This is a genomic window from Brumimicrobium salinarum (assembly GCF_002844555.1).
GTDB classification, from domain to species: Bacteria; Bacteroidota; Bacteroidia; order Flavobacteriales_D; family Crocinitomicaceae; genus Brumimicrobium; species Brumimicrobium salinarum.
Genome location: NZ_PJNI01000007.1, coordinates 1 through 57,671, shown reverse-complemented (window position 1 = coordinate 57,671; position 57,671 = coordinate 1). Strand labels below are relative to the sequence as shown.

46 protein-coding genes, 1 tRNA gene and 1 CRISPR repeat array (1 of these 48 running past the window's edge) are annotated in these 57,671 nt (G+C 34.1%); of the genes, 22 read left to right on the top strand and 25 right to left on the bottom strand.

Annotated features, from left to right (window positions below; all coding sequences use genetic code 11):
* The 3 genes from CW751_RS06900 to CW751_RS06890 all read right to left on the bottom strand — a co-directional run.
* On the bottom strand, nucleotides 1–777 hold the 5' portion of the coding sequence (locus CW751_RS06900; RefSeq protein WP_101334276.1) for a T9SS type A sorting domain-containing protein. Its footprint begins 672 nt before the window's first position; only the first 777 of its 1,449 coding nucleotides appear in the window; it begins with the start codon at nucleotides 775–777; the stop codon falls past the left edge of the window.
* On the bottom strand, nucleotides 765–1,916 hold the full coding sequence (locus tag CW751_RS06895) for a hypothetical protein (protein WP_133122150.1): 1,152 nt from the start codon (nucleotides 1,914–1,916) through the stop codon (nucleotides 765–767). The genes CW751_RS06900 and CW751_RS06895 overlap by 13 nt, the downstream gene beginning before the upstream one ends.
* Nucleotides 1,917–1,985: 69 nt before the next feature.
* On the bottom strand, nucleotides 1,986–3,569 hold the full coding sequence (locus tag CW751_RS06890) for a hypothetical protein (protein WP_101334274.1): 1,584 nt from the start codon (nucleotides 3,567–3,569) through the stop codon (nucleotides 1,986–1,988).
* Nucleotides 3,570–3,753: 184 nt separating this feature from the next.
* Here CW751_RS06890 and CW751_RS06885 point away from each other — a divergent pair, with 184 nt between their 5' ends.
* Nucleotides 3,754–4,275, top strand: coding sequence for a DUF7935 family protein (locus tag CW751_RS06885; RefSeq protein ID WP_101334273.1), 522 nt, complete (start codon nucleotides 3,754–3,756; stop codon nucleotides 4,273–4,275).
* Between the two features lie 57 nt (nucleotides 4,276–4,332).
* On the top strand, nucleotides 4,333–4,962 hold the full coding sequence (locus CW751_RS06880) for a carboxypeptidase-like regulatory domain-containing protein (RefSeq protein ID WP_101334272.1): 630 nt from the start codon (nucleotides 4,333–4,335) through the stop codon (nucleotides 4,960–4,962).
* 5 nt (nucleotides 4,963–4,967) lie between these two features.
* Here the strand turns inward: CW751_RS06880 and CW751_RS06875 are convergent, their stop codons facing one another.
* A complete protein-coding gene (locus tag CW751_RS06875) occupies nucleotides 4,968–5,510 on the bottom strand; it encodes a hypothetical protein (protein ID WP_101334271.1) in 543 nt (180 codons plus the stop codon).
* 285 nt (nucleotides 5,511–5,795) lie between these two features.
* Here CW751_RS06875 and CW751_RS06870 point away from each other — a divergent pair, with 285 nt between their 5' ends.
* On the top strand, nucleotides 5,796–6,893 hold the full coding sequence (locus CW751_RS06870) for an efflux RND transporter periplasmic adaptor subunit (protein ID WP_101334270.1): 1,098 nt from the start codon (nucleotides 5,796–5,798) through the stop codon (nucleotides 6,891–6,893).
* On the opposite strand, the gene CW751_RS06865 is transcribed toward CW751_RS06870, so the two are convergent.
* Nucleotides 6,874–7,476: an RNA polymerase sigma factor gene (locus tag CW751_RS06865; protein WP_101334269.1), complete on the bottom strand. Its 603-nt coding sequence runs from the start codon at nucleotides 7,474–7,476 to the stop codon at nucleotides 6,874–6,876. The genes CW751_RS06870 and CW751_RS06865 overlap by 20 nt on opposite strands.
* 332 nt (nucleotides 7,477–7,808) lie before the next feature.
* Here CW751_RS06865 and CW751_RS06860 point away from each other — a divergent pair, with 332 nt between their 5' ends.
* The 4 genes from CW751_RS06860 to CW751_RS06845 all read left to right on the top strand — a co-directional run bounded on the left by CW751_RS06860 (nucleotide 7,809) and on the right by CW751_RS06845 (nucleotide 11,570).
* Nucleotides 7,809–8,729 carry a hypothetical protein gene (locus CW751_RS06860; RefSeq protein WP_101334268.1) on the top strand — a complete coding sequence of 307 codons (921 nt, stop codon included), beginning with the start codon at nucleotides 7,809–7,811 and terminating at the stop codon, nucleotides 8,727–8,729.
* A 31-nt stretch (nucleotides 8,730–8,760) separates the two neighbouring features.
* Nucleotides 8,761–9,636: a hypothetical protein gene (locus CW751_RS06855; protein WP_101334267.1), complete on the top strand. Its 876-nt coding sequence runs from the start codon at nucleotides 8,761–8,763 to the stop codon at nucleotides 9,634–9,636.
* A gap of 185 nt (nucleotides 9,637–9,821) precedes the next feature.
* Entirely contained in the window at nucleotides 9,822–11,021 is a 1,200-nt protein-coding gene (locus CW751_RS06850; protein WP_101334266.1) for a pyridoxal phosphate-dependent aminotransferase, read from the top strand.
* A 6-nt stretch (nucleotides 11,022–11,027) separates the two neighbouring features.
* Nucleotides 11,028–11,570, top strand: coding sequence for an NUDIX domain-containing protein (locus tag CW751_RS06845; protein ID WP_165779236.1), 543 nt, complete (start codon nucleotides 11,028–11,030; stop codon nucleotides 11,568–11,570).
* A gap of 171 nt (nucleotides 11,571–11,741) precedes the next feature.
* Here the strand turns inward: CW751_RS06845 and CW751_RS06840 are convergent, their stop codons facing one another.
* The 5 genes from CW751_RS06840 to CW751_RS06820 form a co-directional block, all read right to left on the bottom strand.
* Entirely contained in the window at nucleotides 11,742–13,904 is a 2,163-nt protein-coding gene (locus CW751_RS06840) for an OmpA family protein (RefSeq protein WP_101334264.1), read from the bottom strand.
* Between the two features lie 2 nt (nucleotides 13,905–13,906).
* Entirely contained in the window at nucleotides 13,907–14,842 is a 936-nt protein-coding gene (locus CW751_RS06835; RefSeq protein ID WP_101334263.1) for a PorP/SprF family type IX secretion system membrane protein, read from the bottom strand.
* Between the two features lie 12 nt (nucleotides 14,843–14,854).
* Nucleotides 14,855–18,619 (bottom strand): gliding motility-associated C-terminal domain-containing protein, encoded by a 3,765-nt coding sequence (locus tag CW751_RS06830; protein WP_101334262.1) that lies wholly within the window; start codon nucleotides 18,617–18,619, stop codon nucleotides 14,855–14,857.
* Nucleotides 18,620–18,636: 17 nt separating this feature from the next.
* Nucleotides 18,637–18,948, bottom strand: coding sequence for a hypothetical protein (locus CW751_RS06825; protein WP_133122149.1), 312 nt, complete (start codon nucleotides 18,946–18,948; stop codon nucleotides 18,637–18,639).
* A 201-nt stretch (nucleotides 18,949–19,149) separates the two neighbouring features.
* A complete protein-coding gene (locus CW751_RS06820) occupies nucleotides 19,150–21,270 on the bottom strand; it encodes a S9 family peptidase (RefSeq protein WP_101334260.1) in 2,121 nt (706 codons plus the stop codon).
* A 205-nt stretch (nucleotides 21,271–21,475) separates the two neighbouring features.
* Between CW751_RS06820 and rplM the strand changes: the two genes are divergently transcribed.
* The 6 genes from rplM (at nucleotide 21,476) to frr (ending at nucleotide 25,556) form a co-directional block, all read left to right on the top strand.
* Nucleotides 21,476–21,931, top strand: coding sequence for a 50S ribosomal protein L13 (rplM, locus tag CW751_RS06815; protein ID WP_101334430.1), 456 nt, complete (start codon nucleotides 21,476–21,478; stop codon nucleotides 21,929–21,931).
* Between the two features lie 5 nt (nucleotides 21,932–21,936).
* Nucleotides 21,937–22,323, top strand: a complete 387-nt coding sequence (gene rpsI / locus CW751_RS06810) for a 30S ribosomal protein S9 (RefSeq protein WP_101334429.1) — start codon at nucleotides 21,937–21,939, stop codon at nucleotides 22,321–22,323.
* 108 nt (nucleotides 22,324–22,431) lie between these two features.
* A complete protein-coding gene (gene rpsB / locus CW751_RS06805; RefSeq protein WP_101334259.1) occupies nucleotides 22,432–23,319 on the top strand; it encodes a 30S ribosomal protein S2 in 888 nt (295 codons plus the stop codon).
* 21 nt (nucleotides 23,320–23,340) lie between these two features.
* Nucleotides 23,341–24,168, top strand: coding sequence for a translation elongation factor Ts (tsf, locus tag CW751_RS06800; RefSeq protein WP_205677801.1), 828 nt, complete (start codon nucleotides 23,341–23,343; stop codon nucleotides 24,166–24,168).
* 90 nt (nucleotides 24,169–24,258) lie between these two features.
* Nucleotides 24,259–24,963 carry a UMP kinase gene (gene pyrH, locus CW751_RS06795; RefSeq protein ID WP_101334257.1) on the top strand — a complete coding sequence of 235 codons (705 nt, stop codon included), beginning with the start codon at nucleotides 24,259–24,261 and terminating at the stop codon, nucleotides 24,961–24,963.
* A gap of 29 nt (nucleotides 24,964–24,992) precedes the next feature.
* Nucleotides 24,993–25,556 carry a ribosome recycling factor gene (gene frr, locus CW751_RS06790; protein WP_101334256.1) on the top strand — a complete coding sequence of 188 codons (564 nt, stop codon included), beginning with the start codon at nucleotides 24,993–24,995 and terminating at the stop codon, nucleotides 25,554–25,556.
* A 120-nt stretch (nucleotides 25,557–25,676) separates the two neighbouring features.
* Here frr and CW751_RS06785 read toward each other — a convergent pair whose 3' ends face one another.
* The 3 genes from CW751_RS06785 to lipA form a co-directional block, all read right to left on the bottom strand.
* Entirely contained in the window at nucleotides 25,677–26,234 is a 558-nt protein-coding gene (locus tag CW751_RS06785; RefSeq protein WP_101334255.1) for a transposase, read from the bottom strand.
* Between the two features lie 368 nt (nucleotides 26,235–26,602).
* A complete protein-coding gene (locus tag CW751_RS06780; RefSeq protein WP_133122148.1) occupies nucleotides 26,603–29,725 on the bottom strand; it encodes a T9SS type A sorting domain-containing protein in 3,123 nt (1,040 codons plus the stop codon).
* A 169-nt stretch (nucleotides 29,726–29,894) separates the two neighbouring features.
* The gene (gene lipA / locus CW751_RS06775) at nucleotides 29,895–30,776 is read right to left on the bottom strand and encodes a lipoyl synthase (RefSeq protein WP_101334253.1); all 882 of its coding nucleotides are present in this window, start codon (nucleotides 30,774–30,776) and stop codon (nucleotides 29,895–29,897) included.
* A 121-nt stretch (nucleotides 30,777–30,897) separates the two neighbouring features.
* Between lipA and CW751_RS06770 the strand changes: the two genes are divergently transcribed.
* A complete protein-coding gene (locus CW751_RS06770) occupies nucleotides 30,898–31,305 on the top strand; it encodes an OsmC family protein (RefSeq protein WP_101334252.1) in 408 nt (135 codons plus the stop codon).
* Nucleotides 31,306–31,324: 19 nt separating this feature from the next.
* Nucleotides 31,325–32,440, top strand: a complete 1,116-nt coding sequence (locus CW751_RS06765; protein WP_101334251.1) for a glycoside hydrolase family 3 N-terminal domain-containing protein — start codon at nucleotides 31,325–31,327, stop codon at nucleotides 32,438–32,440.
* Between the two features lie 36 nt (nucleotides 32,441–32,476).
* Here CW751_RS06765 and CW751_RS06760 read toward each other — a convergent pair whose 3' ends face one another.
* Both CW751_RS06760 and CW751_RS06755 read right to left on the bottom strand, forming a co-directional pair.
* On the bottom strand, nucleotides 32,477–33,238 hold the full coding sequence (locus CW751_RS06760) for a ZIP family metal transporter (RefSeq protein ID WP_101334250.1): 762 nt from the start codon (nucleotides 33,236–33,238) through the stop codon (nucleotides 32,477–32,479).
* Nucleotides 33,235–33,975: a class I SAM-dependent methyltransferase gene (locus CW751_RS06755; protein WP_101334249.1), complete on the bottom strand. Its 741-nt coding sequence runs from the start codon at nucleotides 33,973–33,975 to the stop codon at nucleotides 33,235–33,237. Before CW751_RS06755 ends, CW751_RS06760 begins: the two co-directional genes overlap by 4 nt.
* Nucleotides 33,976–34,140: 165 nt before the next feature.
* On the opposite strand from CW751_RS06755, the gene CW751_RS06750 reads away from it, so the two are divergent.
* Genes CW751_RS06750 through coaE form a run of 3 tightly spaced genes read left to right on the top strand, consistent with a single transcriptional unit; the run spans nucleotide 34,141 to nucleotide 35,694 of the window.
* Complete coding sequence (locus tag CW751_RS06750; RefSeq protein WP_101334248.1) at nucleotides 34,141–34,701, top strand: SiaB family protein kinase; 561 nt, start codon at nucleotides 34,141–34,143, stop codon at nucleotides 34,699–34,701.
* A 3-nt stretch (nucleotides 34,702–34,704) separates the two neighbouring features.
* Nucleotides 34,705–35,088, top strand: a complete 384-nt coding sequence (locus tag CW751_RS06745) for a DUF1987 domain-containing protein (RefSeq protein WP_101334247.1) — start codon at nucleotides 34,705–34,707, stop codon at nucleotides 35,086–35,088.
* Nucleotides 35,089–35,091: 3 nt separating this feature from the next.
* Complete coding sequence (gene coaE / locus CW751_RS06740) at nucleotides 35,092–35,694, top strand: dephospho-CoA kinase (protein ID WP_101334246.1); 603 nt, start codon at nucleotides 35,092–35,094, stop codon at nucleotides 35,692–35,694.
* A gap of 189 nt (nucleotides 35,695–35,883) precedes the next feature.
* Here the strand turns inward: coaE and CW751_RS06735 are convergent, their stop codons facing one another.
* Nucleotides 35,884–36,561, bottom strand: a complete 678-nt coding sequence (locus CW751_RS06735; RefSeq protein ID WP_101334245.1) for a hypothetical protein — start codon at nucleotides 36,559–36,561, stop codon at nucleotides 35,884–35,886.
* Between the two features lie 94 nt (nucleotides 36,562–36,655).
* Between CW751_RS06735 and CW751_RS06730 the strand changes: the two genes are divergently transcribed.
* The 3 genes from CW751_RS06730 to CW751_RS06720 are packed head-to-tail and all read left to right on the top strand — an operon-like array spanning nucleotide 36,656 to nucleotide 41,297.
* Nucleotides 36,656–38,785: a S46 family peptidase gene (locus CW751_RS06730; RefSeq protein WP_101334244.1), complete on the top strand. Its 2,130-nt coding sequence runs from the start codon at nucleotides 36,656–36,658 to the stop codon at nucleotides 38,783–38,785.
* Nucleotides 38,786–38,836: 51 nt separating this feature from the next.
* The gene (locus CW751_RS06725; protein WP_101334243.1) at nucleotides 38,837–39,826 is read left to right on the top strand and encodes a hypothetical protein; all 990 of its coding nucleotides are present in this window, start codon (nucleotides 38,837–38,839) and stop codon (nucleotides 39,824–39,826) included.
* Between the two features lies 1 nt (nucleotide 39,827).
* A complete protein-coding gene (locus CW751_RS06720; protein ID WP_101334242.1) occupies nucleotides 39,828–41,297 on the top strand; it encodes an O-antigen ligase family protein in 1,470 nt (489 codons plus the stop codon).
* A 204-nt stretch (nucleotides 41,298–41,501) separates the two neighbouring features.
* On the opposite strand, the gene rfaD is transcribed toward CW751_RS06720, so the two are convergent.
* The 7 genes from rfaD to CW751_RS06685 all read right to left on the bottom strand — a co-directional run bounded on the left by rfaD (nucleotide 41,502) and on the right by CW751_RS06685 (nucleotide 48,671).
* Nucleotides 41,502–42,467: an ADP-glyceromanno-heptose 6-epimerase gene (gene rfaD, locus CW751_RS06715; RefSeq protein WP_101334241.1), complete on the bottom strand. Its 966-nt coding sequence runs from the start codon at nucleotides 42,465–42,467 to the stop codon at nucleotides 41,502–41,504.
* Between the two features lie 159 nt (nucleotides 42,468–42,626).
* On the bottom strand, nucleotides 42,627–43,064 hold the full coding sequence (locus tag CW751_RS06710; RefSeq protein ID WP_101334240.1) for a hypothetical protein: 438 nt from the start codon (nucleotides 43,062–43,064) through the stop codon (nucleotides 42,627–42,629).
* Between the two features lie 210 nt (nucleotides 43,065–43,274).
* Nucleotides 43,275–44,636 (bottom strand): trigger factor, encoded by a 1,362-nt coding sequence (gene tig, locus CW751_RS06705; protein WP_101334239.1) that lies wholly within the window; start codon nucleotides 44,634–44,636, stop codon nucleotides 43,275–43,277.
* 84 nt (nucleotides 44,637–44,720) lie between these two features.
* Nucleotides 44,721–44,805 (bottom strand) — tRNA-Leu (locus tag CW751_RS06700).
* Between the two features lie 162 nt (nucleotides 44,806–44,967).
* The gene (locus tag CW751_RS06695; protein WP_101334238.1) at nucleotides 44,968–45,969 is read right to left on the bottom strand and encodes an ABC transporter ATP-binding protein; all 1,002 of its coding nucleotides are present in this window, start codon (nucleotides 45,967–45,969) and stop codon (nucleotides 44,968–44,970) included.
* A 1-nt stretch (nucleotide 45,970) separates the two neighbouring features.
* Nucleotides 45,971–47,635: an ABC transporter permease gene (locus CW751_RS06690; protein WP_101334237.1), complete on the bottom strand. Its 1,665-nt coding sequence runs from the start codon at nucleotides 47,633–47,635 to the stop codon at nucleotides 45,971–45,973.
* The gene (locus CW751_RS06685; protein WP_101334236.1) at nucleotides 47,616–48,671 is read right to left on the bottom strand and encodes a Fe(3+) ABC transporter substrate-binding protein; all 1,056 of its coding nucleotides are present in this window, start codon (nucleotides 48,669–48,671) and stop codon (nucleotides 47,616–47,618) included. Before CW751_RS06685 ends, CW751_RS06690 begins: the two co-directional genes overlap by 20 nt.
* A 316-nt stretch (nucleotides 48,672–48,987) precedes the next feature.
* On the opposite strand from CW751_RS06685, the gene cas9 reads away from it, so the two are divergent.
* Nucleotides 48,988–53,421, top strand: coding sequence for a type II CRISPR RNA-guided endonuclease Cas9 (gene cas9 / locus CW751_RS06680; protein ID WP_101334235.1), 4,434 nt, complete (start codon nucleotides 48,988–48,990; stop codon nucleotides 53,419–53,421).
* Nucleotides 53,422–53,437: 16 nt separating this feature from the next.
* Here the strand turns inward: cas9 and cas2 are convergent, their stop codons facing one another.
* The gene (gene cas2, locus CW751_RS06675; protein WP_205677798.1) at nucleotides 53,438–53,743 is read right to left on the bottom strand and encodes a CRISPR-associated endonuclease Cas2; all 306 of its coding nucleotides are present in this window, start codon (nucleotides 53,741–53,743) and stop codon (nucleotides 53,438–53,440) included.
* Between the two features lie 41 nt (nucleotides 53,744–53,784).
* On the bottom strand, nucleotides 53,785–54,678 hold the full coding sequence (gene cas1, locus CW751_RS06670; RefSeq protein WP_101334233.1) for a type II CRISPR-associated endonuclease Cas1: 894 nt from the start codon (nucleotides 54,676–54,678) through the stop codon (nucleotides 53,785–53,787).
* A gap of 179 nt (nucleotides 54,679–54,857) precedes the next feature.
* A CRISPR array of direct repeats spans nucleotides 54,858–57,600; the repeat unit is 47 nt; unit sequence CTTGTGAATCCTCACGTAAAAGTATCAAAATGAAATCAATTCACAAC.
* Nucleotides 57,601–57,671: the final 71 nt, after the last annotated feature.

The window sequence follows — 57,671 nt, the reverse complement described above, 5'->3', positions numbered from 1 at the left end:
TATAAATCCTGATGCGTAAATATCTGTTTCAAAAACTTCTAAATCTAGAATCTCCACATCTCCACTTGGATTAAAAGACAACCAAACCTCTGATCCATCTACATTATTGTAGGCTGCTAACATTCCTCTTTGAACTCCAGCATCTCCCATTACTCCACCAATTACAAATTGAGAATTGGAAAGTGTATCAACAGCATAAGCAATATCATCTGTAGAGGTTTGAATGGTTTTAGTCCAAAGGGTATCACCAACAGCATTAGTTCGCACCATATACAGATCTTTTTCTTGAGTAGTATTCCCTTCAGAATGTCCTACCAAAATAAGTCCTCCATCTGAAAGGATTTGGGCATCATGAAGTATTTCCCAATTTTCACCACCATAATTTTTCTGCCATAGCAACTCACCTGATTCATCCGTTTTAAGAACCATAAAATCCAAATTACCGTCAACAGTTGAACCGGTATAACCAGCAATAAAAAATCCATCATTGGGAACATGAATCACACGAACTCCAATATCATCTCCATACCCTCCATAATCTTTCGTCCATAAATGATCACCCAAACTGTCAATCAACATGAGATATGCTTGACCTGAGTTACCATCAAAACCACCAGATGTACCTGTAATTGCATAACTAGAATCTGGTAATTGTGTAATGCCATTTCCTTGATCAAAAGGTCCACTTGTAAATTTATTATAAAATGAGATTTGTCCACCCGATAAAAATGGTGCAAAACAAATCAACATAAAAATTATTTTCTTTAAATTTTCCATCCTAAACGAATTAATCCCGAGTGCCCTTTTTGACTTTTCAAAAATAAACCTAAAATATCTTCAGATCCAATACTCAATATCAAGTTTTCATTTGTATAACTTGCATAAAAACCTAACCTAAAATTCCCATAGCCTCCAAAAGCGCCTTGTGCACCAAGTGCTACTTTTTCAACAGGTTGATAGTGTGCTCCAGCATAAACTAAAGGTTTGAAAATAGTATTCGTATACATTCTAATCCCAAAAAAAGACTGTATTTTTTTATCCGAATTTACAGAGACTATTTTCCCCGCTTGTAAAAATCCCGACAAAAGTCGAAAAGAAGAAATTTCAGATTCTGTCCCATTTATAGAATCTTTCAAGGCAGAAAACCGATCTTCTTCAACCAACTCATCAACTGAAAACCCGTTAAAACTCTGATCAACATCAACTTTAAAGACCTGTGCTTTATTTAATTGATAACCTCCAATATTTCTTCCTTTCACACTAAAAACACCACTAAACCCATCAGGTTCACCGAAAGGAACATTATAATCAAAATTAATGGCTGCTCCTAAACCTTTAAAGTAGGGACTATTGTTTCCTTGAAGAACTTCACCCTTCATCATCAAATCAATTTGTTCTGCCTCATCACTGAATCCAATGCTCCCCTTATCAATTTCCAACTGAATAAATTGTTGGGGAAGCACGACATTTAAACTTACAAATGATTTTGTCTTTTTATTATACAAACCTCCTCCAACAGCTAAAAACTGTTCAAAACGTCCATTTAAACTAGAAAAACTTACACTTTCACCTAAAAAAGATGCATTTCCTAAAAACACTAAACCAAATTGATCGTCTGCGTACTCACCAGAAAAGTGTACGTTACTTGCAGCGGACAGCATCCACCCTAAATGAGGATGTTTTTTGGAAATAGTTTGACCAGAACGATATGATAGTTGTACACCTAAATCCCCTCCTATTCTATTATATCGAGTTTGATTCGCATATTCTCTCGATGCTAGACTTTCATCAATATATCCGCCAAATATAAATTTTCGAGAAAATTCATTTGTCAAGCTATTCCCATGATTAAAAGCCATCCCTTTTATATCAACAGCATGTTTATATAATGTTGTATCATGGAGGTCTGGCAACATTTTTTTGTGCACCTATATGCATGCTTATACACATGGTTAAAAATAGAAATATACGATTCCAACTGGCGATCATAAATTTGCTTTTAGTTTAAATTGACTTGATAAAGTAAAGTTTAATGCCGCATTGTCATACACAACATTATTAACATTAGTAGCACTATTAAAAACGGCTTTAATCAAGACATACTCCGTATTTACTAAATCTTGAACCACCTTTTTATTCGCTTTAAAGATCAATGTGTTATCGATTTGAGTGTGACCATTTGCGTTCGTATTTGGCAAGGCCGCAGTTATTGATTCTGAACTCGATATTTCATTCAAAATTGTATAATCTCGATCAAGTGTATACATTTTTAAAGTTGCACCATAAGGAAAAGTGTTTTTTGTTTTGACCACAAATTCACCCGATTCAACATTAATTAATTTATTATCATTTTTGAAATCGATTGCAAAAGTGTCAAGCAGCGTTAATTCGTCAGCCCCTACCAAAAGTTTAAAATCAGAATGTAAAGATAATTCAATTCTACTATTTGGCACAATCATATCGTTTCCAGCTGATGAGCTTCCAAGTGGGTTTATTTCAACCTGATAACCAACTTTATATCGACTCCCTAAGTTCTCTAGGAAATCCACCATATTACCCGTGTTTTGATCAAAATTAAAGATTAATTCTGAGGGTGTTAACCCTTGCCAAAGATCCCCTTGAGCAGGATTTAAGTTTAGGGTTTGCCCAAAGAAGGGATGGGTTAAATTCACTTTCGAGTTGGCGTAGTTTACACTTTCAAACAATGTTATCTTGGCATTTGCTCTGGCGCGCACTCCGTTACTCACAATTAAATCTAGATTCAAATCATCAATATTAATCACACCACCATCAATAGCGCTCATTGCTTCAACCTCAACGGTTGTGGTATCAGAAAAGGAAACATTCCCAAAATAACCTAATGCATAATCTATTTCTAAATCAGAAAACTTCACATCCGTCACAAAATCATGCTGATTAGTAATCGTTGCTGTTGTTCCTTCAGGATCTGTCTTAACTGTCAACTTAGACATTATAACGTTATAGGAAAGCCCGTCTACACCAGTCATATCAATTGTATAACCAGAGAAGTCTAAGTCTAAATAACCGATTCCTGGGTTTTGCATCGTTCCTGCATCTACTTCTTGGGTATGACTAAAAGTTTCTCCATTTCTTGTTACGCCAGGAAGAGAAATAGTAAAAATACCTTTAGTTTCAATAGGGTTTTCAATTTTGAGACTTGCTTTTCCTTGCTTGAGCCTTACCTCTCTTAATGTAGCGTTATCAACATTAAAATTATACTCTTTAGTCTCATCCAAAAAGGTAAAACCAGGATTTACAGTTAAGGAAGATAAGTTGATAGAAAAAGATTGTTCAAAGGAATTATCGGGAATTTCAATTAAATCATTCAAGTTTAAGCTTTTCAAAAGACGCTTCGCCTCAACTTGGATAGAATTATCTGAATTAACACTTAATGTAGAATCATTTACAAAATCAACTATTTTCAAAGAGTCTTTAACCAAAGGGACTTGCCAAGTGGAGGACCAACTGGTTTTTTCTTTGCGACAGCTCAAAAAGAAGATAGCTGGTATAAGCAATAAAAATAAAAATACGTTATTTGTCTTGAACATATAAATAGTAACGTTTTAAATTTGGAGTAAGTTGGTTTGCACCAATGGAATTCGTTTAAAAAGTTAAAACAAAATTAATTAATTCTATTAGATTTCTGCTATTCCTGAATAAATACTAAAAATTAATTGCGATTTACATCATAAAATATGTAAAGCCTATTATTTTTGAAGAAAAGAATTAGAAATGGACTATATAACGTATATTATTGTTGCATTAATTCCTGCATTGTCAATTGCATTTGTGGTTTACACTTTCATTAAAAAGAATAATGAAAAGGAACTATCTCAAGTTGGCGCTCAATTAAAACAAGAACGTCAAAAATTCTTTCTAGCTCCACGAGCAGATGCCTATCAAAGAATTGTCCTATTACTTGAGCGAATCAATCCACAAAGTTTAATTATGCGACTGCACGATCCTAAGAAGAAAGCTTTGGCACTTCAAACAGAATTGTTAGCACAGATTCGACAAGAATTTGATCATAATGTTGCCCAACAAATTTTCGTTTCTCATTCAGCATGGAATATTGTTGCTAAAAGTAAAGAAGAAACGATAAAAATAATCAATACAGCCGCACAACAATTAAACGCTGAGGCTACTTCAACGGAATTGAGCTCTAAAATCTTTGAGATCATCAGCGAACTTGATGAGCTTCCCACTGAAATAGCGATTAAAGTAGTGAAAGATGAATTTCAAAAGTTATTTTAACACTTTAATTACCTTGTAGTGCGTATTAATTTGTATTTTAAAATCAAATAAAGAATTATGAAAAATTTAGTTTATATATTAGCCTCGGTTTTTATTTTATTTTCAGGATATTCATTTGCTCAGCAAAAACAAAACCTTATTCAATTCTCTGGTGTTTTAGTATCTGCAGATAGTTTAAATCAGGTTTCTTATGCATCTGTAGTTGACAAAACAACAGGAAAAGGAACGATGTCAGACTATTATGGTTATTTTAGTTTTGTTACACGTCCTGGAGACACAATTCTTTTTAATGCCTTTGGATTCAAAACAAGTTCATACATTGTTCCCGATACCTTATCACAAAAACGATATTCTATCATTCATGTTATGACTCCAGATACGCTTATTTTACCAGAAGTAGACATATATCCATGGCCTTCAAAAGAAGAATTTGCACGCGCATTCGTTGAAATGGATCCTTATGATGACGCGCTCAGGAGAGCACAACGTCAATTATCTGGTGAAAGTTTAGCATTTGTTGCTGCAAGAGTTCCAACTGATGGTAGTTTATCATATAATTGGGAACGAGAACAGAAACAAACACAACTCTATATTCAAGGACAAACACCTATGAACAATCTGCTCAACCCTGCAGCTTGGAGCAAGTTCATTAATGCTTGGAGAGATGGTAAATTACAGCGGAAATAAACTTATTATTTGTGTATTTTATAGCGTTTAAAAAACGCCTCCCAATTCCAAATAAAATTAGCTAAAACCTCATCTAGCCTTTTTAAAAACAAGGGATTAGGAGTATTTAAGGATTTAAAGTAATCATCTTGATATGCATTAAGCTTGTATTTAAAAAACATAGCTTTGGACATACTATATAAAGTAACTTTAGAAGGATGATTTGCTCGTTTCATAAAAGCAGCATAATCATTAAAATACTTCTTAAACTCTGGCAAAGTCATCCCAAAAGATTCAGCAAGTCCTTTAAATATGAGTGGCTCAATAGCAATTTGTTGCTTGGAAGAAAAGTGATTCTTTAAATCCATAACATTACCAACGATTACAATCATCGTAAAATGTCCGTCAGGAGCTTTCGATAAATCTGGAGATTTCACAAAAACAGGATCATCTTCAATAATGGACTTAACTTCTACAAATCCATTTTCAATAACATTTAACAAACCGTTTATAAAAATAGTTGCTAATTGTTGGTCAGACAGCTTTTTTCTAAAAATTGCATTTAACATTTCCCTGCTTAAAAGTTTTAAATCACTATTAAATGCAAAGTTAAAGACAATTCGAACGTATTGAAGAAGTTAAAAACCACCTTTTCAACAAGATTATTAACACTTTTGATATAAAACGTAGTATTTCGATCAATTAAAGTTAAAAAGATATAATCGATCATCTAAGATAAGCATTTAGGAAGTTCTGAAATTTTATTATCTCATCTCTGCTTCATTAAATAAAAGAGTTAATTACACATAAGGTTCTATTCTTTTCTGTTAAATTTGTTAGAGAACTCGAAACTCATGAACAAGATAAGTTATCAAGGTATTATTCTTTTTTTGTCTTCTATAATTATCGCTTTGACTGTATGGATTTTATTATTTCAAAATCAAAAACCAGCAGATCCTTCAAACGAAGCCGGTAAGAAAACCGAAACAATTGAAACTACATTTGTGAATAAAGAAAACACATTTTCTCCTCCTATACTTTATGGTGTTCTATCGCCACAAACACAAACAAAAGTAGTCATGGATATCAGTGGTAAAATAGATGACGACAACATAGATTTGTACCCTGGTAAAAGATTTAAGAAACATGACATTTTAATAAAAGTTAATCGCTTACCTATATTATATAACATATTAACGCTTAAAATTAAATTCAAAAAAAGCATACAAAACACCTTGGATACCATACAAAAGTTAATGCCAGAAAAATTAGATCAATGGGAGGATTTTTATAAAAACACACAAAGAACAAGGCCGTTACCGGAATTACCCACTATGACAATTGAAGAGGAAAATATTTTAGGTAAAAATGGTATCTTGGCCGCGTATTATCAGATAAAAGAAGTTGAACAAAAAGCTACAAAATACATCTATACAGCACCTTTTGATGGCTACATTCTAGAAAGCTCAATCACTTCAAACACATTCGTTGAAAAAGGAAAAGCCCTCATGGTATTAGCCAACAATAAAAGTGAAGTTAATGCAAAAATAAAACTTGAACATCTTGTTGCCACAGAAAACATGTCAAATGTGTACTTTACCAACAGTAATAATGACACTATAGGCAAAGGTTCTTTGAAGAAAGTTTACTCAAACCCTAAAGATTCTATCTATGCACGGTTATTATTTTCAATCGATGAAAAAAGTCATTTAATACCTGAGCGAACAATAAAAATTGTTTATCCCCAGAATGAAATTAAAGACACAAAGATTCCGATTAGTGCTATTAATAATGATTCACTTTATTTGCTTTTCAACAACAGTATATTTCGTCATGAAGCAAGCGTAAAAAACACATTTGGCGATTCGGTTACGCTTAATACTCAAAACTTACCCAATAATGCTTTCATTATAAACAATCCAAAAGCGATGATCACGAAGAATAAGGAGTAACTAAATTATGTTTTTCAATTAATTTACGAATATTGATTAATGCATAACGCATTCTTCCCAGTGCAGTGTTTATGCTAATATTTTCTTTAAAAGCAATATCTTTAAAAGACATTTCTTTAAAAATCCGCATATTAATAATATCTCTTTGAGAATCTGGCAGGTATTCTATTAATTCCACCATTTGACCAACTAACTCATCATGAGAAATACTTTCCTCAACATTATTATCTTTAACCTCCAATAAATCAAATATTGTAAAGTCTTCTGATTTTGATGTTGATTCTGATACAAATCTAACTTTGTTTGCCTTCCTAAAGTGATCGATAATAAGGTTGTGTGCAATACGCATAGACCAAGGCAAGAACTTCCCTTCTTCGTTGTAACTACCTTTTTTTAAAGTCCTTACTATTTTTATAAATGTTTCTTGAAAAATATCCTGTGCTAGCGCTCCGTCACGGACTTTCATAAAGATATAGTTATATATTTTATTCTTGTGACGGTTGAGTAGTTTTTCAAACGCTTTTTCATTACCATTAATGTACAGAGACACCAATTTCTTATCTTCTAGTTTACATAGTTCCATAATTACTCAGTTTTGAGTTTAACTTAAAGCAAATTCTTTTTAGAGTAAAAATGTATCGATAGGCACTGTATATTTTAATAGTTCAACTTCAAATTTAAAGAATAATTTGATAAACACAAAAGTCATACCTTAAATTCTTCCATCTTAAAGACGTAATAAGAATAAAAAGGGTTGGTAAAATTTTAAACAACATTAAAATATATCCCATTATTTATAAGGAAAAACAATCGATGAATAGACTTAAAACACTACGAATGTAAATATTTTATAGACGAGCGATTATTTTATTGAAAAAAAAGTGTACTTTTGCCTAAATTTATAAAAAATATAAAATGAAAAAACAACTTATCTTTGCAACTGCCGCTGTGATGGCACTTGCATTCACTTCTTGTAAGAAATATGAAGTTTCTGGACCACTTGAAATTTCAGAATTAGAAACAGTAAAAATCGAAGGAAACCTAATGGCAGAGCTCGATGAATCAAACTCAGTTTTAGAAGCAGTTCCAAACGGAACTAAGGTAATGATAACTATTCCGATGTCAGAATACAATCCTTCAAACACATCTGGTTCGAATCATGTTGTTTCAACGACAACAAAAGCAAACGGGAAGTTCTCGTTAAATGTACCTGTTACAAACTCAGGAATTGATGCTACTTTATCTTTTGCAAGTTTTGTATATGATAAAAAATACTCTGAGCTTGGTTCAGCAAGCTATACGGAAAAAACGGAGTACACTTTAGCAAATAAATTCTTTTCAGGTTTAGGAACAAATGCTGGAAGCAATAGCATAAACCTTGGCTCAGTAGTTTACAACGAAAATTCTATTGATCCTAATTCAGGAACATTTGAACCTACAACTTCTGTTACTTACGAAGGAACGCTAACTTATTTGGCAGAAAGAAGAGTTGGTGTGAATCAACCTGATACATTAATTAATCTGCCTATCCCTTCAGGAACTGAGGTTTTTGTTAGAATTTTAGCAGAGGATTACTATGGTCAAACCTATCGAGAAGAACAAACCATAACTGTTGGTTCAGGTGGTTCTTATTCGATTGAAGTACCTTGCGTTGAAAATGGAACGAGTGAATTATTCTTTGATAGTCAGACCATTCTAAAGTATGAAGACTATATTACTGATGAAAGATTCGAATACAACTATACCCTATTGAACATTGAAGATCTTTATTTTACTGATTATGCAAATAAAGACTTCACCTACTCTCAAGGTGCATTAATTCAACAATTACCATAACGATCTATATAATCAACGAAATTAAAAAAACATGAAAAAACTAATAATATTAGGGGTTTCTGCTCTTTTAGCTACTTCCAACTTATATAGTCAGGAAGAAAAAAGAGACTTTTCAGAAGACTTCCCTAAAAAAGGAACCTTTTCCATAGGAATGGATATGGCAAATGTCATTCAATTCATTGGGAACAGTTTTAGTTCTGCAGGAACACAAACACCTAACTATAGTATGGTGGCTCCATCTTCAACAGGAATAGCGATTGCTCCAACTGTATATGGAAGATATTTCTTATCAGATAACATCGCTGCACGCGTTCGTTTTGGGTTAGGAATTGACAATTCTACGGAAAGAGCATTTGTTTATGATGATATTGCAAACATTGACAATCCTTTCAATGACAATGCATTTACTTATGAAAAAACAGTAGATGAAAGAAAAACAAATTCAAGCGTTTACGAATTGGGATTAGGAATTGAAATGCGTAAAAACTTATGGAGAATTCAAGGATACGGTGGTGCCGAATTATTTGGTTCTATCGGATCAAACAGCACAACGTACACCTATGGAAACGCGATGAGCGCAGCTAATCCAACTCCAACAACGATAAGTAACTACTTTACTGGTGCTAGTAACTCTCCAGAATTGCGACCACTTGAAACGAAAGGAGGTACGCAATATAACTTTGGCGGAGGCTTGTATGTAGGAGCTGATTTCTTTATCACAAAAGGAATTTCAATTGGAGCTGAGTTTAATCTATTCCTTTTTGGAAGAAGAACAACGGAGCAAACAGGAATATCTGAGACATACAAATTAGATCAGAGATATGTGGGAGAAACTAAATTAAGACCTGTAAACACAGGATTCTCAAGTGCTACACTTGGAACACTCAATATTAACGTTTACTTCTAAACTTAAATATATTTTTTTGTGAGGCTGTTCTATTTTGAGCAGCCTCTTTTTTTTTATCAATTATCAGAATACTGATTGTTATGTGGTGTTTTTAAGTGTTATAGAATTAAAAAATAATATTCTTAAAATAAAGTTTTATAAATCTAATCGACTTGATTATTTTTGAGCAAATTAAAAAAAATAATATGCCCAAAATATCAACAAAAGCGCTCAACATGCCTTCATCGCCAATTAGAAAATTGGTTCCATTTGCAGAAACAGCAAAAATTAAAGGCAAAAATGTTATTCATTTAAACATTGGACAACCAGATATTGAAACACCGGAGTCTGCTTTAAATGCGGTTAAAACTGCAGATATTAACGTTCTTGAGTATTCTCATTCTGCTGGTTTTGAATCGTACCGTAAAGGATTGGCTAATTATTATGCAGAAAATGATATAAACATTTCCAAAGATGAAATAATTGTAACTACAGGAGGTTCAGAGGCTTTATTATTTGGATTTTCAGTTGGCCTTAATCCAGGTGACGAAGTAATCATACCGGAACCGTTTTATGCCAATTACAATGGATTTGCTACAGCAGCAGGAATAAACATTGTACCAGTTACCTCATCAATAGAGGATGGTTTTGCTCTACCTTCTATTGAGGAATTTAGAAAAAAAATTACTGAAAAAACAAAAGCAATCTTAATTTGCAATCCAGGAAATCCTACTGGCAACTTGTATACAACAGATGAATTAAACAAATTAGGTGCCCTTGTGAAAGAAAAAGACTTGTTCCTTTTTGCAGATGAAGTCTATCGGGAATTTTGTTATGATGGCGCAAAACCTTTTTCTGTAATTAACTTAAAAGGATTAGAAAACAACACAGTACTTATTGATTCTGTTTCAAAAAGATATTCAATGTGTGGTGCAAGAATCGGAGCTTTAATAAGTAAAAATAAAGAATTTATGGCGGCGGCTATGAAATTTGCTCAAGCGCGGCTATCTCCCCCAACTTATGCTCAAATAGCAGCAGAAGGAGCTTTAAAAACACCTCAATCATACTTCGAAAAGGTTACAGATGAGTATGTTCAGAGACGAAATTTAATGGTTGATGGTTTAAATAAAATAAAAGGTGTAAAATGCCCTAAACCTAAGGGTGCGTTTTATGCAGTTGCAGAACTTCCTGTGGAAGACACAGAGCATTTTTGTCAATGGCTATTAGAAGACTTTGAATACGAAGGAAACACTGTTATGATGGCGCCTGTTGGTGGTTTTTATGCAACTCCAGGTTTAGGAAAAAAGGAAGTAAGAATTGCTTATGTTTTGGAGAAATCGGAATTAAAAAAAGCACTTATTTGCCTTGAACATGCGCTAAATGAATATCCTAATACTACAATTTAAAAGATTTTGGGAATACAACAAAACATAAAGTTGGCCGCAGACGCTGTGGTTTTTAGCTATGATAAAAGTGGGCTTTACCTATTATTGGTTGAAAGAAAAAAAGCTGTAAACAATAAAAAATGGGCATTACCGGGTGGATTTATAGAGGATAATGAATCCCCCGAAAAAGCTGCTATTCGAGAACTACAGGAGGAAACTGGAGTAAAAGTTGAGTTTCTAAAGCAATTTTACACCTTTGGAAAAGTAAAAAGAGATCCTCGTTTTAGAGTGGTCTCAATAGCCCACTTTATTATTATGAAAAAAGAGGGGGTTGTACCAATAGGAAACGATGATGCTGCAAAAGCAAAATGGATACTTTTAAATGAATTACCTACATTGGCATTTGATCATGGAGAAGTAGTGCAAATGGCATTCGATCATCTTCAACAAAGTATATCTTCATTATCAATTGATTGTATTAAAGAAACACCAACTTTGGAGGATGTAAAACTAATCACCAAACATCTTAAAAAAGCGCAAAGAAAAATAGCCGATTTAGTCGAAAAATAAAATTAATGCATGTTGGGAATTCATCAGTAATAATTTGATTTAATTCTAGTTGCGTTCTTTATAATTATGCAAAGTCTTTCGATGTTGTGAATATTGGGGACAAACGAGTGTCGAGAACTTCAGTAATATCAATAACTTTAAACCGCCTATCATAAAGTAATCAAATTCAATTTAGTTATTTAAGTCTAATATCTTTACTTCCGTTCGTCTATTTTCCTGATGTTCGTCTTCCGAACATTTCACTCCATTTTTACATCTATTCACTAAACGTGTTTCTCCGTACCCCTTTGCAATTATATTACTTTTATTGATTCCCTTGCTAAGTAAATAATCAACGCAGCTTTGCGCTCTTTGTTGAGACAAATCAAGATTATACCGATTACTACCTCTAGAATCTGTATGTGCACTTAACTCGATTTTAACATCATTATCTAGTATAAATCGAGCCAACTTGTCTAATGCTACCTTACTTTCTTCTCTTAATGAAGCCTTGTTTAAATCGTAAAAAATATTTTCTAATTTAAAGACAGTTCCTTTCTTGATTTCCTCTAGTTCTAATTCCAACTCTACTAATCGATCACTATAATTATTAGTAAAAAAATTAGTTTCATTATCAATAAATCCTTTTTTAGAACCACTCACCCAATACTCACTGTGTCGATCAACATTTCCGATTACAAATCCATTCTCATCTGTATAAAAGACAGTGTCTTCTTTCGTTTTTGGATTATACATATTAATCATTGCGTTTTCAATAGGCATTTGATCTGAAGCACGAACAACATTTATTCTAGCAGAAATACTTGTTGGATTTAAGAATACATCATAATTTAAAGTGGTGTCCTCATAAAATTTATACGTATCAAATACTATTTGTTCATCTTGTTCAAAAAACTCTTTTTCAACTACTATTTTGTACTCTTTTGCAAAATCTAATGAGGCCATTACCCAGCCATTTTCATCCGTTTTTGATTCAATTGTATCTTTTAAATTTGAGCTAATAATCCATACAGGATGATTCTCGACTGCCTCTTTAGGTTTATAATTAGTGTAAACGTTTACAATTACATCAATTTCTGGTGGCGTTGATTTCCAATTGTAAATGCGATCAATAAAACCATTTCTATTTGAAGAAAAGTAACCTTTATTTTTTGTCTCATCGACAATTAGTCCAAAATCATCTGCTGGACTATTAATTCCGTCTCCTACATTAATAGGTTCACTGTTCTCATCATTCAAATCTATATAATATATATCCAATCCACCAAGACCTACGCGACCGTTCGAGGCGAAATATAATCTATTATTGGGCGAGATATACGGAAACATTTCATCTCCTTCCGTATTTACTTTTTCAAAATTCACGGGCGATTGCCAAACACCATCTTTAAGGTCTGAATAATAAATATCTGTTTTCCCTTTACTAGACTCACGATCAGAAACGAAATAAATTCTTTTCCCATCTGGCGAAAAGCATCCATGTCCAGTGTTTGCTTCTTTGGTTGAAAAAGAGAGAAGCTCAGGCGTCTTCCATTTATTATCTTTATCTTTTTCGCTCATATATAGAGACAAATAGCGCACGCCCTCCTTTTTTTCACTTGATGATAGGTTTCTTGTTATCAACATTTTGTTATAACTACTATCAAAAGCTATTGGTCCGTCATGTTTACGGGAAAAGAATTCACCCGATAATGTTTTTGGTTTAATCCATTCTTCTGCTTCAAATTCAGTATACATGATATTGGTAAAGTTACCATTATCCCATGCATATTTCCCAGTTAAAAATCCTTTGTTAGAAGATTTAGTTACGAAAAGCAAACCTTTTTCAAAAAATACGGGCGAAAAATCACCTTTATTTGAATTAAACGGAGCCACTTCGGCATCCGCAATTTTATTCATTTTCTTCACCCTTTCAAATTTATCATCTCCATTAATTAAAGCTGAGAAAAATTCATTTTTTGGAAAAAGTTGATGTGCTATCCTTGCTTGTTCGACTGAAGCCTCATACTTTTTAAGCATCCGCAATTGATCAATATAATTCATATATTGCGTTTCGCTTAGCGCATTCATATCTAATTTCAATATTGATGCATAGTATTCATTGGATAACTTGTATTTCCTTAGCTTACCATTTGAAATAGCAGCACGAAGCACATACATTTTCTCTCCTTTATTTTTCGCAAGAAATTTATCCGCCAATTCATTATAAATGGGGGCTGCTTCGTAGTATGCTAGATTTTCATAATGTTTATCTGCTAGTTTTGCCTTCAACTGACAAAATCCATTGGATACAAATAAAAATATTGCTACGTTAATCAAAAAAAGAATTCTCATTATTAAAAGTACCTTGGTGAAGTAAATAAATTACGTTTTGACTGAATATCAATCTGAAGCAACACCTCATGTGATCCACTTTGATGTTTCATTAAACGATTTATTGCAAAATCATAACCATATCCGAGATGTATAAAATCATTAAAGTTGTAAACGAAATTGATTCCTACAGCCTCATGAAATCGATACAATCCTCCAATCCACAAGCGCTCATATAATAGAAAGTTCGCATTGACATCAAATGTTAAAGGGCTATTTGGCGTTATCTTAACTAGCGTAGTGGGCTTAAATTTCACCACACTATTAAGGTTGAAAACTTTTCCAGCCGATATAAAAAAGTGTCTTTTGCTCAAAGTAGCCAAAACTTCATCTGCACCTTCCGTTTTAGGTTCGAATAATCGTGGACTCGAAACACCAACATAAAACTGATCATTGTAGTAATACAATCCTGCTCCCGCATTAATTTTTGTGGTTGAAATCGATTGTCCATAAAACGGGTCAGAAATGTCATGAACAGGTAAATCATTAAAATCAAATGACATAATATCCATCCCTACAGAAAGTCCAAATGCCAACCGATCATTGTTGTTATTTAAACGAATGCCTGAGCTTGCATTGTAATAAATAGCAGTTCTTTTACGTGCACCTACTTGATCATTAACCATTGTTAACCCCATACCTAGAGACCTACCGATTACAGGGGTGTGAACTGATACAAATTGAGTACTTGGTGCCCCTTCAAAGTTGATCCATTGAAATCTTGCCATTGAAACAATACTTAATGCACTTCTACTTCCAGCATAGGCAGGATTATAATAAAGTGGATTATAATTATATAATGATAACTGCTCATCCTGTTGCCCAAAAGCCTGTATAGAACCTAAAAAGGTTGTTACTAGCATTAAGCAAGCCGCAGCAATGTGTGTTGTTAATTTCATAATAATCGCTTATTAATATTGCAACTCTAAATATCCCTTAATAGGCTCATCAATACCATCATTGAGTTGGATTACATAAAAATAGGTTCCTGCTGGTACTTTTCCGTCTTTCCCACCAATCTTAACCCCTTTATTGACTTGTCCAAACCAATCATTTTCATAAGGTGAAGCATAAAATGCAAGATTTCCCCATCGGTTATAAATAAACACCTCTGCATCTGGAAATGCTTCGATACCAGTGATTACCCAACCATCATTTAAACCATCGTCATTAGGAGAAGTAAATCCAGGAATAAATAAACAATCTCGAGATATTTTCACTTTTAACTCCATCGAATCAGCATCACTACAGCCTTCCTCATTAAACCCTTCAACATAGTATATACCTGCTTGATCAAATGAAACATCTAACACCTCCACCGGATTTCCTTGCGCTTCGAATCCATCAGGACCATACCATAAATAATTATCAGCTCCTGAAGCAGTTAAAGCGAAGTCATCCCCGGGGCACACTGATGTATCAGCAGTTAATACACCAAAATTATCTAAAAACGCTAATGAAAGTCTAGTCGTATCCTGATCAACGCAACCATTAGAATCTGTAACGGTTAAAAAGTATATTCCTTCATTATTTGCGTTAAAATCTAGTATTACGTCATTTTGTTGTGTTGAAGAAAATCCATTCGGTCCATTCCAATGATAAGCTACTCCTCCAGTACCATTTACTTCCACAATAGCACCTTCACAAAACGAATTATCGCTACTTCCACTTGCATTCGCATTCGCTGTTGGCAAGTCTGCGACAGCTACATAAAGAGAATCAGTCGCTTTACAACCACTCCCATCTGTTGCTTCAACAGTGTACCAGCCTTGATTGGTAGCATTTACATTCGGGATTGAAACGGCGTTACCATTTGCAGTATAGGCACCCGGACCAGTCCAAGTATATGTATTAGCACCAGATGCTGAAAGGGTAACATCACTATTTACACACGCTACTGAATCTTCAACAGATGATGACAAATTCAACTCAGGTGGGGGAAGCAAAGCTATCGTTTCACAAGCAGAGGCTCCTGTACAATTGGCCACAGTAGAAACCACACAGTAGTTTCCATCAGTTATAGAATTTACAGGAACAGAGAAAGATGTATTATTTGATGTAAATCCATTTGGTCCGTTCCACTCATAAGTTGCTGATGGATCTGGAGACACAATTGAAAAGCTTACATTTTCATCTTCACAAGCACTATTATTTGAAACAGTAATTGCAGGAGCTGCTGGCGCACCAGGATTTGTAATTCCAAATGGTCCAAAATCATTCGAGCATCCATTTCCATCTGTAACATTCAAGGAGTAAAGGCCTGCAGAAACATTATTTATATTTCTGGTAGTTCCAATAATAGAACCTCCAGAAGTCCATTCATAAGAAAACGGAGCAGAACCATTCACGACTGTCCCCGTAAGCGAACCATCTGCCATACCACAACTTGCATCGTTTGCCGTTGGACTTACAGATAATTGCGGAAGTGAATTTACATTAACGTTTACTTGTTCAGTCGACTGACAACCGTCTAAGGTAGCTGTTACTGAATATGTCGTATTTGAAGAAGGCGAAACAGAGATACTACTTCCCGTTTGACCATTACTCCATAGATAAGAGCTTCCACCACTTGCATTAATTGTTATACTTTCACCAGCGCATATAGATGGTGACGCTCCAGTGCTAAAAGTTACATTTGGATTGGGTTTCACAACCACCTGTCTCGTTAATGTTTGTCTATAATTACAAAGTCCAGTAACTTCACATGTATAAGTTGTAGTAACGGATGGATTTACCGTAACGCTCCTACTCGTTGAACCATTATGCAACCAATTATACGAAGTTGCTCCAGGAGGTGCAGTTAAGGTAGTTGAGCCACCTGCACAAAGTGGTGGGACTGGATCAATATTTGGAAAGGAAACTCCAGTATTTGCACTAATGGTATAACTACAAATATCTCCTGCATATCCATCAACCATTAAATAATACTGATCGCCAACAGTTAAACCATTCGCCGTAATTACAAAACCGGTACTATTTTCTTCGAAATTAGATACGGGTATAAAGTTACTGCAATTATTTGATGAGAAAATCTGCATCTGTATACCTCCGCTTGGGTAATTACCAATAAAACAATCATAAATGGATACATTTAAAGTTGCAGTTGTTGCAGAAGCTGTAAATTTAATCCATGAGTTATTATTAATCTGAACGTCAGTTAAGGGAGAACCATTCCCCCAAGAACCGCCTTTTCCAAAAACACCGCCTTGGTTTGTACCTGGCGTCCAAGTGTATGTAGGTGGATTATTCATTTCAGCATTCCCCCTCATATTACCAGGCCGATCGGCTGTATAAGCTGGAACCGTTGATCCTTTATAACCATTAATGTCACAAATTTCTAAAGCGTTTGCACAATCATCATTAGTTGTTGTACTCACACAAAAACCAAAAGTACCTTCACTCACACCATAACCATAATAGCGCAAATATACAGTACTTCCTGGTGTTAAACCAGACCTTTCTATATAAGGTAAATTATCATTGGCACTACCTGGATAAGAGAAATCATCTGAACAATATATTCCTGCAAGATTTGAACATGTCCCCCCATATAAAGCCATTACGCCATCAGAAATAGAACCCGCTCCCATATTGGGTTGTGAAGTAATTGATAATTGACCAGACGGAGGTACAGTAATTTCAAACCATACATCCTTTGAATTTATGGAGTACCCTCCTGAAGTACCATTCCCATCACAATCTGTGGGCCTGGGATGTGGAGAGGCTGTCGCTCCAACATTCGTAAATGTTGAATAAGTACATTCAGAGGTAACCGTTGGAATTTTTATAGCGGAACAAGGTTCATCATTTATGGGAGCTGGCGTAGGAGCTCCTTTAACACACACATCGAAAGTTCCTGTTCTTCCCGTATAATAATCATAAACTCGAAAATAATACACCTGACCAGGAATAAGTCCAATTGCATTAACCGTTTCAATCCCACCTGAGAAACTCAAATCTTCACAATATAAGGAAGTAAGAGAACCGCAAGTGCCTGTAAAAAGTTGAACTACCGCATCCATAGTTGAAGACGGATTAACGCTTATTTCTTGAACTGAATTGGTCGCTACAAAGCTAAACCATACATCTTCATCGGCATTTCCTGCACAACCCGGTATTGAAGCGGTTGCTCCAATATTATCAAATGATTGATATACACAGCTTGAGTTAACACTCAAAGGCGTTGCGTTTATACAATCATCATTTGAAGGAGCGTTTAACGGATTTGTTAAACAAATACTGAAGTCTCCAGTCCCTGAACCTACTCCATAATGGTAAATCCTAATTTTATAGGTTTGACCAACAATATAGTTGGTATAATTAAAAACCTCATCTGAACCTGTACCGTAATCATCAATACAACCTAAATTATTCAAAGAAGAGCACGAATTCTTAAAAACCTGCAATACAGGGTCATAACCTGAACTTGCTCCCACTTCAATACGGTGAGAGGTTGAGGTAGCAACAAATTCATACCAAACATCGTCATCTGCATTACCAACGCAACCCGGTAAATTTTGAGATGCTCCTGCTGAACTCCCCATAGTAGGTGAAGCACAAGAACTAGTCACAGGTAAATTGGGGGCAAACGAACAATTATCACTTTGCGAGAATGCATTGTTTGCAATAAATATTAACACAGTAAGTGTAAATAATAAACCATTTAAACTTTTCATTTTGAGTAGGTTTCTTTTTATAATTTTCTAAAGTCTAAAGGCGTAAGGTTATTTTGAAGTAGAATTTCTTTTACTTTCGCAGAATTAAATAAAGCCCTATCGTATCGCGTTTTTGGTTGTTCAACAAAAATCAAAAGTTCGCCTCTAGATTGTTCGACTTTGTAACGTCCCTTTACCTGATCAACTCCCTCAAGTTGAGCAACCTTACTGGAGAGAACTTCAACAAAAGAGGAATCAATTTTCCCAGAAAAACCATAGCTATATCGATCGGTTTGAGAAAAGCATATAACGGGAACCAAAAAAAACATCAAAAATGCAGTAGTCTTCATAGAAAATAGTCGTAATAAGTTATTATTCTGCTAAATAACGCAATTTAAAAACTTTAAGCAAAAAAATCTACATTTTTTTTTCGTTAAACAAGTGAATAAATTCACTAATCAAGCTGCTTATGTTGTAAAATCAACAGTTTTGAAGAGCACTCCGCATTCATAAATGCATACACAACTGTTTATCTGCTAATAAAAACAAATTTACCTCACATTCTTATCAATGATGTAATTCAAAACTTTTTCCATAAGGTGATATCGATCTTTCCCTCTTACATTGTGTTCGTGCATTGGATAAGGAAAAAAATCAACTTGAATTTCATGTTCAACAAACTTTCTAATTAAAGCTAAACTGTGCTGCATTACAACAACAGGGTCAGAAGTACCATGAATCATTAATAAATCTCCTTCTAAGTCAGCTGCCCGATTGAGCAAGCTTGTTTCTTCGTATCCTTTCTTATTTTCCTGCGGTGTGTCCATATATCGCTCTCCGTACATTACTTCGTAAAATTTCCAATCTGTCACGGGGCCACCAGCAACACCCACATTAAAACTTTCAGGTGCTTTTAACATCATATTAATAGTCATATAACCACCAAAACTCCAGCCATGAATAGCGATTCTATTGGTATCAATAAAATCTAAACTTTTTAAGTACTCCACACCCTTCATTTGATCTTTACACTCCAATTCTCCTAAATTTCTGTGAATAATATGTTCAAAATCTACTCCACGATTGGCAGATCCACGATTATCTAATGTAAAAACAATATATCCTTGGTTAGCTAACCAGTGCATCCATAAACTAGCTCCTGCCATCCAACTATTCGTTACAAGTTGAGCATGAGGCCCGCCATAAACATAAATTAGAACTGGATACTTCTTTGACGAATCAAAGTCTTTAGGCTTAATCAATCTTGTGTATAATTTAACATCATCAGATGTAACAAGATGACTTATGTCTGCGGAAGAAAGTCCGTAAGACGCTAATTTATCTTGGGCTACAAGTAATTCCTTAATTATTTTTCCTTTTGCAGACCTAATAACCGCTTTATTAGGAATATCAATAGAAGAATACTGATCAAAAACATATTGATTACACGGGCTAACAACAGCCTGATGCGTCCCTTCTTCTTTCGTTAATAGTTTTTGTCGACCTTTACCATCCACCTTATACAACATGGTGTTTAGGGGATTTTTACCTGTTGCGGTAAAGAACACTTCTCCATTTTCTGCAGCGACAACATCCTTTAAAACGAATTTATTATTTGTCAATTTTGATTGTAATTTACCCTCTTTTGAGTATGCATATAAATTATCAAAACCATCCCTTTCACTAACCCAAACAAAATCATTACTTTCATTTGAAGGGAAGTAAGCAGGCCTTTCAGGCTCTACCCAAGTATCACTTTGCTCTTCAAACAAAGTCTTTACAAATGTCCCATCATATTTATATTTATGGACCCAAACATGCTTTTGTGACCTGGCTACTTCAGCAAAAATTAAAAATTGATCATCTGGCGTCCAACTCACATTTGTTATGTAATTTTCTTGACCATGTTGAGCAGTAACATAAAAAGTAGTATCCAATTTCAAATGATAAATACCTAGCTTTGCACGTTCGCTCTTTTGACCTGCCATTGGATATTTTATACTATTTAAAGAACCAGGATACTTATCTATATCTAATAATGGATAATCGTGAACATAAGTTTCATCTTTTTGATAAAAAGCCAACTTATCGCTAGTAGGCGACCAGAAAACACCCTCAGTAATTCCCATTTCGCTGCGTGCGATCTCTTGTCCAGAAACCACATTAAGATCCACTAAATTGGTAACTGGAATCCCCTTAAATTCATCAATTGAAGAATAGAAAAGATTATTATCAATTGAATACGACACATATTTATAATGCGGATCAAACTTAATATTTTCTGCTTGTTCGGGAAGTTTTATCTTTTTTCCTTTTTTATCTTTAATGTTGTATTTAGCGATAACCTGTTTTTGATGCACAATAAAAGATTCCTTATTAATCCAAGAAAGATTTGCGAAATACGTAAAACGTCCATCTACCGATTTATTTAGATCTCGTATATGTAAAATCACTTCTTCATCTCCTTCGGCATTTCCTACAACAAGGTTTTGATATTTTTTAAGGTATGCATAACTCCCTTCGTCATCTATCCATTGGAAGCCGAAAATATGCTCTGGATAAAATTGTGCGTACTGTCCTAATACAGCCTCTTTCAATGACAAGTCAGATTGCGCAAGAGAAAAATTACAAATAAAAAATAGTACGAATAATAGAGAAAGATGCTTTTTCATTTTGTTTTCGTTAAAGAATAGGTTGTAAAAATAATTTATTAGGTAACTATACGGGTCAAAAAGTATATTTATTTTTGCAGGAAGTTAAACAGAAAATAAAAATATTCAAAAACTTTTTAACGTCAATTTGTTATTCAAATCTTTAAGTTATATATTTGCAGCCCCAAATTTTGGGATTATTGTCTTATTTATTAAAATTAAAGAAGTGGATACATTAAGTTACAAGACTGCATCTATCAATAAGGAAAACGCTGACAAAAAGTGGTTATTGGTTGACGCAGAAGGCGAAACGCTAGGTCGTATGGCAAGTAAAGTAGCGCAATTGATCCGAGGAAAACACAAACCAAACTTCACACCTCATGTAGACTGTGGCGATAACGTAATTGTTATCAATGCAGAGAAGGTATCAATGAGTGGTGACAAATGGGAGACGAAAACATATCTTCGTCACACAGGTTTTCCTGGAGGACAGCGTGCTTTAACAGCTGAACAATTAAGAGAAAAACGTCCAGAGCGTATAGTAGAAATGGCTGTTAAACGTATGTTACCAAAAAACAAACTTGGTAGCCAATTATACAAGAATCTTAAGGTTGTTGTAGGGTCAAAACATGATCATGAAGCACAAAAGCCAGAAAAGATTAATTTAGAATCAATCAAATAATGAGTATGGAAATTATAAACACATTAGGAAGAAGAAAAACTTCTGTAGCGCGCGTTTATATGAAGCCTGGTAAGGGTGAAATCATTGTAAACAAGCGAGATTACAAAACATTTTTTCCGGTTGCAACTTTACAAGCGAAAGTACAACAATCATTTGCAGTTACAGAAACTACTGGTCAATACGACGTGGTAATCAATGTAAATGGAGGTGGAATTAATGGTCAAGCAGAAGCTATCCGTTTAGGAATTGCTAGAGCTTTAGTAAAAGCTGATGCTGAATTAAAACCTTTATTAAAAGGAAAAGGGTTAATGACACGTGACCCAAGAATGGTAGAGCGTAAGAAGCCTGGACAACCAGGAGCTCGTAAGAAATTCCAATTCTCAAAACGTTAAGAATTACTTTATTTGGCGCTTGTTTAGTATCCAAGTATTGGAGCACTTTTCGAAAGAACCCTTCAATATTGATTACTAAAGGAACGTAAACTTGTAAAAAAAATTAAAATGTCAAAAAAAGCAGACTTTAAAGAACTTTTAGATGCAGGTGTTCATTTTGGACACTTAAAAAGAAAGTGGAACCCAGCAATGGCTCCTTATATATTTGATGAGCAAAAAGGAATCCACGTAATTGATTTAAATAAGACAATCGCTCATTTAGAGCAAGCGTGTGCAGCAATGAAACAAATTGCTAAATCAGGCAAGAAGATTTTATTTGTAGCTACTAAAAAGCAAGCAAAACAAATCGTTGCTGATCGTGTGAAAGCTGTCAATATGCCTTACGTTACAGAACGTTGGACAGGTGGTATGCTTACAAACTTTGCTACAACACGTAAATCGATAAGAAAAATGTCTTCTATTGATAAAATGGAAGATGATGGTACTTGGGCTACATTATCTAAGAGAGAGCGTTTATTCATAACAAGACAACGTGAAAAACTAGAAAAGAACTTTGGTTCGATTGCAGATATGACGCGTCAACCAGCAGCTATTTTCATTGTAGATGTTATGAAAGAAAACATTGCATTAAAAGAAGCAGCGCGTTTGGGAATTTCAACATTTGCAATGGTTGATACAAACTCAAACCCAAAATTAGTAGACTTCCCTATTCCAGCGAACGATGATGCTTCAAAATCTGTTGCAATTATTCTTGATCATGTAACCGAAGCAATAAAAGAAGGTTTAGAAGAAAGAAAATCAGCGAAAGCAAAACAGGAGGCTGATAAAAAAGCTGAACAGGCTAAAAAACAGGAAGCAAAAAAGAAAGCTGAAGAAGATAAAGCTGCAAAAAAAGCTGAAGAAGCAAAAGTAGCAAAAGCTTCTAAAGAAGTTAAAGAAGAAACAAAGGAAGAAGCTCCTAAGAAAGAAGAAAAAACTTCTGAAAAAACAAAATAAACATTTTTTCAAAAAAATAATATTATGGCAATTACAGCTAGTCAGGTTAATGACTTAAGAAAAAAGACAGGTGCAGGAATGATGGACTGCAAAAAAGCTTTAGTTGAAGCGGATGGAGATATGGATCAAGCAATTGATTTTCTTCGTAAAAAAGGTCAGAAAGTAGCAGCTAAACGTGGAGACAATGAAGCTAAAGAAGGTTTAATCTTTGCTGAATCAAAAGGAGACACAGGTTACATCATTCAATTTAATTGCGAAACGGACTTTGTTGCTAAAAACAGCGACTTCCAAGGTTTTGTAAAATCAATATTTGAAACAGGAATAAAAGCAGAGGTTGAATCTGTAGAAGAATTGAAAACTTTAAAGTTTAACGAAAAGTTATCAGTTGAAGAAAAGATCATTGAACAAGTTGGAGTAATTGGTGAAAAATTAGAGCTTTCTAACTTTGCAAAGGTTACGGCAACTTCAGTTATTGCTTATAACCACCCAGGTAACCAATTAGCTACACTTGTAGGTTTAAACAAGTCTGGAGAAGAAATCAATGACGCTGGGAAGCAAGTTGCTATGCAAGTAGCCGCAATGGCACCAGTTGCTTTAAATAAAGATGGAATTTCTCAAGAAGTTATCGATAGAGAACTACAAGTAGGAAAAGATCAAGCTATTGAAGAAGGAAAACCTGCTGATTTAGCTGATAAAATTGCGCAAGGAAGACTAAACAAATTTTTCAAAGAAAATACATTATTGTCTCAAGCATTCGTTCGTGACAATAAACTATCTGTTGAAAAGTTCCTTAATTCTGTTGAATCAGGTTTAACTGTTACAGAGTTTAAACGCTTTTCATTAAGCTAGAAATTATTTAAAAGTAAAAAAAGAGAGAACATTGTTTCTCTCTTTTTTTGTCTTATTTTGCGATGATTATTTAAACAACGACCTTTTAACATGAAATACAAACGGGTTCTTTTAAAATTAAGTGGAGAATCTCTAATGGGAGATAATCAATTTGGTATTGATAACACCAAATTGAAAGAATACGCTTTACAAATTAGATCGATTACAGAACTGGGCGTAGAACTAGGGATTGTAATAGGTGGTGGAAATATCTTTAGAGGCGTTCAAGCAGAAGAAGGAGGAATGGACAGAACCCATGGTGATTACATGGGAATGTTGGCTACCATGATCAATGCTATGGCTTTACAATCTGCATTGGAGTCAACAGGTATTGATTCTCGTCTCCTATCTGCAATAGAAATGAAAGAAATTGCTGAACCGTATGTTAGAAGAAGAGCTGTTCGACATTTAGAAAAAGGAAGAGTTGTAATATTTGGTGCAGGTACAGGTAATCCATACTTCACAACGGATTCTGCTGCATCATTACGTGCAATAGAGATCAATGCAGACGTGATTTTAAAAGGTACCCGAGTAGATGGTATTTACACACAAGATCCAGAAAAAGATCCAAAAGCAGAAAAGTATGACACCGTATCATTTGACGATGTATACTCGAATGGTTTGAATGTAATGGACATGACAGCTTTTACTTTATGTAAAGAAAACGATCTGCCAATTATTGTTTTTAACATCAACAATAAAGATGATTTAAAACGTATAATACTTGGTGAATCAATCGGAACACTTGTTGAATAAGAGCATTATCCACATATAAAATTTACATTATGAATGAAGAAATAAGAGAGACGGTAAAGGAATTTAAGGATTCTAATTCGAAGAGTATAAACTTTTTAGAATCTGAATTACGCAAAATTAGAACAGGAAAAGCATCGCCTGATATGTTAAATGGGGTTATGGTTGATTACTATGGATCAATGACGGATCTTAATCAAGTGGCCAATATTGGAACTTTAGATGGACGTACATTAACTGTTCAACCATGGGAAAAAAGTATACTTTCTGAATGTGCTAAAGCCATAATTAATGCCAATTTAGGTTTAGCACCTCAAGACAATGGGGAAATGCTAATTATCAATATTCCTATGCTAACTGAAGAACGCCGTAAGGAACTGGCTAAAATTGCTAAATCTGAAGGTGAACATGCCAAAGTTAGTATTCGTAACAACAGAAAAGACGCTATGGATTACATAAAGGAATTAAAAAATGACGGTCTTTCTGAAGATGAAGCAAAAGTTGCAGAATCAGAAATACAAGAAGTAACAGATAGCTATGTAAAACAAATTGATGAATTAATTGACTTGAAAGAGAAAGACATCATGACAATCTAAATTATATTCGAAGTGTTGTTTTATAACTTTAAGTCTTTTGTATACCCCCCGCTACCGCGAGATTTTATCTCGTGGTAGTCTGAATCCTAACTATTACTTTGTTTAACAGTACAAACTATTTTAGAATCCAACAACCGCAACACCATTTAAAACACCCTTCTCACCACTATAGTCGACCGCGCTGCTGTATGGATAATCTTCAGGTCTAAAAACAAGTCCTTGCTCTACAGGATTATTGTGGATATATCTTATTTTTTGAGCAATAACAAAATTACTCCATAATTGAATTAGTTTATTGCCTTGTCTTAAAAATTGATTATACTTCACATTGGAATTTTTGCTACCATTTCTCTGAATAGTTTTGAGTAAATTTTCTTTTCGACTTTCCTTGTCGTTTTCTTTGATTGTTTTTACAACTGTCATACTGGTTTGCCGTTTAAAACTTCCAAGTAATTGACCTGGTGGAATGTCTTCAATTCGTCTAAAAACTAAATGTACATGATTGGTCATAATGCACCAAGCATAAATTTCCAAACCCATTTCATTTTGACAAAAGCGTAAACTGTCAATTAAAATATCTTTATATTGATTTCTTGTAAATACGTCTAACCATTCTACTACTGAAAAACTTAAAAAAAATAGGGCGCTTGGATTGCGAAACCGATAATTTCTACTCATTTGATTTAGATGAATTAAGTTAATAATTAAAAGTTAGTGAAAATTATTCTTTTTCAAAGAAATTGGAGTGTATTATTATAGGATAGATTTTTTGGATTATGATTCTTGAAGGTAATTTATGTATGTATATCCAAGGCCACGATAAGCAACGCTAAATCTCGTGACAGCCCTGAGGTAACATTCTATTTTTTAACAAACTTCGTTACAATGAAGGGTTCTTTCCGCTTTTACTTCCTTTTGGTCAGTGAGCTTCGCTTCGGTTGTCTCGGGAGTAAGGAGGATGTATCGGATAGAGGTCTAAAATTTCACACATAAAAAAAGCCCAGAGATTACTCACTGGGCTTTTTGGTAAAATATTGTTGTAAAACTTACATTTTTACAAATTTCGTATTTTCAATCTGGTCACCACTTTGAACTCTTATTAAGTAAGTTCCTTGTGGAAGATCAGAAACACTAAATCCAATTTCATTTCTTCCTATGTGAGCATCAGTTTTGCGTATACGCTTAACTAATCTTCCTGAAATGTTATAGAATTGAATATCTAAAGCTTTGCTTTGTTTAACATCAACAATCAGTGTAGTGTTAAACTTGGAAGGATTCGGATAAATTTCTAAAGAGAAGTTATCGGTTTCCTTTTTATCCTCTAATGGTTCAGTTGTAGTTACATTTAAAACAGCATCTGTTGACCAAATACCTCTACCATGTGTTCCTACAAAAATTCTACCGGGTACATGATTACCCTCTTCCCATGTTCTCCAAGCTTGAAGCAATCTATAACTTGGTACACCATCAAAAGAAGGATCAGCAACGTTATTCCATGTAGCTCCACCATCTTCAGACATAGAAACACCGCTGTAAGTTGTTGCAAATAATATGTCGCTATCATCTCTATCAATTATAACGTCATAAAATGCAATTCCATTCTGAGAACCAACTGTTGTAAGGCTTGGTGAAGCAGAAGTAGCATTCGACGATCTACTAACACTACCTGAGAATTGCTGTACAACAACAACATCATCTGGATTATTTGGGTTTAAACCAACACCTGAGAATGTACCTGTTCCAACAGTAGTCATACTTGTTAATGTCGGTCCTCCAGCGTTATCTAAATCAACTTGTGCTTCAAAGTCATCATCAGTTGAATAGGCACTTCCAAGACTGTCAACTCGATAAAGAGAACCTCCAGCTGTTACAAACAAATGATTTAAATCTTTACTAAATGCAACATCTACTTGACCGGCATCATTACCAATTCCTTCAGCAATACGTACCCATTTTGGATTTGGATTAGATAATCTAAGTGCATCTCTTGTTCCCCACAACTCAGTTCCATTCTTTCTTGTACTGAATACGAACCATGATTGATATGGATCTTGAACTGTTAATGTATCCCAAGCTATAGCTAATCGAACAGTATCACGTCCAAAAGCGATAGTTTCACTTGGGTTTGTAGCATTTGAACCATAATGAAAGTCATAAGGAGTTACTTCATTAACTAACACAGTATCAATTCCACTTGGTAAATTAATCTCAATGGAGTCCCCAACTGATGGAGGCGTTGTACCAGAAGCACTTGGTAAAGGTGTATAAGTATTGAATCCTAAATCATAAACATTACCTGTTATCGAATCCAAAACAGTATACTCAGTGGTTGTTAAACTAGGATCGTAGTAAAGTGTATCATCAAATTGAATTGGTTGATAAGTTACATATTCAATAGTGTCGCCTGTCGCCATACTAGGAACTTTAACAGTTTCTCCAATTTCATAACTAGCACGCGGAATAAAAATTACCGAATCTTTTGAGTTTTCATCAAAGTACTCTGCTAAATGAAATTGTGTATGAAAAGGGTGAATGGTAGATCCCAATCCTACTGGTTCATAACCCGGAAGATTAGGAATAAAAGAATTAACTGATTCACCACCATCTCCACTTCTGTAGAAAGAGTTATGGTAAATACTAGTGATCATCACATCTGGATTATAAAAGGAAATAGCTGAAGTAAAGCCATCACCACCAGAAACTTCTTTAAATTCTTTATAAGTAGCATTGGTATGGTCATTATATAAGGTACCATTATCTTGAGTACCTCCAATTACTGCTCCATATCTATCAACGCCAATTGCATAGAATTGAGTTATGTTATAACCTCTATTGGCTGGATAATATGTAGCACCTTTGTCAAGCGAAACACTTACACCACCATCATTTCCAACATACAATCTGTTATCGCTAGCCCATTTTAAAACATGATTATCCGCATGATTATAAAGTGAATTAGTTGGATTAACAAACCATAAAGATAGTTTAGTCCAACCTCCTGAAGGTGGATTATTGATTTGTTTCTTCCATTCGTGCAGATCAATTCCTCCAACTATTACACGATCTGTATCGGTAGGGTCAAAAGATACTACGTTATTCCAAACCCCTTGATTACGATAATCAATAACACCATTATTGCTTTCTGCTGATGTAGCCGCAGTATGTTTATGCCAAGTAGTCCCATTATCTAGAGATATCCATTGACCTTGATTATTTGCCGAGGCTGTAGCAGCATAAATAGAATAAGTTCCGTCTGATTTCTTTTTAGAAATAGCGTATTCAATTCTAGCAAAACCTTTCTCTGTAATTTTATCTGGAGTAGTATTGAAAGAAGACACCTTATTAAACGTTTCTCCCCAATCTAATGAAACCCATGTTTCGGCATTTGCATCGTCTGAAGCAACAACTAACGCTTGTCCATCATCTGAATATGCAAGCGTTTTGGAACCACTTCCTCCATAAGAACTAGTATTCTCAACTGTTCCACCGAAAGTATACTTTTTCAATCCTGATGCATGCGTAAAATAAATAACCGAATTGTATTTACTAGAAGCAATCCTATTAATGTAATTGTAATTCTCTGTCCCTGGAACAACTTGCCACGTCTCACCTCCGTCTGGACTTACAAAAAGACCTTGACCTGACCAGGCATTATTGTTTATATTTTCATCGTAAGAACCTGTAGCCACATAAACATTACCTTCAGAATCTTGACCTATAGCAGAAATAAATTGTCCGCCAATAAAGCTTTCAACTCTCGACCAATTATTTGCTTTATTTTCTGACTTATACAAACCTCCGGCTACACCACCTGCCCAGATAATATTTTCATCTGTGTGGTCAACATGAATAGCACGTGTTCTACCACCTATATTATCAGGTCCGTGTTCTCTCCACTCAACATTTAAGGCTTTGGTTTGATTCTGATTTTGCTTTTCAAGAATAGAAACAAGCTTGTCATGTTTAATCATTTCACCTGTTTCTACATCAATCATGGTTGTTTTCAACCACTCCTGATAACCTACCGCACCAGCAGTAGCCGCTAAAGAACCTCTATCCTTAGAGTAGCGTGCGTTGTTGTTTTTATCAAAATTTTTCGACAAAAAGAATACAGAACTTGCTATTGCTATAGCTCCTATTCCTCCTAGAATTAAATTGTTTCGCTTCATATTATTGTTTAATACATTCGGTTTCACTTCTATTTCAATTCGCTAAAATACATAAAAATTATAATTTTATATCTTTTTAACGAGAATTATTCTCTTGTAAAGTTAAAACAAGAGATAACTAAAAAATGTTTATTTCTAGTGAAAAAACATCATAAATATACACATCTAACTACACCTCCATATCAAAAATATGACGTTCGGCATGGTAGGAAGATCTAACTAAAGGACCCGACTCAACGTATTTAAAGCCCATTTCAATTCCTTTATTTTTATATATTTCAAAACGTTCAGGTGTTACAAACTCCGCAACAGGCAGGTGCTTATTTGTAGGTTGTAAATACTGCCCCAATGTAATAATATCTGTACCAACGGAACGTAAATCCTCCATTGTCTCTAGAACTTCTTCATGAGATTCTCCTAAACCTAACATGATCCCAGATTTGGTTCGCATTCCAGCCTTTTTTATTCTAAACAAAGCCTCTAAACTTCGATCATATTTTGCCTGAATTCTAACTTCCTTTGTCAATCTCCTAACCGTTTCCAAGTTGTGTGATACAATTTCTGGAGCAACATCCGTTACAATCTTTAAATTCTCCCATTTACCAGCAAAATCAGGTATTAAAGTCTCTAAAGTTGTTCCTGGGGATTGCTTTCGAATAGCACGTACTGTTTGTGCCCAAATGTTGGCTCCGCCGTCTTTTAAATCATCCCTATCAACTGAGGTTATCACCGCATGCTTCACCCCCATTAATTTAACTGAGTTCGCTACACGGCCAGGTTCAAAAACATCTACCTCCTCCGGCCTTCCGGTTTGCACCGCACAAAAACCACAAGAACGGGTACAAATATTTCCCAAAATCATGAAAGTTGCTGTACCTTCTCCCCAACATTCCCCCATATTTGGGCAACTCCCACTTTCACATATTGTATGGAGCTCGTGTTCATCCACAAGTTTTCTTACATTTCTATACGACTCCCCTGTAGGTAATTTTACACGTAACCATTTCGGTTTTTTTATTTTATTAACTGGAGCCTCTTCTATTAATGACATGCTGCTTCTAGTTTTATTACCTTAATTAATAAGGTGTACATTTCTTTTGATTCAAAGGTAACATTAAAATACTATTTTTGTACTTTAAAAACCAAAACAAAATTAAGGAATTTTAAAGATTATGAATACAATTCACTCTTCTTATTTAAAAGACTTAAGGGTTTCATCCGTTCACGAAAAATCAGGAAGCACCCTAGAAACTGACGCTCCTGTAGATAATAACGGAAAAGGAACACGATTTTCGCCAACAGATTTAGTCGCGACAGCCTATTTGAATTGTTTAATTACAGTTATTGGTATTTATTGTGACAAAAACGGCATACGTTTTGAAGCTTGTGAAGGTCAAGTAGAAAAAATAATGCGCAACAATCCTAGAAGAATTGGAGCACTAAAAATCAACTTAGACTTTGGTAAAACAGAATGGACAGAGAAACAAAAGAAAGTTATTGAAAATGTGGCCAAGTCATGCCCTGTAGCTAAAAGTGTTGCTGCTGACATAGAAGTTACCATTCAATTTATATACGGTTAAAAATTTTACAGATTAAACAATGAAAAAATATAGCATTCTCATCCTTTTATACTTTTCACTGACTACAATAGTTAGTAACGCTCAAGATCAAAAATACATCCTTGCAGATTTTAACAGCTACAATCAATCATTGAATAACGCGGTTGAGCACCACTTCTCACAATTAAACGACGGAGAGAAAGTAGCCCAATTAATAATGCCTGCTATAGGAGCTTATGGACAAAAAGAAGTAACAATTGATCGTTTAGTTGAAGAGAAAAAAATTGGTGGCTTGTTATTACTAAACGGCACAAAAGAACAATTTAAAAACTGGGTAATAAAATACAATTCTACGAACAAAGAAAATGGAAATCTTCCATTCCTTTTCAGTGCAGACGCAGAAGCAAGCTTAGTTAATCGTAAAATTAGAAACTCAACACCTGTCAAAAAAGCAAACAAATTACAAACTAAAAAAGAGGTTGTAACTGTAGCCAGAACAATTTCCCAGGACTTAAAAGAAATTGGCATCAATTATAATTTTGCACCAGTAGTTGACATGTCCCCTAATAAAACGGTTGGATGGAGAAGTTTTGGACATGTACCAGACAGTGTTATCCCATGGTCTGACGCATTTATTCAGGAAACGCAGCGACACAACATCATTGCAACAGCCAAACATTTCCCTGGTCATGGGTTTGTAGAAGGCGATACACATAAAAAGTTGGTGTATATTAATGGCGAAATGAAAGAAATCAAAAATTACCCACCATTAATCAAGAACAATGTAACAAGTGTTATGATTGCTCATATTGCAGTAGCAAACAACTCTCCTTTCAACACCAAGGGTTTACCTTCGTCAATTTCTAAAGAAATCGTGACTGATTTATTAAGGGATAGTTTAAATTTCCAAGGTCTTATCGTAACTGATGCCATGAACATGTTAGGCGTTTCAACAATTAAAAATGCAAATGTACGCGCAATAGAAGCTGGTGTTGACATCTTATTAATGCCTTTAGACGCAGCCAAAGCACACCAAGAGATTTTATCCAAGTATAAAAGTGATGAAAATTTCAAACAAAAAGTTGATGAATCTTGTAAAAGAATTATTCGTGCAAAGTTGTGTACAGCAGGGAAATTATTCCCTAACACCCCATAACAACCCCAGTATTATGATTTTCATTCTTCAAAAAGCTTAAATCGCAATTACTGCTAAACCTACTCCTACAAGTAAGCTTACAAGCTTTATAAAATTGAATTTATGATTTTCAGTTGATTCAAAAATAATTGTTGTAGAAATATGCAAGAACATCCCCACAACAATTGCTAAAATAATCTCAAGATTGAGCATCGAATTCTGCGCTCCATAATGTCCAACTAACATTCCTAAAGGAGCCATTAAAGAAAAAATAAATAGTACAAGCCAAGCTTTTGATTTCTTAAAGCCAGAAGCCAACAAAAGTGTCATTAGCGCAATAGCAACAGGAATTTTATGCAAAACTATACCCAACAATAAACCCTTCACTCCCTCACCATGATCATGATGATGATGTCCAACATGAGCAACTGCCCCCTCTATAGTTTCTCCTAGAAACTGTGCTTCGAGTGGCATACCTTCAAAAAAAGAGTGAACACTCAAGGCTAAAAACAAAGACCATGGCACGGTACCTTTGTTATCTTTCGGGTGAATATGTCCATGCTCTATTCCTCCCGAAAAATATTCTAAGAATAATTGAACCAAAAAGCCAAGAAGAATATAATACCCCACCTTTGCCGTCCCATGTGCATAAATTTCAGGAATAAAATGTATAAATGCTATTGCTAACAGAAACCCACCACTTAATGAGAGCAATATCTTAATGACTTTCCCACGATTTATATTCTCTAAAAACACCACTATACCACCTCCAACTAGCACTGCACTCATTAAGAGAAATGTTCCAAAGGCTATAGTCATTTTTTTCTTGCGATTATGATTAGTCGATCAGATTTATGCTTATCAAAAGGTGATAGCGAAAAGTCTCCAAATGATTCCACAACGGTAAACCCTGCTTTATCTAAAAGCATTTCAAAATCTTCTTTTTTTAGTGCTTGAACACGTTCTTGAAAAGAAAAGTTTTCACCATCATCAGAGAAAGTAATATGCTTAAATATGTGAGAACCGTCATAATTTCGTGTAATATGAAACTGGATTCCGTCTAATGTCTTTGTTTCTTCCTTTACTAGGTTATCTAAGACAAATTCTGCATTCATAAAGTCGATAACTAGAACGCCGTCATCAACAAGCATTTCATTAATAGATTCTAAAACTTTTAAGTTATCCCCTTGGTTTTCAAAATAACCGAAACTTGTAAACAAGTTGAATACAGCATCATACGCATTAGTTTTAAACACCTCACGCATATCATGCACTTCAAATTTAAGGTCTTCTCTCTCAAAAGGTTTTGCTTCTTGGATACTATTTTCAGATAGATCTACCCCAGTAACCGAATATCCTTTTTTATTGATGAACACAGCATGTCGACCCTTACCACAAGCCAAATCCAAACAATTCGAATCTTTTGGCAATTTCAAATGGTTTAACAAATTAGTAATAAACCTTTCCGCTTCTTTAAAATCACGATTTTGATAAAGTATGTGATAATATTTAGTATCAAACCATGTTGCAAACCATTCGGTTTTATTTCTGCCCATTGTATTCATAAATTAATTGAATTGCAAAATTAATTAATCCTACTAACTATTGCAATAATGTTGCATTAATTGTATGGTTTAAAAAAATAAACATCTCATCTAATTGTGTTTATCGTTCAAAAGTATATATTTGTCATGTTAATTTAAGAATTAAGCAAATATTACATGCCATTGAGGAACATTTACAATCTTTATCAAACTATGGAGCGTGACAACACAATGCTTTCATTTAAGGGTATTGTAACCTCAGACTTGCTGTCCTCAGTTCTTCAAATTATGGAGTCTAAATTAGGGCATGTAGAAAAATCGACTAAGACTAGAAAAAAAGTCTACAATGTTCTAGTCGAATGTTTACAGAACCTATACCATCATAACGAGGAGGTAAAAGAAGAAAACTTAGATCCTTCGCAATCTCTTTTTTCAAAATCTGCACTTTTAATGATTTCTAAAAATGAAGATTTTTATGAAGTTAAAACGGGCAATTACATAGAAAAAGAAAAGGGGAAAATATTAGAACAGAAAATAAAAAGCATTAACAAACTTAATAAGCAAGAACTTCGTGAGATGTACAAAGATGTACTCAATCATGGCACATTATCGAACAAAGGTACAGCAGGCTTAGGCCTAATTGATATTGCTCGAAAATCAGGCAACAAACTTGAGTACAGTTTTCTGCCTGTAAATGACGAATATAGTTTCTTTTGTTTAAACGTTAAAATCAATTAAGAAATGGAAAATATTAATCTAGAGGGAACACCAAAAACACCGACTGTAAATTTTGACGCCACAAAAGGTGAATTAGAATTGAAAGGAAGATCTATTCCTGAGAATTCAGTTGAATTCTACAGCTCTTTAAACAAATGGATTGAAGACTATGGCAAGAATCCGAAAGCAGAAACACAATTCAATGTAAAATTAGAATACTTTAATACCTCTTCTTCTAAGTGTATTTTAGATCTTTTTAAATTATTAGAAGGTATTAATGGAAACGGTACCGATGTAAAAGTAAATTGGTATTTTGAAGAAGATGATGAAGACATGGAGGAAGCAGGAGAAGATTACCAAGCAATTATTCCGCTACCATTTAAAATGATTGAAGTTGAAGAAATTTAAGCAGTGTTAAAGATTGGATTAACAGGAGGAATTGGATCGGGAAAATCGATTATCGGTAAAGTTCTCACTATAATGGGATATCCTGTTTTTAATTCCGATGACAATGCTAAATTGTTAATGACTGAGTCTAATGACGTTAAAAACGAAATAAAAAACGTTTTTGGAGAGGAAGCTTATATTGACAATCAATTGAATCGATCCTTTTTGGCAAATAAAATTTTCAAAAACTCAGCATATAAAGAGCAATTGAATGCTATTGTGCATCCAGCCGTAAGAAAAGCATTCCATAAATGGTCAAAAGAACAAGACGCTTCCATTATTTTCAATGAAGCAGCAATATTATTTGAAACAGGACGATATACAGACTTTGATTATACAATTCTTGTAACGGCTCCAGAAGAAGTACGAATTAATCGCGTTATTATTCGAGATGGAAGCAATGTGCAAGCTGTAAAAGATAGAATTAACAATCAATGGCCTGATGAAAAAAAAGCTGATTTAGCCTCATATATCATTACAAACGATGACTCCTCATTAGTAACTCAACAGATTGAAGTTATTCTTGCTGAAGTAAAGAGAGCTGATAATCAAAGAAAACACAATTAGCATCCTATTTCAGTCAAAGCTTTTTTTAAAAACAAAGGCTTTGTTCTAATCTTTGTTTTCAATTCAAAACTTATAAGAGAAGAAAACAGACTCTTCTGATCTGCGACTTAAGGAGCTAACTCAATTCACTATTTGATCGCAGGACATTTTTGTAAAAAATTATCGGATAGGTAGTTTTTCAAAAACCTATTACTTCACTTCAGTGTAGTCGTCAAAATGATCGTCATCTCCATTATCATCATCGTCTTGGTCATCATACTGATTCCCCCTATTTCCACCAGACAATAACGTCATAATGCTACCAATAATTTTAAAAATCACCGACATCATAAAAAAGAATCCAATTACTTTAAATATAAAACCAAACACAGGTGTATCTTCAATATTTAAAATACTCTCAAGAAACCAATTAGAGATTGTATTAGATGCCAAATGTGGGGCAAAATAAAAGCCAAAGAGTACGGATACAGCTAAAACGACAACAGCAATTTCTAAACGAATATCAAATGCTGGTTTTATCCCATTCAAAAAACTCTGAACACCTGGAATATTTGCTTGTCCCCGTACTTGAAAAATAGATTGTCGTTGTTGTTTAGACTGAATTTTACCAATAAAATAAATTAATAAAATCATTCCTGCGAGTAAAATATCGTTTAAGATGAGCATACCACTTGCTTGTTTAATCGCAAATAAAAATATTACATCTACTAAGAAAAGATATCGAACAGACTTAATCAGATAAACTTCGAACAGCATTTTTGGCTTCCCTCCTCTTAAAACATTTAAAAACAACATTATAATCCACCAAAGGAAATTATAAACCGCAAGAATAACTCCAATTCTAAATATAAAATTTAATACTTCCACGATACAAAAATGTAAAAATAAAATCTTTATCCCTCAAGAATACCAAAATTTCTGTACACTTTGTATCTTTACCACTTAATAAAAATTTATTAAGATGAAAAAGATTAGTGCGTTAGTTTTGGTTTTGGTTTTTGGACTTGTTTCCCGAGCTGAAGAAGGTATGTTGATCCCCACCTTACTCGGTGCTTTCGAGTCAGACATGAAAGCAATGGGTATGAAGATCAGTGCTGAAGACATTTACAGTGTCAACAACGCCAGTATAAAAGATGCGATTATGCACTTTGGAGGTGGATGTACTTCAGAAGTTGTTTCAGATCAAGGACTGTTATTAACCAATCACCATTGTGGTTTTTCACAGATTTATGCGCATACATCGATAGATAATAATATTGCTAAACATGGATATTGGGCAAAAACACTTGAGGATGAATTAAAGAATCCTGGCCTTACAGCGGCTAGAATGGTAAGAATCGAGGATGTTACTCAAAAAGTATTGGCTGGCACAAGTGATTTATCAGGAGCGGAAGCCAACCAAAAGATAATGACAAATATCGCACTAATAAAATCAGAAGCTCTGAATGGAACGCATTACGAAGCTGAAATTAAACCTTTCGATTATGGGAATAGCTACTTTTTATTGGTTAAAGAAACTTTCTTAGATGTTCGTTTAGTAGGAACACCACCTAAAACTGTAGGTAAATTTGGTGGAGATACAGATAATTGGGTTTGGCCTAGGCACACAGGAGATTTTGCTGTATTTAGAATTTATGCGAATGCCGAGAATCAGCCAGCGGAGTATAATGAAAACAATAAACCTTATACACCAATTCATCACCTTCCTGTATCTATCAAACCACGTGAAAAAGATGAGTTCACCATGGTTTTTGGATTTCCTGGCAGAACATATCAACATACAATAAGCACGGAATTAGACTTCATCATAGATACGATGCGTCCTGCGCAAATAAAAATGCGCGAATTATCTTTATCAGTGATAAATAATGCAATGCGTAAATCAGAATCTACAGAGATTATGTACGCATCCAAACAGGCAAGAATTGCAAATGCATGGAAGAAATGGAAAGGACAAATTGATGGGCTAAAAAGAGGAAATGCCATTCAAAAAAAGGTTGAATATGAAAATGCATATACGCAAGCGGCCGCCAATAATGATAATTTCAATAGAGATTATGGAACAGTTGTAAAAGATTTACGTGAACTATCTAGCCGATATAATAATGCAGATTTTACCTATAATATGTTCATAGAGTACGCTTATGTTGGACCTGAAATTTTTAAACGTGCAAGAGCTATAGAAGAACTACTAACACTATGTAAAGAGGAAAAATCAGAAGAATTAGAACAGGAGATTCAATCTCAAATCGAGAGCGTTTCAAGCTTTTACAGTAAATATGATGTTGAAATCGATCGAGAAGTTTTCCTATTACAAAGTGAGTTTTACAAAAAGACAATTGAGAACAACTATCTTCCAGAATCATTAAGCAACAATAATGTTAGTGATTTAAGAGATAAAATATACAAAAAGTCATTTTTAATCGATTCTACCGCTTACTTAAAAGTATTAAATAATTTTGAAAAATATGCTAAAAAGAAAATTCATAAAGATCCAGGATACCAACTTTATGAAGAATTAAATACCGTTTTTGAGGAAAAAGTACTAAACGACCTGCGCACGTATTATGGTTTAAAGAATCAATTAATGAAAACATACGTCAAAGGTAAATACGAAATGTACCCAGAAGATAAACATTGGGCGAATGCAAATAGTACTTTACGTATTACATACGGGAAGTTAGAAGGATCAACACCACGTGATGGAATGAGATACACTCCTTACACTACTCTTGACGGAGTAATTGAGAAATACAATACTGGGGATGAAGACTTTGATCTTCTACCTAGAATGCTAAAACTCTATGCAGAAAAAAATTACGGTGAATACGCACAAGACGATGAGTTGTGGGTTTGTTTTACAGGTTCTAATCATACCACAGGAGGAAATTCTGGATCCCCTGTGATCAATGGAGATGGACACTTAATTGGCATTAACTTCGACCGAAGCTGGGAAAGCACAATGAGTGACTATATGTTTGATGCTTCACGATGCAGGAATATATCCGTTGATATCCGTTTCGTTTTATGGATGATTGATGTTTATGGTGAAGCACCACATATTGTTGAGGAAATGACATTGGTGAGATAAACACATACTATATTTCAAAAAAAGGAGTTATTTTAAAAAACATAATAATAGATGGACAAAAATAAATCAGAGCAACATACTAATGAATTGCTCATTTTCACCTACAAGCATAGAAAACCCTTACTCATTACTGGAGTTTTGGCTGGAGTTATTTCAATTGTAGTTTCATTAATGCTGCCGGTTTTGTATGAATCGAATGCAATCGTTTTCCCTACCGCTACTAGTACTGTTTCCTTTAACCCTTTGAGTAACGCCAAAGCTAGCTCAATGGACTTTGGAGAAGAAGAGAATGCAGAACAGCTTATCCAAATTTTACAATCATCACCCTTGAGAAATAAAATTATTTCTCAATTTAATTTGGCTGAGGTTTACGGTCTTGAAGAGGGAGAAAAAAGTTATTATTATAAACTAGGGAAAGAGTATAATGACCACATTCACTTTGAGCGAACAAGATACGGATCAATTAATATTTCGGTTTTAGATGAAGAACCTCAGCGAGCAGCGGATATTGCTAACAAGATTGTACAATTAATTGATACAGTAAAAAATGATTTAATAAAAGAGCGTACCGTTCCAGCATTTGAAATAAATAAAAGAAAGTTGGAACAACTGAAAACTGCTCAAGAAAAGTTAAATCAAGAGATGGACAGCCTTTCACAGCTTGGCGTAGTCAATGCGAAATCAAGAGCCAGTTTATTTGCTGCTTTTAACGAATCTAAAACTCAAGAAGATAAAGCTTTTTTTAAAAATCAAATTGAGGTTAACCTGAAGTACGGTGCACGGTACGATGCTTTATCCGATTTACGTGAATTTAGGATAGAGAAGATGACAGATCATGAGGTTTCATTTGAGCAATCAGAATCTGATGCACTTGAAAATTTCAATCACAAATTCGTCGTTGAATCAGCTGTTGCTTCGGATAAAAAAGCAAAACCAAAACGCATGATTATTGTTTTGATCGCGACAATTTCAGCTGTTATTTTTATGTTCATCATTCTGCTCATCAGGGAACGTTTTCAAAGTATCCAGCAAAGCAAATAATTTGAATCTCTTAAAAAATAAAGGGCTTATTTATGCGCTGATTGTCTTATTTATAGGACTCAATGCCTATTTTATATATAATGATAACTATTTTTTCAATTTGCTTCCCATTATATTAGTGATTGCCTATCTTGGGATTTATCATACAAAAACAGCCTTTTTAATCATTGCTTTTTTGGCGCCTTTATCCATAAACCTTGAAGAATTTACTGATGGAAAAATAGGTTTATTCCTTCCTACGGAACCCATTTTATTCGGTTTAATGGTGTGGATTATATTTAGGGAACTCAAACATTCAATTGTCAATAATAGTTTTTGGAAACACCCAATTATATATACACTTGCTTTTTATTTGTTTTGGATATTTATGTCCTCAATAACCAGTTCACATCCTATTGTTTCTTTTAAGTTTCTACTTATGAAGTTGTGGTACATCATCCCGCTAATCATGATTGGTTTTACAACATTAAACAAAAAAGAAAATGTAGCTAAATTTTTGTGGTGTTACGCAATCGGAATGACCATTGTAATCATTTACACACTCATTCATCATGCTGGATACAATTTCAGAGAGAAAGAAGGGCATTGGGTAATGTCGCCATTCTTTAAAGATCACACCAGCTATGGTATGAGTGTAGCTATTAGTCTTTTATTTATAATTGGTTTAATTACCTATAAAAAACACAATATTCAAGCACAAGTAATTCTGTGGACAATTTTAGTCATAACATTAATTGGTTTGTATTTTAGTTACACTCGAGGAGCATGGTTGAGTGTAGTTTTTGCGTTTGTTGTATGGCTACTCATTAAATACCGTATAAAGTTCAAGTACCTGTTAACATTAGGACTCTCAGTTTTAGCAGTGATTTTTATTTTTTGGAGTAAAATTGAAATGGAGTTAGAACGTAACAAGCATGAACATACCACAACAAACTTTAATGAAAGAATCAGGTCTGTTGCTAATATTTCTTCAGATGCGTCTAATTTAGAACGTTTAAACCGATGGGAAGCCGCATGGAATATGTTTTTAACGCGACCTGTTTTTGGGTATGGACCTGGAACTTATGCTTTTGAATATGCACCACACCAGAATCCAGAAAAGCTTACTGTTATCTCTACCAACTTTGGAGATCAAGGAAATGCACATTCTGAATACTTAGGACCTCTTTCCGAAACAGGATTAATTGGGATGCTCTCGGTTATTGCTTTTGTATCTGCCCTATTTTATTCTGGAATAATGTTGCTTATTCGATTAAAAAGATATTTCCCTGCTGAACGTGGTATGTATTTATTGATATTATCAATTGTTTTGGCCTTATCAACTTATTTTTTCCATGGTCTGCTCAATAATTATCTAGATACCGATAAAGCAGCAGTTCCAATTTATGGAGCAGCAGCATTTTTTATTGCACAAGAATTAAAATTACGCAAGAGAATAAACGCACTAAAATTGAAAGAACAAACAAAATAGTTCCTTTTTAAAAAATCAATTTTAAATTCATTAATAATTATAAAGATTAAGATTATTGATAATGATAAAGGCAATTAATTATAAACTTGAGTAAGCTCTGTCTATCCTATTCATTTTTACAAAATCTTATTCAAAAAAAGGGTAAAAAATAATGGCATGATGCAACATCACTTTTTACCCCTCATTTTCATCTGGTCGGTTTTATTAGAGATACTTCCCTTCAAACAAATAATTCTCAACGTAATCGGTTATTCCCTGCTCCAGCGTATGAAAACCTTTTGAATAGCCTGCAGAAATTAATTTATTCATCTTCGCTTCGGTAAAATATTGATATTTATCACGAATATCAGCAGGTGTATCAATGTAACTAATATTTACTTCTCGATTCATAGCATGAAATGTATCAACTGCCAAGTTTTTAAAAGTTCTCGCTTTTCCACACCCAACATTATACAATCCACTCTCCGGTTTTTTCTCCATTAAGAAGGTGCAAATATTGTGTACATCTTTTACGTAAATAAAATCTCTTTTTTGTTCTCCATCATCATACTTTTCGTTGTGAGATCGAAAAAGTTTTAATTTTCCAGTTCTTGAAATCTGACGATAAGCATGCAATACAACTGAAGCCATTCTACCTTTATGATATTCATTTGGTCCATAAACATTAAAGAATTTTAACCCAGCCCAAAACGGTGGTTTTATCGCCTGCTCAAGCACCCATTTATCAAAATCATTTTTAGATTCTCCATAAGGATTTAATGGCTTTAATTGCTCAACCACCCTGTGATTATCATCATAACCATGCTCTCCTAGTCCGTATGTTGCTGCTGAACTAGCATAAACCAATGGTATACTGTGCTGCGTTGCATAGCGCCATATATCTTTTGAATAATTTAGATTTAATCGATCAAATATTTCTGTATCAAATTCAGAGGTATCTGTTCTAGCGCCGATATGAAAAATGAAATTAACATCCTCACCGTTGTCTTTTAACCAATCAATAAATACATTTCGCTCAACGCGTTCGATATAGTTTTTACCGACAAGATTATGTTCTTTCTCAACTTCAGAGAAATCATCAACGATAATAATTCGCTTAATTCCCATATCATTGAGTTTACTAACTAAACCACTTCCGATAAATCCTGCTGCACCTGTTACAACTATCATTTTATTTAATTTTAAATTTAATTCTGTTTACCCTTATCGTTACAAAAATACGCATAAAAAAACCTCATGCAATCTCATGAGGTTTTAAAAGTTATATTTTTTGACAAATAGTCAGATTCAAATCTGAATACCTGTTATAAATACGTTATTTATAAGGAGTTAATTGAGAGGCTCTCCAACTTTAACTGCACAATCATGACCTGGTTGACCATGAGGAGGGTTTAGTTTTACACTCCCATCCATACTAGGCTGATTCAGCTCTGTAGAAATAGTAGTATTGGCTGAAGGTAATGGATCACCTACCTTTACCGCACAATCATGTCCCGGCTCTCCATGCGGTGGATTAATCTTCACATCGGCAGAACTAGGGTTGTTCATTTGAACGGGTGTATTGAGTGAAGGTTTCTCTTCTGGAGTTTCTGTTGCGATTTCAGTTGAAGCGTCATCTGATTCAACGTTTATTTTTTCGGTTGATGTCTCTTCCGTATTAGCTTCTTCACTTTCTTGAACTGGCTCTTCACCTCCACAAGAAGTAAAAACGAACAGCGCTCCTGCACATACGAGCAAAGGAGACTTTCTAAACAATTGTTTAAACATATTGATTTATTATTTTTTAGTTATCAAGCGAAATTAAAAGAAACTTAGGAGATAGTTAAAGAAAACATGTTAAAATATACATTTTATGCTCTTTAAGTGGAAAGGTGGACATGACTTAAACTCACGATATAACCAAAAATAAAAGTAGGTATAAAATTAAAAAGGGTTGACGAATATACGCCAACCCTTTCTCTATCAAAAAACTACATATTATGCATTGCTATCTTGCGCAATCTTAACATACTCATCATAATCTACTTCTTTTTCATTCAACTTTACAGTTTCTTTGAAATACTTTGTTAGTTTTTCTTCTGCTAACATATCATAGATTTGTTGCGCTTCTTTTTGGTTTCCTAAAACTTGCTGAGCTGATTGCGTTAATTCTGCATCATCTGGAGCTGGCATTCCGTATTGTGCATACTGATTCACCAACAATCCTTTCGTGTAATTAAGTGCCTCTTCTTGCTCAACTTTCATTTCTGCATCTTTGAAGATTTTATTTTGAATCAATTGCCACCTTAGGCTACGGGCATAATTTTCATAATCTTTTTCAACCTCTTCTTTGGTGATAGGTTCTTTTTGTGATGCTAAAATCCATTTTTTCAAAAACTCATCAGGTAAACTTAAATCTGTTTTTTTGATTAAGTCATTTGAAATTCTTCGTGTTAAAATTTTATCGCTGTCCTTTTCAAACATTTCAGCTAAATCTTTTTCGATTTTAGCTCTCATTTCTTTTTCTGACTTCACCTCTCCTTCACCAAAAAGTTTATCAAATAATTCTTGATTCAACTCTGCTGGTTCCATTACCTTCACTTCATTGATGGTTAATTGGAATTTATTGGAAACATTTTCAAGTTCACTTTCTTCAATACCTAACATTGAAGCAGTGTCACTTTCACCACGAGACACGCTTCTTGGATCTAGCGTAATTTTATCTCCTGGTTTCTTCCCAATCATTTCTTTTTTGAGTTTTTCATCTTCGACAAACTCCATAGAAATGGTAGAATCATTCATTACTCCACCTTCTAAGATCTCGCCTTTATCGTTTAGTTCAACAAACTTACCCATGACCATATCACGTTCGCCAACTTTTTCTCCAGAAGAAAGTTTTCCGTAACGACGTGTTAAATCTTCAAGTTGTTTATCAACTAATTTTTTATCGATTTTAACTTTCGTATATTCATATTTATTTCTTCCTGAGAGTTTAACATCAACCTTGGGTGCAATACCAATTTCGTATGTAAACTCAAAAGTATCTGGATTGTTAAAGTCTCCTTTTACCTCAACATCATTTTTTGGGAGTGGATTTCCAAGTACTTCAAAGTCTTGTTCATCAACATATTTGAATAAGCCTTCACTGACGATTCTATTTAATTCTTCGCCCAATATATTTTGACCGTATTGCTTTTTCACAATTCCCATAGGTACTTTTCCTTTTCGGAATCCAGGAATATTGGCTTTTTTACGATAATCCTTTAAAGTCGAATCAACTTTCTCTTGATAATCTTCTTTCTCAACGGTAACCTTTAAAATTGCGTTGAGCTCGTCAACATTTTCTTTTGTAATATTCATATTGATTGAAATAAACTTTTACTTTTTCTTAATTGGAGTAAAACAAAAAATGGTATAAGCTAAACACTCATACCACTTTTAATTTGGTGCGGATGGAGGGGGTCGAACCCACACGCCTCGCGGCACTAGATCCTAAGTCTAGCATGTCTACCAATTCCACCACATCCGCATTTTTTAAAACAATACCGAAACGTTTTTCGATATCTTGACTACTTTTACAATTAAAAGCGAGTGCAAATTTAATTAAATTTTCTTTAAGCGAAATACTTTTTCAGTTTTTATTTAAAAAGTTTTTTTGATTCGGTGATTACTCTTCTCGATTTAAAAGTAATTATTCATTAAATTCTAAAATATCTTTAGAATTGAATCCAATATTAATGGTATCAGCAATATTTTTATCTCGAGTTGTGACAGTTAGTTTCTCACCTGTCTCTAGTTTTAAAACCAATTGAACTGCATCTCCTAAAGCAATCTTTTTAATAACTTCAGCCGTTGTGATATAATCGCAATCGGTTGTGAGTTCATCAGGGTTTACTTTAATTTTCTCATTCCTTATGGCATGACAGCATTCTTCGTTGAGCGGACAATGAAAAGCATTTTGTAAATCTTTATTAATGCGAACGGTATTTCCAAAAAGTGAAGCTACATAGAGATTATTTGGTTTAACATATAAATTAGAAGCTGCATCTTTTTGTACCACTTTCCCGTTTTGAAGAATAAGAATTTCATCGGCTACTGATAGCGCATCTTGGGTGTCGTGAGTAACAAAAAGCACGGTTACTCCCGTTTTCTCAATAATTTCAAACACTTGACTTCTCAGCTGAGTACGCAACATGGTATCCAAATTACTGAAAGGCTCGTCCAAGATTAATAAAGAAGGATTGGGCGCCAAAGCTCTCGCTAAAGCAACTCTTTGTTGTTGACCACCCGATAATTGATGTGGATATCTTCCTCCCATTTCAGAAAGTCCAACTAAGTCCAACATTTCTTGCGCTCTTTCCTTCTTGTCTTTTTGTTTAGCTATGCCGTAAAGGATATTTTCCAAAACTGTAAGATGTGGAAACAAGGCATACTCCTGAAAAACCAATCCAATTTTTCGTTTTTCGGGTTGTGTAAACTGATCAACTGATGACAATACTTTGCCCGATAAAGAAATACTGCCTTCATCTGGTCTTTCCAGTCCAGCAATCAAGCGTACTAAAGTTGTTTTTCCTGATCCACTTTCTCCAACGATGGCACATACATCACCTGACTTAAGCTCAAAACTCACATCTTGTAATGCGTAGTTCTTACCTTTATCGTAACTTTTTGAAAGTGAATCTATTTTTAACATTTTACTTTTTTATCAATAGTTTATTTAAAAATATAACCGGAATCATTGCAGTAAAGATAATGAAAAGTGAGGGAATTGCCGCTTCCATTACCATTTCATCGCTGGCATATTCGTAAGCGCGCACTGCTAGAGTGTCAATGTGATAGGGTTTCAATATCAAAGTCAATGGCAATTCTTTCATTACATCTATAAAAACAAGAATTACAGCACTAAAGATTCCCGTTTTGATTAAAGGAAATTCAATTTTAAAGAAGGTTTTTAAATTTCCTACACCTAAAACCTTCGAGGAATCAGGAATTGAATTGTCTACTTTTAGAGCTGTAGATTCAATTGGATTGTAGGCCACAGCCAGAAAACGAACGGCATAAGCATAAAACAAAGCAATCAAAGTTCCGTTGATGATAAGTCCAGTTTCGATGCCCATGTTTCCAAGGACTTTGATCAGCCATTTATCTAGAGCCAATGTAGGAATCATAATTCCAATTGCAATTACTGCTCCTGGAATGGCGTAACCTAAAACACCAACACGCGCCACGTTTTTAATTAAACGCAAAGCACTCCATTTGGAGAAGTAAATCAAAAGCAAGGCAAAAAAGACAGTAATTAAAGCAGAAACAATGGAGATTCCGAAACTTTGGAGCGAAACCCAAAGAAAATCCATGTTAAAAACTTTACTTGCCGTTAGAAAAGCCCAATAAATCAATTGTAAAATGGGCAATACAAAACCTAATAAAACGGGAATAAAGACAACTGCGAAAATCAACCATTTCTGTGATTTCTTAGGTACTTTTCTTTGAATTTGTTGATTATTGGTCTTCGCAGAGCTAAATTTTACCTTTCTCACCTGCCATTTTTCAATGAGAATAAGCGAGAAGATAATTACAATTAAAAGCGCGGAAAGATACACAGCTGTTTCTGGCTCCTCCAATGAAAACCAAGATCTAAAAATCCCGGTAGTAAAAGTATTTACACCATAATATTTGGCTGCTCCATAATCGTTGAGTACTTCCATTAAGACCAAAACCAATCCCGCTACAATTGCTGGTCGTGCCAAAGGTAGCATCAATTTAAAAAAGGTTTTTCGTTCTCCTACACCAAGCATATTGGAAGCTTCCAAAAGATTATTGGCTTGATTGAGGAAAAATGCGCGCGCACTTACATAAACATAAGGGAAAAGTGAAATACTCAACACAAAAGCCAATCCAGCGCGGTTCATAATGTCGATGCGAACAAAATCGAGGTTAACAGCTTCCATTAGCAAGGCTAAACTCCCTCCATAATCAAAGATTCCGGCATAGGCATAACCAACGATGTAGGAAGGAATCGCCAAAGGTAGAATGAGTAACCATTCCAAGGCTTTTCGCATGGGAAAATCAAATCGGGAAACCAACCAAGCGGAGGAAACGCCAAAAACGAGAACCAAAAGACTGCAAAACACAATAAGGAAAAATGAATTCCATATATAATCTGGCAGTAGGTATTCAACAATGTGACTCCAAGTTTCTCCTGGCCCAGCAAACAATTCAACGCCAATAAAAAGTATGGGCAATGCCAAGAAAACAACGATGGCCAACGTAAGAGCTGACCATCTATTGTTGTCTCTTTTAAATCTTTTTAAGCGAGATTTTAAAGAAAATACTGTGTTTTTATTTCCAGCCTGCTTCATCAAAAAGTAAAACTGCTTTTTTATTGTTTTCTCCTAGTTTGGTAAGATTCAAAGTATCTTCCTTGAAATCACCCCATGCTTTTATATCTGCTGTTGGGGCTACACTTTCCAATACAGGATATTCATAATTGGCATCTGTAAAGATCTTTTGAGCTTCTTCGCTAATTAAAAATTCAATAAAACGAATTGCATTTTCTTTATTCGGCGCATACTTAGCTACCCCTGCTCCACTCACGTTAATGTGCGTTCCTCTACCGTCTTGATTTGGGAAAAACAAACCTATTTCTTTGGCAACTTTCACTTCTTCAGGATCTGCAGAATTCAACATTTTCCCGATATAATAAGAATTTACAATGGCCAAGTCTCCTTCTCCCGCCACAACAGCTTTTACTTGATCACGATCAGATCCTTTTGGAGAACGCGCCATATTCTCTACCATTCCAGCAGCCCATTTCTTAGCGATATCTTCTCCATCATTGGCAATAATTGAAGCCATTAAAGATTGGTTATAAATATTAGAAGATGAACGAACCAAGATTTTATCATCCCACTTTTCTGTCACCAAATCTTCGTAAGTCGTTAGGTCTTCCGGTTGAACTCTATCTTTTGCGTAAGCGATAATTCTTGCTCGTTTCGTTAATCCAAACCAATGATTATCGACATCTTGCAAATGTGAAGGTATATTATTTTCCAAAACATTAGACTCTATGCGTTGCAACAAACCTTGTTCTTTGGCACGGTGCAATCTTCCGGCATCAACGGTAATCAAAACATCGGCAGGAGATTGCTCTCCTTCCATTTTCATCTTTTGGATCAATTCGTCTGCACTCGCATTAATTACTTTTACCTCAATTCCAGTTTCATCTTCAAACATTTTAAAGATTTTTTGGTCTGGCTCATAATGTCTGTGGGTATAAACATTAACGACTTGTGCTTTTTCAGTAGTTTCCACATTCTCTGTTGTGGTTTCCTCTTCTTTGTTACCACATGAAGCAAAAACAGCCAATGCAGTAGTTAAAACGAATATTTTTCTCATCTGATCTATAAATTTTATTCCCTGCAAATATAGTAATTTAGAATGGGTTTAAATAGGGAACATAGAATGAAAGTTAAGCCGTTTTGAATTTTTTAGGAGAAAAAAGAATCAGTGGCTCAGTTTGGGAGAGCACAAAAAAGAAAACGAGGCGAACTAAAAGTTGCCCCGTTTTAAATGTTTTCACAACGGAATAATCCTTATTGTGAATTGATTCATTTTGATGTTTCAAATATAGTATAATTTCCTCAAAAGACTAGCAAAAACTATAAAAATTAGTTAACTTGGAGGTTTTCTAACTTAAAAACCAAATTACACTATGAAAAGAGTATTAGGATTAGACTTAGGTACAAATAGTATTGGATGGGCTTTGGTGGAGAACAACTTTGAAGAAAAAGAAGGGAAAATCATTGGACTAGGTAGTAGAATCATACCGATGGATCAAGGAATCCTTGGAAAATTTGGAGAAGGTAATTCAATTTCCCAAACAGCGGATAGAACCAAATACAGAAGTGCAAGAAGACTAAGAGAAAGACAATTACTAAGAAGGGAAAGACTTCATAGAGTTCTCAACGTGATGAATTTCCTTCCTACACACTACTCCACCAATATTGACTTTAAAAATAAATTAGGACAATTCAAAAAAAATACGGAACCAAAATTAGCTTGGAGAAAAAGCTCAGAAGGAAAATATGATTTTATATTTAAAGATTCATTCAAGGAAATGATAGAAGAATTTAAATCTAACGGAATCAACACCAATATTCCATATGATTGGACTCTATATTATTTACGAAAAAAAGCTATAAATCAAAAGGTTAGTAAGGAAGAATTAGCTTGGATTATTCTAAATTTTAATCAAAAAAGAGGATACTATCAACTTAGAGGAGAGGAAGAAGAAGAGAACAAGAATAAATTAGTCGAATTCTATTCATTAAAGGTTATAGATGTCAATAAAGATGACGTTTCTAATAAAAAAGGTGAAGCATGGTACTCAATGACTCTAGAAAATGGATGGGTTTACAAACGTTCTAGTAAAACCGATTTGTCTGACTGGAAAGGAAAGATTAAAGATTTTATAGTAACAACTGATATAAACGATGATGGATCTATAAAAACTAACAAAGAGGGTGATGAAAAGAGAAGTTTTAGAGCACCAAAAGAGGATGATTGGACTTTAGTAAAAAAGAAAACGGAACAAGAAATTAAACTATCAGGTAAAACTGTTGGTCAATACATTTTTGACAATTTACTTAAAAATCCAGAGATTAAAATAAAAGGAAAGTTAATCAGAACAATTGAAAGAAAATTCTATAAAGCCGAATTAGAAAAAATTTTAGATACACAAATTAAATTACAACCAAACTTATTCAACGAGGAAATATATCACGCTAGTATTCGAGAATTATACAAAAGTAATGCATCTCATCAAGTGGAACTCATGAAACGTGGGTTTAAACACTTACTCATAAATGATATAATTTTTTATCAACGCCCTTTGAAAAGTCAAAAATCACTTATAGGAAATTGTACACTTGAGAAAAGATTTTTTAAAGATAAAGAGGGAAATGTTCAAATTCAAAACCTCAAAGTAATTCCAAAATCTAATCCATATTATCAAGAGTTTAGAGTTTGGCAATGGCTATATAATTTAAAGATATACACCAACGAAAACAATAAAAATGTAACGGAAAGCTTTATAAAAAATCAAAAGGATTTGGTGAAACTCTTTGATTTTCTGATGACTAAAAAAGAAGTTAACCATATTGATTTATTAAAGTTCTTTATAGAACCAGCAGTAAAAGAAAAATTCCCTAAAGCGAAACCTAAAGCTTTTAAAAATGAATTATTAAAAGAAATCGCTAAATATCGATGGAACTATGTTTACGATTCAGACAAAAACGAATCTAAATACTATCCCATGAATGAGACTGGTTATGAGATAAAAAGAAGACTTTCTAAAGTTATTGATGTTCCGAAGAACTTTCTCACCCAAGAAGTAGAACTTCAGTTGTGGCATATAATATACTCGGTAATAGACAAAATTGAATTTAAAAAAGCTCTAATAACTTTTGCGAAAAAACACAAATTAAATGAAGAATCATTCTTGGATAATTTTCTTAAATTCAAACCATTTGACAGTGAATATGGAAAATATTCAGAAAAAGCCATTAAAAAGCTATTGTTATTAATGAGAGCTGAAAAATATTGGGAATGGGAAAGAATTGATGATAAAATAAAAGACAGAATAGATAAAATTATCACTGGTGAATATGATAAGGAAATTAAAAATAGAGTTCGTGAAAAGTCTATCAATCTAACTCAGAAAGATCATTTTCAGGGATTGCAATTATGGCTTGCTCAATACATCATTTATGATAGGCATTCCGAATCAGAGAACAATGATTATTGGAGTACTCCTAATGATATTGAAGAATACTTAAAAGAATTTAAACAACATTCCTTGAGAAATCCAATTGTTGAACAAGTTGTTACTGAAACACTTCGGGTTGTTAAAGATATTTGGAAAAATTACGGTAATGGTGGTGAAAATTATTTTGACGAAATACATGTTGAGCTTGGTCGTGACATGAAGAATTCCGCAGACTCTCGAAAACATTTATCTGACATCATTTCAAAAAATGAAAACACTAATATTCGAATAAAAACAATACTAAATGAGCTATTAAATGATAGTTCTGTCGAGAATGTGAGACCATACTCCCCAATGCAACAAGAAGCTTTAAAGATATATGAAGATGGAATACTAAATTCTGGAATTGAAATTCCAGATGAAATTGAAAAGATTAGCAAAAAATCTGAACCAACAAAATCAGAAGTTCAGCGTTACAAACTCTGGTTAGAACAAAAATATCGATCACCTTATACAGGCAGACCAATACCTATTAGTAAACTTTTCACAAGTGCATACGAAATTGAACATGTTATACCTCAAAGTCGTTATTTCGACGACAGTTTTACTAATAAAGTTATTTGCGAAGCAGAAGTAAATAGTCTAAAAGACAGACAACTTGGTTTAGAATTTATTAAAAACCATTTTGGTCAAAAAGTACATACAACATTTGGAGAAGTTGAAATACTCTCTGAGGGCGCATATACTGATTTCGTAAAGGAAAATTATCAGAAAAACAGAAATAAAAGAGATAAATTATTGTTGGAGGAGATTCCAGAAAAAATGATTGAGAGACAACTAAATGATACTAGGTATATTAGCAAGTTTGTTTCCAGCCTTTTATCTAACTTAGTACGATCAACCAAAAATGATGAAGGGATTAATTCTAAAAACTTAATACCATTAAATGGAAAGATTACAAATAAACTAAAACATGATTGGGGTCTAAACGATGTTTGGAATGAACTCATTTTACCACGTTTTGAAAGATTAAATAAAATTACAAATAGTAATGATTATACTTCATGGAATGAAAAACATCAAAAGTTTTTACCAACAGTTCCTTTAGAGCTGGCTCGTGGTTTCAATAAGAAAAGAATTGATCATCGTCATCATGCTTTAGATGCTTTGGTAATTGCATGCGCAAGTAGAAATCATGTAAATTTATTAAACAATAAACACGCAAAGTCTAAAAATGAAAGATATGACTTGCAACACAAGTTGAGAAACACTGCTGTGTGGATAGATGATCAAGGCCATAAACGAACCAAGTTCACAACATTTAAAAAGCCATGGAATAGCTACACTTCCGATTCTAAAAGCAAATTAGAGGAAATAATTATTAGTTTTAAACAAAACCTGAGGGTTATAAATAAAGCGACTAATTATTATGAAAAAATCATCGACAATAAAAAAACAAAAGTTAAACAAGATGGGTTAAATTGGGCAATAAGAAAACCTATGCATAAAGAGATGGTCTATGGTAAAGTTGATTTACCTAGAATTAAAGTTCCAAAAGGAAAAGTCCTTACTGCAATTCGAGAATCATTAGATCCTTCTTTTAAAACTTCTCGAATAGAATCTATAACTGATAGCGGGATTCAAAAGATATTACTGAATCATTTACAAACTTATGATGAACCAAGATTTAATTTCTCTGGAAACAAAGTTTCTGAACAAATATCCAAAAGAAAGGAACTAATTAAGAACAAACAATTGAAAGAACATCCAGAGCTAGCCTTTTCACCAGAAGGAGTTCAAGATATGAATAACAATATCACTAATCTTAATGACGGAAAATTACACCAACCTATTTTAAAAGTTAGAGTTTTCGAAGTAGGATCTAAGTTTCAAGTAGGTTACGATGGTAATAAAAGTAGAAAATATGTTGAAGCAGCGAAAGGTACCAATTTGTTTTTTGCTATTTATTGGGATGAAAATAAGCAAAAAAGAAATTTCGAAACAATACCTTTGAACGTCGTTATTGAACGTCAAAAACAGGGCTTAAGTTCTGTTCCCGAAATTAATGAGAGAGGACATCATTTGATTTTTCATCTTTCCCCTAATGATTTAGTATATGTTCCAGATATTGATGATATTCATAGTCGAAAATCAATAATCAATTCAAAAAATATCTATAAAATGGTTAGCAGCACTGGAAGTGAATGTCATTTTATTCATGCAAACATTGCTCACCTAATCAAAACTTATGAATCAAAAACAAAAATTGGCGAATTAGGTAGCCTGAATAAGCAAGAACTTACTTTAGATAATACAATAAGAATAAAAGAACAGTGTTTAAAATTAAAAACCAATCGTTTGGGTGAGGTTTTAGTTTGAAAAATTTAGCATTAATCTAAAACAACTCCAACTGTTGATGAGGACTTTCTTTCTCCACTTCTTTTACCCCGTGAAAAAGTTCCATCATTCCAAATTGACGATCCGTGATTTGTAAGATTCCTACCTTCCCTTTTTTGGGGAGGAGGAGTTTTACTCTTTTGGTATGTACGTCTGCATTTTCTCGACTGGCACAAAATCTTAAATAAATAGAGAATTGAAACATTGTAAAACCATCATTGAGTAATGACTTTCTAAATTTACTGGCTGCTTTCCGCTCCAGTTTTGTTTCTGTTGGTAAATCAAAAAATACTAAAATCCACATAGTTCTATATTGGTTTAAACGGGTTAAAAAAGGATTATCTTTCATAATGTTGGGTATAAAATTTTACGAGAAATTCCAGAAAAACATTCAAATAAAGAATGTGTCGTGCGGCTCATGGCTACCATCAATGGACTTCCTTTCCCATCTATAGTAACATCAATGGCTGGTATAATTAAAAGTTGTTGCTTTAAATCACGTGTAAGTTGATCGATATTAGATGTTTGCTGCACTAAAGCATGTACCACTTGATCTACAAACGGTCGATACGGCTCCATAATATCATCCGCTAAACAATAAGCGTTATATTTATTCGCATGATGTATTCCCAGAGCAGGCAACATTCCACTCCCAATAATTGAACGTGCGCAAACCGCTCTTAAGATTGCATACCCATAATTCAATAAATTATTTGGAGGAATTTCCTTTTGTCCACGATAAAAACCAGGTATTTCAGAGAATAATTGCTCCCAATAATACGCTGCAGCATGACTTTCTTTATTAGTAGAGTCACCCGACAAAACTTCCCCACTCCACTTTCTGAGTTTACTATTTACCTTGTCGAGTTTTCCCAAAAGATTTGCCTGATTTGAGATTTTGGCAATAATGGTTTGTTGCCAAAGATTCTTTTTTAATGGTTGAGAAGCTTCAAGTTGATAGCGCAGTCTTTCATTGTATTCTGAATGACCACTCAATGGAGAAATTAAACTTAATGGTAAATGTTGTTGATTACAACACACTATTGCTGCATTTTGATAAGTCAGTTTTTCAATAAGGTGATTTGTGAAAGTGATTTGTTGATGTTCCAAAACCATCATCCCGATATCTTCAATTGGGACAGTTTTTGTTTGTTCCGTTTCAATTAGCCTAACCACCAATTGATTATTTTTCGTACTCAGGTAAGCGGGGTTTTCAAAAAACAAGGTGCGTTTGATCATAAGCTTAAGTATTGATTTCTAAACTACTATTACGCCATATTCAAAAAAAGGTTTCAAAATCAACAATTTAGAAATAAAAAAGTAGAGGAATAAAGCTAGAATCTAATCAAACCCAATGCATATTTTCATTTCTAATAAACTCTTAAAACACAAAAAGACCGCTCGTTTGAGAGCGGTCTCTTGTGAATCCTCACGTAAAAGTATCAAAATGAAATCAATTCACAACGGTGGCCACTTTTACGAAATAAGTATCTGCCTTGTGAATCCTCACGTAAAAGTATCAAAATGAAATCAATTCACAACGAACTTTAAAATCTTCACCGTACATGATATCTTGTGAATCCTCACGTAAAAGTATCAAAATGAAATCAATTCACAACTGGGGCCAACTAATTTTAGTTTTTGAAACACTTGTGAATCCTCACGTAAAAGTATCAAAATGAAATCAATTCACAACGAACTTTCAAATCTTCACCGTACATGATATCTTGTGAATCCTCCCGTAAAAGTATCAAAATGAAATCAATTCACAACGGTCATCAAGATTGAAAGGCGTATCTAAGACTTGTGAATCCTCACGTAAAAGTATCAAAATGAAATCAATTCACAACGTCAATCGTTGACAAGTCACCATCAACTTTCTTGTGAATCCTCACGTAAAAGTATCAAAATGAAATCAATTCACAACCTACGCCATTATAAAGTCTACAGTCGTAAACTTGTGAATCCTCACGTAAAAGTATCAAAATGAAATCAATTCACAACTATAGCTTCTAAATTTGCTCTAGGCCCTATCTTGTGAATCCTCACGTAAAAGTATCAAAATGAAATCAATTCACAACAAGTTCTTTGTTTCCAGCAAGGATTTCACTACTTGTGAATCCTCACGTAAAAGTATCAAAATGAAATCAATTCACAACGCACATCTATATACTTCACTGTTACATTGTCTTGTGAATCCTCACGTAAAAGTATCAAAATGAAATCAATTCACAACTATAGCTTCTAAATTTGCTCTAGGCCCTATCTTGTGAATTCTCACGTAAAAGTATCAAAATGAAATCAATTCACAACTCTAGCTTCTAAATTTGCTCTAGGCCCTATCTTGTGAATTCTCACGTAAAAGTATCAAAATGAAATCAATTCACAACAGTATAGACTATTACCAATCAACACACAACCTTGTGAATCCTCACGTAAAAGTATCAAAATGAAATCAATTCACAACAGATTTTGGAAGATCCACAAGAAAGGAAAACTTGTGAATCCTCACGTAAAAGTATCAAAATGAAATCAATTCACAACGGGCTTTCACTCCCACTTCGTCAAACACCTCTTGTGAATCCTCACGTAAAAGTATCAACATGAAATCAATTCACAACAATACCTAATCGCTCTACTTAAAAACCAAGCTTGTGAATCCTCGCGTAAAAGTATCAAAATGAAATCAATTCACAACAATACCTAAACGCACTACTTAAAAGCCAAGCTTGTGAATCCTCACGTAAAAGTATCAAAATGAAATCAATTCACAACACATGTATTCCTCTTGCTTCATCCCTTTATCTTGTGAATCCTCACGTAAAAGTATCAAAATGAAATCAATTCACAACGTAATGCGTGGTTTTCTATTTTATCGAGTGCTTGTGAATCCTCACGTAAAAGTATCAAACTGAAATCAATTCACAACAATACCTAATCGCACTACTTAAAAACCAAGCTTGCGAATCCTCACGTAAAAGTATCAAAATGAAATCAATTCACAACAGATTTTGTTTCCTTTACCTGAAAGATACACTTGTGAATCCTCACGTAAAAGTATCAAAATGAAATCAATTCACAACAACTTTATGATAAACCAAAAGAATTTTTAACTTGTGAATCCTCACGTAAAAGTATCAAAATGAAATCAATTCACAACAGCTTAACCGTTATTAAAATGTATGGATCGCTTGTGAATCCTCACGTAAAAGTATCAAAATGAAATCAATTCACAACGGTTTCTTTCCAACAAAGAAATGAAGTCCTCTTGTGAATCCTCACGTAAAAGTATCAAACTGAAATCAATTCACAACGCATACAACCTACACACTTATTCATCCAAGCTTGTGAATCCTCACGTAGAAGTATCAAAATGAAATCAATTCACAACACTCCTGCAGTTGCTAAGAAAGTAAGGTAACTTGTGAATCCTCACGTAAAAGTATCAAAATGAAATCAATTCACAACGGCAATGTATTACAAGACAGGAGGTGCGGTCTTGTGAATCCTCACGTAAAAGTATCAAAATGAAATCAATTCACAACGCATACAACGTACACAGTTATTCATCCAAGCTTGTGAATCCTCGCGTAAAAGTATCAAAATGAAATCAATTCACAACGGCAATGTATTACCAGACAGGAGGTGCGGTCTTGTGAATCCTCACGTAAAAGTATCAAAATGAAATCAATTCACAACTACGGATCATCTTCATCTTTAAAATCTTTGCTTGTGAATCCTCACGTAAAAGTATCAAAATGAAATCAATTCACAACGGCTTTATAAGTTTTAACAACTGAAATGCTCTTCTGAATCCTCACGTAAAAGTATCAAAATGAAATCAATTCACAACGGCTTTATAAGTTTTAACAACTGAAATGCTCTTGTGAATCCTCACGTAAAAGTATCAAAATGAAATCAATTCACAACCGCAATAGAGATGCAGTTCTTTTTTCTATTCTTGTGAATCCTCACGTAAAAGTATCAAAATGAAATCAATTCACAACTGGCTCTAATCATGAGACATGGAAAGAAACCTTGTGAATCCTCACGTAAAAGTATCAAAATGAAATCAATTCACAACTGAACTTGGAGCAAACGCAAGAGCGAACGCCTTGTGAATCCTCACGTAAAAGTATCAAAATGAAATCAATTCACAACTGAACTTGGAGCAAAAGCAAGAGCGAACGCCTTGTGAATCCTCACGTAAAAGTATCAAAATGAAATCAATT

Excerpts from the sequence above, each read along its gene's own strand:
- CW751_RS06840 (WP_101334264.1), bottom strand. The coding sequence starts at position 13,904 with ATGAGAATTCTTTTTTTGATTAACGTAGCAATATTTTTATTTGTATCC.
- CW751_RS06875 (WP_101334271.1), bottom strand. The coding sequence starts at position 5,510 with ATGTTAAATGCAATTTTTAGAAAAAAGCTGTCTGACCAACAATTAGCA.
- CW751_RS06770 (WP_101334252.1), top strand. The coding sequence starts at position 30,898 with ATGAATACAATTCACTCTTCTTATTTAAAAGACTTAAGGGTTTCATCC.
- CW751_RS06710 (WP_101334240.1), bottom strand. The coding sequence starts at position 43,064 with ATGTTTAAACAATTGTTTAGAAAGTCTCCTTTGCTCGTATGTGCAGGA.
- CW751_RS06760 (WP_101334250.1), bottom strand. The coding sequence starts at position 33,238 with ATGACTATAGCCTTTGGAACATTTCTCTTAATGAGTGCAGTGCTAGTT.
- CW751_RS06835 (WP_101334263.1), bottom strand. The coding sequence starts at position 14,842 with ATGAAATTAACAACACACATTGCTGCGGCTTGCTTAATGCTAGTAACA.
- CW751_RS06730 (WP_101334244.1), top strand. The coding sequence starts at position 36,656 with ATGAAAAAGATTAGTGCGTTAGTTTTGGTTTTGGTTTTTGGACTTGTT.
- lipA (WP_101334253.1), bottom strand. The coding sequence starts at position 30,776 with ATGTCATTAATAGAAGAGGCTCCAGTTAATAAAATAAAAAAACCGAAA.
- CW751_RS06855 (WP_101334267.1), top strand. The coding sequence starts at position 8,761 with ATGAAAAAACTAATAATATTAGGGGTTTCTGCTCTTTTAGCTACTTCC.
- CW751_RS06865 (WP_101334269.1), bottom strand. The coding sequence starts at position 7,476 with ATGGAACTATGTAAACTAGAAGATAAGAAATTGGTGTCTCTGTACATT.
- CW751_RS06895 (WP_133122150.1), bottom strand. The coding sequence starts at position 1,916 with ATGTTGCCAGACCTCCATGATACAACATTATATAAACATGCTGTTGAT.
- CW751_RS06870 (WP_101334270.1), top strand. The coding sequence starts at position 5,796 with ATGAACAAGATAAGTTATCAAGGTATTATTCTTTTTTTGTCTTCTATA.
- CW751_RS06860 (WP_101334268.1), top strand. The coding sequence starts at position 7,809 with ATGAAAAAACAACTTATCTTTGCAACTGCCGCTGTGATGGCACTTGCA.
- CW751_RS06755 (WP_101334249.1), bottom strand. The coding sequence starts at position 33,975 with ATGGGCAGAAATAAAACCGAATGGTTTGCAACATGGTTTGATACTAAA.
- CW751_RS06780 (WP_133122148.1), bottom strand. The coding sequence starts at position 29,725 with ATGAAGCGAAACAATTTAATTCTAGGAGGAATAGGAGCTATAGCAATA.
- CW751_RS06765 (WP_101334251.1), top strand. The coding sequence starts at position 31,325 with ATGAAAAAATATAGCATTCTCATCCTTTTATACTTTTCACTGACTACA.
- CW751_RS06880 (WP_101334272.1), top strand. The coding sequence starts at position 4,333 with ATGAAAAATTTAGTTTATATATTAGCCTCGGTTTTTATTTTATTTTCA.
- CW751_RS06850 (WP_101334266.1), top strand. The coding sequence starts at position 9,822 with ATGCCCAAAATATCAACAAAAGCGCTCAACATGCCTTCATCGCCAATT.
- CW751_RS06820 (WP_101334260.1), bottom strand. The coding sequence starts at position 21,270 with ATGAAAAAGCATCTTTCTCTATTATTCGTACTATTTTTTATTTGTAAT.
- rpsB (WP_101334259.1), top strand. The coding sequence starts at position 22,432 with ATGTCAAAAAAAGCAGACTTTAAAGAACTTTTAGATGCAGGTGTTCAT.
- CW751_RS06725 (WP_101334243.1), top strand. The coding sequence starts at position 38,837 with ATGGACAAAAATAAATCAGAGCAACATACTAATGAATTGCTCATTTTC.
- cas1 (WP_101334233.1), bottom strand. The coding sequence starts at position 54,678 with ATGATCAAACGCACCTTGTTTTTTGAAAACCCCGCTTACCTGAGTACG.
- CW751_RS06690 (WP_101334237.1), bottom strand. The coding sequence starts at position 47,635 with ATGAAGCAGGCTGGAAATAAAAACACAGTATTTTCTTTAAAATCTCGC.
- CW751_RS06685 (WP_101334236.1), bottom strand. The coding sequence starts at position 48,671 with ATGAGAAAAATATTCGTTTTAACTACTGCATTGGCTGTTTTTGCTTCA.
- CW751_RS06695 (WP_101334238.1), bottom strand. The coding sequence starts at position 45,969 with ATGTTAAAAATAGATTCACTTTCAAAAAGTTACGATAAAGGTAAGAAC.
- CW751_RS06750 (WP_101334248.1), top strand. The coding sequence starts at position 34,141 with ATGCCATTGAGGAACATTTACAATCTTTATCAAACTATGGAGCGTGAC.
- cas9 (WP_101334235.1), top strand. The coding sequence starts at position 48,988 with ATGAAAAGAGTATTAGGATTAGACTTAGGTACAAATAGTATTGGATGG.
- pyrH (WP_101334257.1), top strand. The coding sequence starts at position 24,259 with ATGAAATACAAACGGGTTCTTTTAAAATTAAGTGGAGAATCTCTAATG.
- CW751_RS06885 (WP_101334273.1), top strand. The coding sequence starts at position 3,754 with ATGGACTATATAACGTATATTATTGTTGCATTAATTCCTGCATTGTCA.
- rpsI (WP_101334429.1), top strand. The coding sequence starts at position 21,937 with ATGGAAATTATAAACACATTAGGAAGAAGAAAAACTTCTGTAGCGCGC.
- CW751_RS06745 (WP_101334247.1), top strand. The coding sequence starts at position 34,705 with ATGGAAAATATTAATCTAGAGGGAACACCAAAAACACCGACTGTAAAT.
- frr (WP_101334256.1), top strand. The coding sequence starts at position 24,993 with ATGAATGAAGAAATAAGAGAGACGGTAAAGGAATTTAAGGATTCTAAT.
- cas2 (WP_205677798.1), bottom strand. The coding sequence starts at position 53,743 with ATGTGGATTTTAGTATTTTTTGATTTACCAACAGAAACAAAACTGGAG.
- rfaD (WP_101334241.1), bottom strand. The coding sequence starts at position 42,467 with ATGATAGTTGTAACAGGTGCAGCAGGATTTATCGGAAGTGGTTTAGTT.
- tig (WP_101334239.1), bottom strand. The coding sequence starts at position 44,636 with ATGAATATTACAAAAGAAAATGTTGACGAGCTCAACGCAATTTTAAAG.
- CW751_RS06785 (WP_101334255.1), bottom strand. The coding sequence starts at position 26,234 with ATGAGTAGAAATTATCGGTTTCGCAATCCAAGCGCCCTATTTTTTTTA.
- CW751_RS06890 (WP_101334274.1), bottom strand. The coding sequence starts at position 3,569 with ATGTTCAAGACAAATAACGTATTTTTATTTTTATTGCTTATACCAGCT.
- CW751_RS06825 (WP_133122149.1), bottom strand. The coding sequence starts at position 18,948 with ATGAAGACTACTGCATTTTTGATGTTTTTTTTGGTTCCCGTTATATGC.
- CW751_RS06830 (WP_101334262.1), bottom strand. The coding sequence starts at position 18,619 with ATGAAAAGTTTAAATGGTTTATTATTTACACTTACTGTGTTAATATTT.